This is a genomic window from Ruegeria sp. CDSA236 (assembly GCF_059611285.1).
The window spans coordinates 1-57,671 of the sequence record NZ_JBXWPG010000004.1 but is presented as its reverse complement, the minus strand read 5'-3'; the positions used below and the strand labels follow the sequence as shown (position 1 = coordinate 57,671).

45 protein-coding genes and 1 tRNA gene (1 of these 46 running past the window's edge) are annotated in these 57,671 nt (G+C 55.8%); 22 read left to right on the top strand and 24 right to left on the bottom strand.

Features of this window, described 5'->3' with window-relative positions; all coding sequences use genetic code 11:
- The 4 genes from AC2FLB_RS08210 to AC2FLB_RS08195 all read left to right on the top strand — a co-directional run.
- Window positions 1-504, top strand: the 3' end of a protein-coding gene (locus AC2FLB_RS08210; RefSeq protein WP_496705153.1) for an O-antigen ligase family protein. The gene continues 774 nt to the left of window position 1, outside the view; 504 of the gene's 1,278 nt are visible here — the last part of the coding sequence; its start codon lies beyond the left edge, outside the window; the stop codon is at window positions 502-504.
- Window positions 501-1,712 (top strand): polysaccharide biosynthesis/export family protein, encoded by a 1,212-nt coding sequence (locus AC2FLB_RS08205; RefSeq protein WP_496703153.1) that lies wholly within the window; start codon window positions 501-503, stop codon window positions 1,710-1,712. Before AC2FLB_RS08210 ends, AC2FLB_RS08205 begins: the two co-directional genes overlap by 4 nt.
- Window positions 1,713-1,787: 75 nt before the next feature.
- Window positions 1,788-2,951 carry a glycosyltransferase family 4 protein gene (locus AC2FLB_RS08200; protein WP_496709028.1) on the top strand — a complete coding sequence of 388 codons (1,164 nt, stop codon included), beginning with the start codon at window positions 1,788-1,790 and terminating at the stop codon, window positions 2,949-2,951.
- 33 nt (window positions 2,952-2,984) lie between these two features.
- Window positions 2,985-3,821 (top strand): sulfotransferase family protein, encoded by an 837-nt coding sequence (locus tag AC2FLB_RS08195; RefSeq protein WP_496705149.1) that lies wholly within the window; start codon window positions 2,985-2,987, stop codon window positions 3,819-3,821.
- Between the two features lie 24 nt (window positions 3,822-3,845).
- Here the strand turns inward: AC2FLB_RS08195 and AC2FLB_RS08190 are convergent, their stop codons facing one another.
- Window positions 3,846-5,078 carry a glycosyltransferase family 4 protein gene (locus tag AC2FLB_RS08190; protein ID WP_496691349.1) on the bottom strand — a complete coding sequence of 411 codons (1,233 nt, stop codon included), beginning with the start codon at window positions 5,076-5,078 and terminating at the stop codon, window positions 3,846-3,848.
- 424 nt (window positions 5,079-5,502) lie between these two features.
- Between AC2FLB_RS08190 and AC2FLB_RS08185 the strand changes: the two genes are divergently transcribed.
- The 3 genes from AC2FLB_RS08185 (at window position 5,503) to asnB (ending at window position 9,825) form a co-directional block, all read left to right on the top strand.
- Window positions 5,503-6,666 (top strand): DegT/DnrJ/EryC1/StrS family aminotransferase, encoded by a 1,164-nt coding sequence (locus AC2FLB_RS08185; RefSeq protein WP_496705147.1) that lies wholly within the window; start codon window positions 5,503-5,505, stop codon window positions 6,664-6,666.
- Between the two features lie 75 nt (window positions 6,667-6,741).
- Window positions 6,742-7,872, top strand: coding sequence for a glycosyltransferase (locus tag AC2FLB_RS08180; RefSeq protein WP_496709027.1), 1,131 nt, complete (start codon window positions 6,742-6,744; stop codon window positions 7,870-7,872).
- Between the two features lie 3 nt (window positions 7,873-7,875).
- Complete coding sequence (gene asnB / locus AC2FLB_RS08175) at window positions 7,876-9,825, top strand: asparagine synthase (glutamine-hydrolyzing) (RefSeq protein ID WP_496709026.1); 1,950 nt, start codon at window positions 7,876-7,878, stop codon at window positions 9,823-9,825.
- A 31-nt stretch (window positions 9,826-9,856) separates the two neighbouring features.
- Here asnB and AC2FLB_RS08170 read toward each other — a convergent pair whose 3' ends face one another.
- Genes AC2FLB_RS08170 through AC2FLB_RS08160 form a run of 3 tightly spaced genes read right to left on the bottom strand, consistent with a single transcriptional unit; the run spans window position 9,857 to window position 12,065 of the window.
- A complete protein-coding gene (locus AC2FLB_RS08170; RefSeq protein ID WP_496709025.1) occupies window positions 9,857-10,552 on the bottom strand; it encodes a PIG-L deacetylase family protein in 696 nt (231 codons plus the stop codon).
- Window positions 10,549-11,463 (bottom strand): methionyl-tRNA formyltransferase, encoded by a 915-nt coding sequence (locus tag AC2FLB_RS08165; protein WP_281995073.1) that lies wholly within the window; start codon window positions 11,461-11,463, stop codon window positions 10,549-10,551. The genes AC2FLB_RS08170 and AC2FLB_RS08165 overlap by 4 nt, the downstream gene beginning before the upstream one ends.
- Complete coding sequence (locus AC2FLB_RS08160; protein WP_496709024.1) at window positions 11,460-12,065, bottom strand: sugar transferase; 606 nt, start codon at window positions 12,063-12,065, stop codon at window positions 11,460-11,462. Before AC2FLB_RS08160 ends, AC2FLB_RS08165 begins: the two co-directional genes overlap by 4 nt.
- A 1,020-nt stretch (window positions 12,066-13,085) precedes the next feature.
- On the opposite strand from AC2FLB_RS08160, the gene AC2FLB_RS08155 reads away from it, so the two are divergent.
- The 10 genes from AC2FLB_RS08155 (at window position 13,086) to AC2FLB_RS08110 (ending at window position 24,742) form a co-directional block, all read left to right on the top strand.
- Window positions 13,086-15,020 (top strand): polysaccharide biosynthesis protein, encoded by a 1,935-nt coding sequence (locus AC2FLB_RS08155; protein WP_496709023.1) that lies wholly within the window; start codon window positions 13,086-13,088, stop codon window positions 15,018-15,020.
- A gap of 84 nt (window positions 15,021-15,104) precedes the next feature.
- Entirely contained in the window at window positions 15,105-15,527 is a 423-nt protein-coding gene (locus AC2FLB_RS08150; RefSeq protein ID WP_496691638.1) for a GtrA family protein, read from the top strand.
- Window position 15,528: 1 nt separating this feature from the next.
- Window positions 15,529-17,163, top strand: a complete 1,635-nt coding sequence (locus tag AC2FLB_RS08145) for a glycosyltransferase family protein (protein WP_496691637.1) — start codon at window positions 15,529-15,531, stop codon at window positions 17,161-17,163.
- Between the two features lie 96 nt (window positions 17,164-17,259).
- On the top strand, window positions 17,260-18,069 hold the full coding sequence (gene rfbF / locus AC2FLB_RS08140; RefSeq protein WP_142636222.1) for a glucose-1-phosphate cytidylyltransferase: 810 nt from the start codon (window positions 17,260-17,262) through the stop codon (window positions 18,067-18,069).
- Between the two features lie 8 nt (window positions 18,070-18,077).
- Entirely contained in the window at window positions 18,078-19,211 is a 1,134-nt protein-coding gene (rfbG, locus tag AC2FLB_RS08135; protein WP_496709022.1) for a CDP-glucose 4,6-dehydratase, read from the top strand.
- Between the two features lie 24 nt (window positions 19,212-19,235).
- The gene (locus AC2FLB_RS08130; protein ID WP_496709021.1) at window positions 19,236-20,438 is read left to right on the top strand and encodes a DegT/DnrJ/EryC1/StrS family aminotransferase; all 1,203 of its coding nucleotides are present in this window, start codon (window positions 19,236-19,238) and stop codon (window positions 20,436-20,438) included.
- Window positions 20,438-21,682 carry a class I SAM-dependent methyltransferase gene (locus AC2FLB_RS08125; protein ID WP_496709020.1) on the top strand — a complete coding sequence of 415 codons (1,245 nt, stop codon included), beginning with the start codon at window positions 20,438-20,440 and terminating at the stop codon, window positions 21,680-21,682. The genes AC2FLB_RS08130 and AC2FLB_RS08125 overlap by 1 nt, the downstream gene beginning before the upstream one ends.
- Window positions 21,683-21,692: 10 nt before the next feature.
- A complete protein-coding gene (locus AC2FLB_RS08120) occupies window positions 21,693-22,640 on the top strand; it encodes an NAD-dependent epimerase/dehydratase family protein (protein WP_496709019.1) in 948 nt (315 codons plus the stop codon).
- A complete protein-coding gene (locus tag AC2FLB_RS08115) occupies window positions 22,601-23,620 on the top strand; it encodes a glycosyltransferase family 2 protein (RefSeq protein ID WP_185956666.1) in 1,020 nt (339 codons plus the stop codon). Before AC2FLB_RS08120 ends, AC2FLB_RS08115 begins: the two co-directional genes overlap by 40 nt.
- A 3-nt stretch (window positions 23,621-23,623) precedes the next feature.
- Window positions 23,624-24,742: a glycosyltransferase family 4 protein gene (locus AC2FLB_RS08110; protein WP_496691626.1), complete on the top strand. Its 1,119-nt coding sequence runs from the start codon at window positions 23,624-23,626 to the stop codon at window positions 24,740-24,742.
- Here AC2FLB_RS08110 and AC2FLB_RS08105 read toward each other — a convergent pair.
- From AC2FLB_RS08105 to AC2FLB_RS08030, 16 genes are all read right to left on the bottom strand, one after another.
- Window positions 24,717-25,373: an HAD family hydrolase gene (locus AC2FLB_RS08105; RefSeq protein WP_496691625.1), complete on the bottom strand. Its 657-nt coding sequence runs from the start codon at window positions 25,371-25,373 to the stop codon at window positions 24,717-24,719. The genes AC2FLB_RS08110 and AC2FLB_RS08105 overlap by 26 nt on opposite strands.
- Window positions 25,373-26,344 (bottom strand): ATP-grasp domain-containing protein, encoded by a 972-nt coding sequence (locus AC2FLB_RS08100; RefSeq protein ID WP_496691624.1) that lies wholly within the window; start codon window positions 26,342-26,344, stop codon window positions 25,373-25,375. The genes AC2FLB_RS08105 and AC2FLB_RS08100 overlap by 1 nt, the downstream gene beginning before the upstream one ends.
- 155 nt (window positions 26,345-26,499) lie before the next feature.
- Entirely contained in the window at window positions 26,500-29,874 is a 3,375-nt protein-coding gene (locus tag AC2FLB_RS08095; RefSeq protein ID WP_496709018.1) for an error-prone DNA polymerase, read from the bottom strand.
- Window positions 29,871-31,349: a Y-family DNA polymerase gene (locus tag AC2FLB_RS08090; protein ID WP_496709017.1), complete on the bottom strand. Its 1,479-nt coding sequence runs from the start codon at window positions 31,347-31,349 to the stop codon at window positions 29,871-29,873. The genes AC2FLB_RS08095 and AC2FLB_RS08090 overlap by 4 nt, the downstream gene beginning before the upstream one ends.
- Before the next feature lie 258 nt (window positions 31,350-31,607).
- On the bottom strand, window positions 31,608-32,714 hold the full coding sequence (locus tag AC2FLB_RS08085; protein ID WP_142636241.1) for a transporter substrate-binding domain-containing protein: 1,107 nt from the start codon (window positions 32,712-32,714) through the stop codon (window positions 31,608-31,610).
- A gap of 44 nt (window positions 32,715-32,758) precedes the next feature.
- Window positions 32,759-34,000, bottom strand: coding sequence for a transporter substrate-binding domain-containing protein (locus AC2FLB_RS08080; protein WP_142636243.1), 1,242 nt, complete (start codon window positions 33,998-34,000; stop codon window positions 32,759-32,761).
- A 19-nt stretch (window positions 34,001-34,019) separates the two neighbouring features.
- Window positions 34,020-34,808 (bottom strand): PP2C family protein-serine/threonine phosphatase, encoded by a 789-nt coding sequence (locus tag AC2FLB_RS08075; RefSeq protein WP_281995081.1) that lies wholly within the window; start codon window positions 34,806-34,808, stop codon window positions 34,020-34,022.
- Window positions 34,809-34,811: 3 nt separating this feature from the next.
- Window positions 34,812-35,783: an FHA domain-containing protein gene (locus AC2FLB_RS08070; RefSeq protein ID WP_496709016.1), complete on the bottom strand. Its 972-nt coding sequence runs from the start codon at window positions 35,781-35,783 to the stop codon at window positions 34,812-34,814.
- A 202-nt stretch (window positions 35,784-35,985) separates the two neighbouring features.
- On the bottom strand, window positions 35,986-38,145 hold the full coding sequence (locus tag AC2FLB_RS08065; protein ID WP_496709015.1) for a serine/threonine protein kinase: 2,160 nt from the start codon (window positions 38,143-38,145) through the stop codon (window positions 35,986-35,988).
- A gap of 334 nt (window positions 38,146-38,479) precedes the next feature.
- On the bottom strand, window positions 38,480-39,766 hold the full coding sequence (locus AC2FLB_RS08060) for a dynamin family protein (RefSeq protein ID WP_496709014.1): 1,287 nt from the start codon (window positions 39,764-39,766) through the stop codon (window positions 38,480-38,482).
- Window positions 39,763-41,805, bottom strand: coding sequence for a dynamin family protein (locus tag AC2FLB_RS08055; RefSeq protein WP_496709013.1), 2,043 nt, complete (start codon window positions 41,803-41,805; stop codon window positions 39,763-39,765). Before AC2FLB_RS08055 ends, AC2FLB_RS08060 begins: the two co-directional genes overlap by 4 nt.
- A 67-nt stretch (window positions 41,806-41,872) precedes the next feature.
- Window positions 41,873-42,745 carry a hypothetical protein gene (locus AC2FLB_RS08050; protein ID WP_496709012.1) on the bottom strand — a complete coding sequence of 291 codons (873 nt, stop codon included), beginning with the start codon at window positions 42,743-42,745 and terminating at the stop codon, window positions 41,873-41,875.
- Window positions 42,746-42,767: 22 nt separating this feature from the next.
- Entirely contained in the window at window positions 42,768-43,169 is a 402-nt protein-coding gene (locus AC2FLB_RS08045) for a hypothetical protein (protein WP_496691615.1), read from the bottom strand.
- 30 nt (window positions 43,170-43,199) lie between these two features.
- Complete coding sequence (locus tag AC2FLB_RS08040; protein ID WP_496709011.1) at window positions 43,200-44,915, bottom strand: dynamin family protein; 1,716 nt, start codon at window positions 44,913-44,915, stop codon at window positions 43,200-43,202.
- Between the two features lie 8 nt (window positions 44,916-44,923).
- Window positions 44,924-46,936 (bottom strand): dynamin family protein, encoded by a 2,013-nt coding sequence (locus tag AC2FLB_RS08035; RefSeq protein WP_496709010.1) that lies wholly within the window; start codon window positions 46,934-46,936, stop codon window positions 44,924-44,926.
- A 2-nt stretch (window positions 46,937-46,938) separates the two neighbouring features.
- The gene (locus tag AC2FLB_RS08030; protein WP_142636441.1) at window positions 46,939-47,355 is read right to left on the bottom strand and encodes a hypothetical protein; all 417 of its coding nucleotides are present in this window, start codon (window positions 47,353-47,355) and stop codon (window positions 46,939-46,941) included.
- Between the two features lie 730 nt (window positions 47,356-48,085).
- Here AC2FLB_RS08030 and AC2FLB_RS08025 point away from each other — a divergent pair.
- From AC2FLB_RS08025 to AC2FLB_RS08005, 5 genes are all read left to right on the top strand, one after another.
- Window positions 48,086-48,170, top strand: a tRNA-Leu gene (locus tag AC2FLB_RS08025).
- Between the two features lie 404 nt (window positions 48,171-48,574).
- Window positions 48,575-49,780, top strand: a complete 1,206-nt coding sequence (locus tag AC2FLB_RS08020; protein ID WP_496709009.1) for a YcaO-like family protein — start codon at window positions 48,575-48,577, stop codon at window positions 49,778-49,780.
- Window positions 49,777-51,099 (top strand): TfuA-like protein, encoded by a 1,323-nt coding sequence (locus AC2FLB_RS08015; RefSeq protein WP_496709008.1) that lies wholly within the window; start codon window positions 49,777-49,779, stop codon window positions 51,097-51,099. Before AC2FLB_RS08020 ends, AC2FLB_RS08015 begins: the two co-directional genes overlap by 4 nt.
- A 43-nt stretch (window positions 51,100-51,142) precedes the next feature.
- Window positions 51,143-52,438, top strand: a complete 1,296-nt coding sequence (locus AC2FLB_RS08010; protein ID WP_496691610.1) for a gluzincin family metallopeptidase — start codon at window positions 51,143-51,145, stop codon at window positions 52,436-52,438.
- Window positions 52,439-52,551: 113 nt separating this feature from the next.
- Entirely contained in the window at window positions 52,552-53,157 is a 606-nt protein-coding gene (locus AC2FLB_RS08005) for a hypothetical protein (RefSeq protein ID WP_496691609.1), read from the top strand.
- Between the two features lie 52 nt (window positions 53,158-53,209).
- On the opposite strand, the gene AC2FLB_RS08000 is transcribed toward AC2FLB_RS08005, so the two are convergent.
- From AC2FLB_RS08000 to AC2FLB_RS07985, 4 genes are all read right to left on the bottom strand, one after another.
- Window positions 53,210-54,979 carry an adenylate/guanylate cyclase domain-containing protein gene (locus AC2FLB_RS08000; protein ID WP_281286267.1) on the bottom strand — a complete coding sequence of 590 codons (1,770 nt, stop codon included), beginning with the start codon at window positions 54,977-54,979 and terminating at the stop codon, window positions 53,210-53,212.
- Between the two features lie 85 nt (window positions 54,980-55,064).
- Window positions 55,065-55,712, bottom strand: coding sequence for a GNAT family N-acetyltransferase (locus AC2FLB_RS07995; RefSeq protein ID WP_246097210.1), 648 nt, complete (start codon window positions 55,710-55,712; stop codon window positions 55,065-55,067).
- Between the two features lie 153 nt (window positions 55,713-55,865).
- Complete coding sequence (locus tag AC2FLB_RS07990) at window positions 55,866-56,810, bottom strand: ABC transporter substrate-binding protein (RefSeq protein ID WP_271948847.1); 945 nt, start codon at window positions 56,808-56,810, stop codon at window positions 55,866-55,868.
- A gap of 48 nt (window positions 56,811-56,858) precedes the next feature.
- Window positions 56,859-57,671, bottom strand: an 813-nt coding sequence (locus tag AC2FLB_RS07985) for an ABC transporter permease (protein WP_496709007.1), incomplete at its 5' end; no start/stop codon positions are given.

Sequence of the window (57,671 nt, the reverse complement as noted above, 5' to 3'; positions counted from 1 at the left end):
TTGGTGGTCCTGAACTTTGGTGAGCTTTTCTTGCCCGAGGTCTTTCGCGAACGAGTTCTGAATGCCGTTCTTGCAGGTGACATTAGCCAGGCGGGCACGTTCTCTGACCGGTTATTCCTGCTGCAAGAGGCTTTCGAGGTATCCCGTGGCACTTTGTTGATCGGGCTGGGTGCAAACCAGTACAGCCTGGCCAGCGAACAGGGAATCGTGGTTCATTCGGCCTATTTGCTGACTCTGTCCGAAGGTGGCTTGATTTCTCTGCTCGGTATGGTCGGCTTTATTTTGGCCAGCATATACTTGGCCTGGATGGCCATTTCTGTCGGCCGCTCGCCATCGGTCGGGGCACTGACCATCGTTGCCATGCTGATGTATGTCGTGCTGCTTGCCGGAGCGACGACCTTTTATGCCCGGTTCTGGAACGTACCCTTTGTCCTTGCCATTGCGCTTAGCGTGTCGCGCCTGCCGGTGTTAGGACCAACGAATACACTTAGGAGAATGTCGTGAAATTATTGCAAAAACTGATGCTTTCTGTGATCGCGGCTTCGGCTTGTTTTATCGGTGCGCTTCAGGCCGAGGAATATGTTCTGGCACCGCAGGACAAGATAAATTTGCGTGCGATGCGTTGGGATCCGGTGGTTGCGTCTTTTGTGAACTGGCAAGGCGTTTCCGGTGAATATGCGCTTTCTTCGGGAGGGATGCTGATGGTGCCTCTGGCCGGCCAGGTTCATGCTGAAGGGCGAACGACCGAAGAACTGGTACTGCTGCTGGAAACTCAGATGCGCACTCGCGTGGGGATGGCAGAACCGCCTCATCTGGCGATCGAAGTCATCGGCCATCTGCCTGTATACATATTGGGGGATGTCCAGATTCCAGGCTCGTACCCCTATCGGCCACAACTGACCGCGCAGCAGGCGATGGCGCTTGCGGGCGGGGAATACCGGTTGCCGTTGCAAAATGACGTAGGAACGAACTTTACCGGATTGCGGGTTCAGGGTGAAGTTCAGTTGTACAATGAACAGATCGAAGCTCTGCAAGCCGAACAACGCCGACTGCTGGCTGATCTGTCAACACTAACCCCGGACGGTGGTGATGCCAAAATTGAACCCCCGCAAGGTCTGCAGGGGGAGATTCTGCAAGCGGATCAACAGGCCCGGGAAGGGCAGGGTGAACGCATCATCCAATTACAGGAAACCCTCAAAGATCAGATCGATAGCCTCGAACGGCAGCTGGAATTGCGCGCAAATCAGATCGGGATCACGCGCAAAGATCTGGATGATGCTCTGGCACTACAGAAAAAGGGTCTTACGGTCAGTTCGCGCGTGTCATCTCTGTCCAACTCGCTGAACGATCTGGAAAGCAAAAGTGTGGATATCGAGATCGCTTTGGGCTTGGCCCGGCAACAGCTGAACCGCGCGCAACGCGATGAGCTGGAGTTGCTTGATACCGCGCGCTCGAATGCGCTGGTGCGGCTGAATCTGGTGCAGATCGAACTCGAGGATTTGCAGACCCGGCTGGGCACCGCGAAAATCCTGCAGGCCGAGCTGGCAGCGCTTGGCGTTGTTGAAGAGGTTGATGCGGTCGAAGAGATCGTGATCGAATACTCGGTCACCCGCGCGGCCGGAGGAGCCGCAACGGCGATTTCGGGTGACACTGTCTTGTCCCCTGGGGATACGCTTTCGGTTTCTCGAACCTTCGTCACGCAAACACAATAGATTTCAGTTCAATGATTTATGGTTCAGCGCGCGGTTCTGATGTCCGGCGCTGAGCCAAAAAGGCGGCAGGCCAGAATGAAAAAGATACGCGTTTTATTTCCCTTTGCAGGTTGGGCAGATCTGGGCGGCAGTCATGTTTCCGCGCTCAAACTTGCGTCCTGTCTGGACCGGGATCAGTTTGAACCATTGGTCCTTTGCCACAACGAAGCTGGGTCGGTTGGGCAGTATGCTCAATCGCTGGGTCTGAATGTCGATGTTTTGCAGGGCCCCAGGCTTATGGGCCCTCCAAACAACAAAACGGATGCAGATGTTGGCTTTCCGGAATACTGGACCCGGACCTACGGCCAGCTCGTCCGGTTTTTGCGGGACAAAAAGCCAGATATCGTCCACACAAATGAGGGCCGATTGCATGTGAATTGGGTGTTTCCGGCCAGACGGTTGGGGATCAAGCATATCTGGCACCACAGGCAGGATCCGCGCGCGGTAGGCGTTAACTATGTCGCGCCGGTGTTTTCGAACCGCATCCTAAGCGTGTCGTATTTTTCGAAACCCTCGCGCCCGATACGCTCGGTTGACAAAAAGTTTCAGGTCATCCGCAGCCCCTTCGACCTGAGCATTCAGCGCCCGGATCCAGACGCGGCGCGTCGGATGATCCTGAACGAAATCGGTGCGCCGGAAAATGCAGTTCTTCTAGGATATTTTGGCCATCTGGAACCGCGAAAACGGCCGGTTCATTTTGTCCAAAGCCTTGTGGCCATTCAGAAACAGATTGGGGACAGGCCGGTACATGGCCTGCTATTTGGCAAAGTACTCAATCCCGATGACGGGTTGGACACAGGCTCCATGGACGTGGCCCGAGAACAGGGGATGGGCGCGCAGATTCATATGATGGGGTTTCGGCAGGATGTTGAAAAGTGCATGGTCGCCATGGATGCCACCCTTGTGCCGGCCTTGAACGAGCCATTTGGACGTACTTTGATCGAGGCAATGCACCTTGGACTGCCTGTTGTGGCCACACGGCACGGCGGCAATGTCGAGGCAATCGATCATGGCAAAACCGGTTTTCTGGTGGATCCAGAAGACCCCGAAGCCTTTGTTGAGCCAATCGTTTCTCTGATCGAGGACCAGGAGCTGAGGCAGCAGGTTACACAAGCGGCCTACCAATATGTGCAGGATAATTTTGGGTTGGATAAACACGTGGCCGAAGTGTCCGACGTGTACCGCGAATTGGTATCGTGATCCCGATGCGGATCGTAGGGATTAGAGGATAATATGGGCCTGGCGAACGAGCGAAAGATAGATTTCCTGATATTCGGTGCTGCGAAATGTGCGACCACCTGGTTGCAGAATTCTTTGACGGCGACGCCGCAGATTTTCATGCCGGATCCCGAGCTGCACTATTTCTCGGATCATTATGACCGGGGGGCGGTCTGGTATCGCGATCAATACGAGGGATATTCAGACCAGAGTATCGTAGGCGAAAAATGCAATACCTATCTGACACATCCAGAGGCGGCCAAAAGGATTGCCCGTGACTATCCCGATGTCAGGTTGATCCTGCAGATGCGCGATCCGGTTCGAAGGGCCTATTCCGACTACTGCATGTTGTATCGCCGGGGCACTGTCGGGGACGACATTCATCGGTATCTGGACCCTGACAAGGCCGGTGATGAAAGGTTCCTGCACAATGGTAGATATGCCTATCACCTGCGCCGTTTCTACGATCTGTTCCCGACAGATCAAATTCTGTTGCTGGCCTACGAAAACACGATCTCACAACCGGTAGAAACCTTACGCCGTGTCGCCGAACACATCGGTTTTTCCGGTGTCGTGGAGCCGCCACTAGAAGAGCGGGTCAAAAACAAAAATACGCCAATCGTGCCCTTGCCTCTGAGGCGGGTTCTGGCGCCGCTTCGACCGTTGCTTGACCCGATCCGGCATACGGGGCCGTTAAAGGCGATTCGCAAAGCGGTGGCGCGGCAGGTGGAGTATCCTGAATTGCCGGATGTATTGGCGCAGAAAATGGCCGATTTCTATAGGCCTGACGTCGCCGAGCTTGATGCTATTGATCCGGGTCTCAGCCGCGGGTGGCGCAGTTTCTCGGATTAGACGTGAGCTTAGAATGGGTGTGGATCAGTCGGTGGCGGTGGAGGGCAGCTTGGTATCGCTGTCGATTAGGCCCATCTTCCGCAGCAGGATCGTGTTGATCCGCGCGACGTCGAACTCTTGCTCGGCACGCGCCCGCGCGGCCTGACCCATGGATTCGATTAGGCTCCGGTCTTCAACGAATTTTCTCATCGCCTCCGCCAGCGCCTCTGGATTGCGTTTGGGGACGATAAACCCGTTTTCCCCGTCGCTGACCGCATCGGCGCATCCCGGGGCATCGGTCGTAATGACGGCGCGCCCTGTCGACATCGCCTCAAGAATGGCGCGGGGGATGCCCTCACGATAGACGGTGGGCAATACGAAGACCGAACATTCCTTGAGAAATGGCCGAACATCCTTGGTTTCGCCTAGATACTCGATATGCCCCTGCTGGCCCCATTCTTCGAGCTGCTGTGCGTTGACCGAGTCCGGGTTGTCATCCAGCGGACCCAAAAGCTGACAGCGCACATCAGGGAATTGTTCCCTAAGCTGCCGGGCGGCTTCGGCATATTCGAACACGCCCTTGTCACGCAGCAAACGTGCGATCATCAGAAACACGGGTGGATCCGTAGGCTGATGGGATTTTGCGTATCTGGCGAGATTGACACCGGAACCGGGCACAATCGACAGCGCGGCCTGAGGTGCCAGCAAACGTCTGCTGCGAAACTCCTCGGCGTCGACCGAGTTGTAAACCAGAACTTCGTCGGCACCTTTCAATCCGAACCGGTAAAGGCCTGTCGCCACCGCTCTCAGCACTTTTCGGCGCAGGGTCAGTTCGGCATCCGCAAATACATAACCTAACCCGGTACACATCGCGAACCGCCGCCGAACGCCGGTCAACCGCGCCGCAAGGCCGCTGAAGATGATCGGCTTCATCGTATAGGCAAAGACGATATCGGGCCGTATTTCCCGGCAGATCCCGATCAGTGTGAACAGGGTGGACAGATCCTGAAATGGATTTAACCCCGCGCGCGCCATAGGGATTTGCCGAAATGTCACGCCGATCTCGGCTAGGGCTGCTTCGGTGGCCGCATCGTTTTCCGGTGCGCAAGCAAGTACGTCTGCGCGTTCCGCAAGCTCTTTCAGCAGGTCATAACGAAAATTGGTCAAAGAGGTCGTAAGATTGCCGACAAACAGAACTTTTGGGCGTCCGCCAGTTGTCGAACCACGTTCGGCAGGTACGGCCTGGGCACCGGAAGCGGTGTTGGGAAAATCACTCATCAAAGAAACATTTCAAACTTTAAAAACCAAGGTTGAGACGATGCTGATCCATGTCGCCGAAGCTGTCAACGGGGCTGTCACCAAAGCCGATTGTTGCCTATTTTTCACCTCTGACTGTCTGCGGCCTGATTGTTGAAAAATCACGCTGTTAAGTGACCTGGAACCTTGCATAAGCAATCGATTCAGGTCAGGTTTCGCCTGCCGCGGCACAAAAAGATATTTCCGAAACTGCGGAGTTTGTTTCCAATTCAGGCGCTGGCCGCCAAAAATTTGTTAATTGTTGAGTTTGCCTGACCTCCTCGGATGGTTTGGCGTGAGGTAAAGAAATGATCCGGAAATCCTGCTGTCTAAATTTGAGCAATAATAGGCTTGGCCCATCTTCCCTCGGCTATCCTCTGGCCGCTTATCTGAAGGGAAACAGCTGATGCCCAAATGGCCATTCTTCGAAGAAGATGAAATTGATGCTGTCAGCGCAGTGCTAAGATCCGGTTGCGTGAATGCCTGGACCGGCCCCGATGTCAAAGAGTTCGAACGTGAATACAGCGCCTATACCGGCGCGCAGCATGCGATCGCCATGGCAAATGGCACGGTCACTCTGGACGCCGCGCTGCTGGCGTTGAACATCCGACCCGGAGACGAGGTTATCGTCACACCGCGTAGCTTTATCGCGTCTGCCAGTTCGATCCTTCTGGCCGGTGGCAAGCCGGTATTTGCAGATGTTGATCGCGAGAGCCAGAATATCACCGCAGAAACGATTGCACCGGTTCTGACCGACAGAACCGTGGGGATTATCGCAGTCCATCTGGCCGGGTGGCCATCGGATATGGCGGGTCTCATGGATCTGGCGCGCAGTCGGGACCTCTGGGTGATCGAGGACTGTGCGCAGGCGCATGGTGCCATGATCGGTGACCAGCACGTGGGAACCTTTGGCACCTGCGGCTCGTATTCTTTCTGTCAGGATAAAATCATCACAACCGGCGGTGAAGGCGGCATGCTGATCACCGATGATGATGAACTGTGGTCCAGGGTCTGGAGCTATAAGGATCACGGCAAAAGCTATGATCAGGTGTTCAACAAAAGCCACCCTCCGGGGTTTCGATGGCTGCATAGTGGTCAGCCGGGCACCAATCTGCGGATGACCGGGCTGTCCGCCGCCATCGGGCGCATTCAGCTGGCGAAACTGGACGGTTGGCGCGCCCATAGAGCCAAAAACGCCGAGATTCTGGCGCAGGCTCTTTCCGGTTGCGCTGCGTTTCGGGTTCCCGTGCCGCCTGCCGAACTGACACATGCCTATTACCGGTTCTATGCGTTTGTGAGGCCCGAGGCTCTGGCCTCGGATTGGAGCCGCGATCGCATCATCGCCGAGATTTCAGAGGCGGGTTTCCCTGCGTTCTCGGGCAGTTGTTCCGAGATATACAGAGAAGAGATGTTCGCCCGCCTTGGCATCGGCCCGGGTGATCCCTTGCCGGTGGCGAAAGAGCTTGGAGAAACCAGCCTGGCATTTCTGGTCGATCCGACCTGGTCGCATCAAGACGTCGCCGGCCTGGCCGAACTTGTGCGCGAAATCGGAGATCGGGCGCGTGCATAGGCAGTTCACACCGCCGCATCCAGGTCGTGTGTCTAAAGGTTCCGGCCCGGTTTGTCAGTTTCGGGTGTTGAACCGATGATCATGCATGTCATCACCGATTTTTCCGGTCAGGGCGGGGCCCAGGCGATGCTGGCGCGGCTGGTTGCCAAATCCGGGGATCGGGTATTGGTGGTGTCGCTGACGGAGGTTTCGGACAGGATCAAAAGCCAATGTGCAAATCCAAACGCCGTTCTGATCGGATTGAATGCCAGATCACTGTCGTCCATGCCCCGCGCGATATTGCAGATATCGCGTCTTATCCGTCAGTATAAACCGCAGGCAGTTCTGTGCTGGATGTACCATGCGATGGTCATCGGGCTGATTGCCAGCTGGATATCAGGTCGAAAGGTGCCAATTTACTGGACGGTGCGGCAGGCTTTGGACGATACCAGCTCATTCACGCGCAGCACGCGGATTGCCGTTGATCTGTGTCGGCGTTTGTCGGGCAGGTGTGCAGGGATCATTTATAACTCGCAACGCGCATTGGATCAGCACACGAAGAACGGGTTTGCTGCTGCGCGGTCTTGCGTCATTCCGAACGGTCTGATCATGCCTCAAGCCTCTGTGGTGCGGAGCGACCCGCCCAGGGTTTTTGGGATCGCGGCGCGGTTTCATCCACAGAAGGATCACGAAACCCTTTTCCAGGCTCTGTCCCTGGCGCTGCGGTCAGTCCCCGATCTGCGCATCATCGCGGCCGGAGAGAATATGTCGCCTGAAAACTCCGAAGTACAATCATTGCTGGCGCGCTATAACCTGACTGCGGACAATGTAGAGCTGTGCGGCGACCTGCATGATATGGCTGCATTCTACAAACGGATTGATGCGCTGGTGCTTTCATCCCGAACCGAAGGGTTTCCGAATGTCATTGTCGAAGCGATGAGCTATGGCCACCCCGTTGTGTCGACGGATGTGGGTGATGCGGCGGTGATCATTCGCGACTGCGGATTGATCGTACCGCCCCGCAACGCGGAATTGCTGGCAGACGCTTTGGTCCATGCCGCAAATTGGTCGGCCCCAGAGTATCTGGAAAAAAGAGAAAAAGCCCGGGCGATTGTGGCCAGCACTTACCAGCTTGACCGCGTTGCCGCACAGTATCGGGACATTTTGGAGAGCGGCAGTCTTGATCCCGATAAGATTGCCTCTCAGCCAGAACAGAAGGGGATCTGAGCGATGTGTGGCATCACCGGATTTATCAACTTTGGCACCGTTGATCGGTCTCAGGCCTCATCCGTCCTTGGCAAGATGTGTCAATCGATTGAACACCGTGGCCCGGATGGAACCGGGTTGTTTGTGGACCCAGATCAGGGCGTGGCCCTGGGGCATCTGCGTCTGGCCATTATTGATCTTTCGGAAACCGGGGTACAGCCGATGGATTCCGCCGATGGCCGGTTCACCATTGTGTTCAATGGTGAGATCTATGGCTATCTGGAATTGCGTCAGGAATTGCAGGATCTGGGCATAAGCTTCAGGGGCACGTCCGATACCGAAGTTTTGCTGGCGGCGATGCAGCTTTGGGGTATCCGCAAGACACTGGACCGCGTCCACGGGATGTTTGCCATTGCCGTGTTTGACCGGAAAACCCAAAGCGTGACACTGGCGCGCGACCGGATTGGCAAAAAACCTCTCTATCTGGGCCTGGCCGGGAAAACCGTTCTGTTTGGGTCTGAATTGAAGTCACTGCGCGCGCATCCGGAATTTGGACCGGCAGAGGTGGACCGCGCAGCCTTAGGATCGTTTCTTCGGTTGGGATATATTCCTGCCCCGCGCACGATTTACCCAAATGTCCTGAAACTACCTGCGGGCTCTATGGTCGAGATCAAACTTGATGCCGCACCGGCCTCGCTGGATGCGCTTCTGCAAGGGATCGAGCGGTTCTGGGATATCGAGGCCGTAGTCACGCAGGCGCGCGCAAACCCCTATCCTGACGATGAGACGGCCATAGCCGAGATCGAATCCGAACTGCTGCGCGCCGTGGGCGAGCGGATGGTTGCGGATGTGCCGGTTGGGACCTTCCTGTCGGGTGGTATCGACTCGTCGCTAATCACCGCGATGATGCAAGAGCAATCGAACAGGAAAGTGCCCAGCTTTACCGTGCGTTTCGATGATGAGGATACCAACGAAGCCGACCATGCAAAGGCCATCGCCGAGTATCTTGGGACGGATTATCACGAGGTGACGGCAACGCCGGAAATGGCGTTTCAGGCCATCGAAGGCTTGCCGCAAGTGTTTGACGAACCTTTCGCCGACCCGTCGCAACTACCGACCCTGCTGGTTTCGCAACTAGCGCGCCAGCAACTTAAGGTCGTCATGTCCGGCGACGGCGGTGACGAGTCGTTTGGCGGCTATGCCCGCTATGTTCGGATGCAGGCCTTTGAACGCCTGAAGGGCAAGATGCCGGACCTGGCGATTCAGGCCCTGTCGCAGACGCCGCAGTCGGTTCTTAACGCTCTGGTGCCTGTCCTCAGACCATTCGCCCCAAGCAGCATGCGCGACGATCTGAGCGCGGATCGTCTGGCCAAGCTTGCGCCGGTTCTGCAGGGGCGAGAGTTCCAGTGCCGCTATCAGGCCCAGTTTTCGATCTGGTCCTCCGGTATGCTTGGAAAGTCCGGCATCCCGCTGGGCAATGAGATCGGAACGCATGATTTGCCCGCAGGGTTGAGCCAGTTGGACAGCATGATGTTGTTGGATTCGCTCTTTTATTTGCCGGATGATATTCTGGTGAAGGCCGACCGCACTTCGATGTCGGTGGGCCTTGAGATGCGCGCGCCGTTGTTGGACTACCGCGTTGTCACCGCCGCCTGGCGCTCTTCGGCATCGCTTCGGTGCGACGGGAAGGTTGGCAAGGTGGCGTTGCGGGAGCTTTTGAATAAGCGGGTTCCGCAATCGCTGTACGACCGGCCAAAGCGCGGGTTCGGTATCCCACTCAACGCTTGGCTGCGCGGGCCCCTAAAGTTCCGTGTTTCCAGCATTCTTCTGGATGGGAACGGGCTTGAGGGTTTCGTGGACAAGGCAGCGCTGGAAAAATGCTGGGCCGAGCACCAATCAGGCAAACGCAACTGGGGTGCTCAGCTGTGGACGGTCTTTATGTTCCAACTATGGTCCGAAGCGTGGATGCGCTGATCGCAGCTTGGCGATTTTGCGATCAGGTCAGTCAGATAACCGACCTGACCAAGACAAAGCCCTCAGCCGCGGCCCGGTGAACCGTCGCGCCACGCAAAGTTGCCAACGCTTTCAAGCTCTGAACCGAACGCTCGTGCGGGGGCTGTTTGACCTGGCTTGCAAATAACTGGAAGGCTTCCAGTTTACGCTCCAATGTATCCGAAATGTCCACAAACATGTTCGGCACGAATGGCGGCGTCAGATATGGCGCGTTCCAATTTGTCTCGGACAGCGTCTCATAGGCCGCGATCGTCGTCGGGTATTTGTCCTGATAAGGTCGGCTTGCCACCAAAGTCGAAAGGAAACTCAACTGGTGGTCCAGATGGATGTCGCCGGGATGCGGCGCCAAGATGACACTTGGGTCGAGTTCGCGGATCAGTGTTCCCAGACCTGCGTTCAGGTCACCATGGGGGTGCTCAGCCAGTTCAGCGGCAGGGAAATCCAACCAATGCGTATGCGTCACACCAAGATGCTCATGTGCGGCCCTGGCTTCGGCCTGTACATTGGCGATCTGTTCCGTGCTGAACCGGGGCGACCGACCCGTTGTGACAATCGCGATATGGACTGCGCGACCTGCATCTGCCAGTCGTGCGATGGTGCCGCCAGCCCCAAGGACTTCATCATCCGGGTGCGGAGCAACCACAAGTACCGGTCCGTCCTGTCCGTCAAAAGGTGTCAGCGCTGTCATTCGGAATTCCTGAGCTTTGAGTGCAGTTCGGGCGGCGCATCGGCGCCGGTCCAGTTTATGATGTCCAGACATTTCCCATCCCCACAGGCGACCGTAAACCGGTTTCCTTCGATGGCCTGTATCTGACCAGGCAGGCCGATATAGTAGCCCTGCAGGGCGGTGTTCTGTACACCCAGCAGGACCAGCTTCTCACCGGAGGCAGTGTAGGTGAAAGCGCCGGGATAGGGCGGTCCGGCTGCGCGTATCAACCGGTTAATCTCTGCCGCGGGTCTGGTCCAGTCGATCAGCCCGTCCTCGGGCCGCCGCCGCGCGCAAAGGCTGATCCCGGTTTCTGGCTGCGGAGCCGCCGGGATATCGCCTTCAGAGATTTGCGTCAGAAGCTGAGGCAGCAGCTGCGTCAGGGCCTGAAGCGCCCGGTCATACAGTTCGCGCGCTGTTACCGTGTTGGGATCGACCGCATATCGAGCTTGCGCCGCAATCGGGCCGTCATCGGCCCCTTCACCCAGCCAGAACAATGACGCGCCTACATCGGTTTCGCCCAATATGACAGTCCAGGGGATCACACCGCGTCCGCGCAGACGGGGCAGGGCGGATGGGTGAAACCCGACGCATCCGATCTTTGCCTGGGCTCGAAATTCCGGCCCGCATATCTGAGACCACCCGATGACCAGTATCAGATCAGGTTTTACGGCTTGAATGGTTTTGATTGTTCCGGCCGAGTCACTTTTGGCCGTATAGTGGACAGGAATATCATACCGATCTGCAGTGGGTTTGAGATCTGCAAAATCAGAGTGCCGGTGGGACAAGTCCGGCGGTAGTGTCACCACCAAATCCGGTACAAACCCTCGGGCACATATGGCGGATAAGGCGACATGCGATCCTTCGACCGCCCCCACAAATACCGTCTTCATGCAGGTGTCTCCTTTCGGCTGTCCAGCCAGTTGTCTGCGGCCTGAATTCGGTCAGGGCGTCTATGCTCTCCGGCCAAGGCTACCATAATGGTTTCGAACAATATCTTCAGATCAAGCGACAGTGACCGGTGCGCGACATACCATAGATCCAGCTTTAGCTTCTCGTCATTTGAAAGCGCGGTATTGCCGCTGACCTGAGCCCACCCTGTCAGACCGGGCCGAACCGTGCAGCGCAACCGCCCATTGTCTCCAAACTCTTCGATGGTTTCGGGAAGCAGGGGACGGGGGCCAACAAGGGCCATATCTCCGCGCAAGATGATCACAAGCTGGGGCATCTCATCCAGCCTTACGCGGCGCAGAAGCTTGGTGGTTTTTGTCTGACGTTCCGAATCTGGCAGCAAAGCCCCGCTTTGATCGCGTGTGTCGGACATTGTTCTCAGCTTCCAGATGCGAAAGACGCGCCCGTTGCAGCCTGCCCGCCGTTGGCCAAAAAACAAAGGTCGCCCGACCGAAAACAGCACAATCACACAACCCGCCAGAAAAAAGGGCAGCGCGATCGTGCCCGCGATCAGGCAACACAGTATTTCGAGAAATCTGTTCATATTCAAACCCAAGAACTGTAGCTGAAAACTACGAATATCAAACCAAGAACCAACATCTCTCCGGATCATCCTGTTGGCCGGATCCAAGTTCCGGCGCACTGATACGAAGTCTGGGCTGAGTTGATCCCAAATCGATTCTCGATTCAAGCGGCAGAGCTGACCGGCACCCTGACTATGCGGAAATTTTTCCAAGCATGCGCCAAGTTCACAAAGCCTTTGTCAGGAAAACCGGCCTGCGACTCATTAGAGGATTGGCCGAAAGGAGTTGTCATCTTTGTTGCGTCTTGGTTCACAATGCCCCGATAGGGGCTTATTGTGGATCGATTGGCCAATATTGAGACCCGGACAGCGGCCCCCGAAGATTTCATCGGATTGAGAAAATGACTGTAATTTTCCCCGTGAGATTAGCATTTCTCTTGTTTACGCTAGGTCAATCGGCGCTCAAGTCAGCCGAAACAGGGAGGAAATTCGGCAACCCTCAGCAAAATATCAGTCAAAGAGTACTTCAGGAAACGCTGCAATTCGTTAATGAAGTGTGAAGAAATTACTTTTGAGGGCGCGGAAACGTATGTTAGCGTTGAAGGAGATTGAAGAAATTGCGCTAACCGGCGAACCAGAGGAACAATTTTGTTACTTGCGCGAATTATTATTATTAACGAGTGAAGTGAGTGTGTTCAACTTGGGCGATTGAGACAAGCTCAAGTGAAGGGGGCAAAACAAAGATACGGGTATAAGGCTTTCGGTTGATCATCTGATCGCGAGCCTTTGGTTTATATAGGACAGCTGCAAGCGGTCTGTGAGTGATCAGTTGGGAGCTGTGGCAATGTTTTGATGCTGCAGGACCCTGTTGGGTAACGATGTACGAGTAATTCTCGACCGGAATTGAGCCGGTGATGAGATAAAGGGGTGAGGTAAATGGTTTCGGGTTTTCATTGCTGGCAAACGCAGATTGTTAGTGAGTTGCGTGCCAATCATCGATTAGTCTTTGGAGACATTGTTGCTTCGTCTTTCTCAGCCGTAGTGGCAATCAATCTTGCGAATGGTGGAACGGTAGCGCAACAGATGGCGCCAGCCATGTTCCCGCTGATGCTCTTGTCCAGCCTGATTGGACTGGCGGTTTTCCCGCTTGCGGGCATGTACCGGCGCCACACACGCTCGACATCACTGCGAGACATTCGTCTGATCCTGCGGGGATCGACAATGTTGGTCCTGTGCCTCATGGCTGCCAGTGCAGTTTTCGAAGTGACCAAGGCTGTACCCTTCGCTGCCTTCATTATTCAGCTTGGCTTGATGATCCTTCTGCTCAGTGCCCTGCGTGTAGTTGCCCGTAGCCGTGAGCTGAATCGCCAGAATGCGCGGTTGATGGCCGAACATCAGGACAAGGTTCCGGTGCTTTTGGTTGGCACGGGTGCAAGTTGTGATCTGTTTGTCAGGTCTTTGCGGAATACGCATTCCAAGTATCAGCCGGTGGGCATTATTGACGATGCGCGCAATACCATGGGGCTGTATTTCCACGATGTTCAGATTATCGGATCTCTTCTGGATGCCGATCGCGTGGTCGAGCGGCTTAAAGCCTGGGATCATTTGCCCAGACGCTTGTTCCTGACCGAACCGATCACGCATTTTGAAAGTGACGGCATCCGCAAGCTGACCAGCTGGTGTGAATCCAACGGTATCGCTGTCTCACGCGTGCCGGGTCTTGGGGAAGAAGGCCAGGATGCGGCCAACGGTTGTATTATCAACCCGGAAGAAATTCTCGAGCGGCCACAAAAAGCTGTCGAACGCTCGATGTTGCGCGAGATGTTCCGTGGGCGCCGCGTATTGGTGACCGGTGCCGGTGGTTCGATCGGTAGCGAACTGGCACGTCAGATAGCCTCTTTCGATCCGGCGGAACTGGTGATGATCGACCATTGCGAGTTCAACGCCTATTCCATCGACATGGATTTGTCGCAGAACTTTCCAGATGTTCCCCGGCGGATGTATATCGCAAGCATTCGCAATGCGTCGCGTGTGAATGACATCTTTGAACGTCATCGCCCCGAGCTGGTGTTCAATGCCGCCGCCCTGAAGCATGTTCCGATGGTTGAGATGAACCCCTGCGAGGGCGTTTTGACCAATGTGATCGGAACCCGTAACGTCGCGGATGCGGCCCGGAACTATGGTGCCATCGCGATGGTACAGGTTTCCACGGACAAGGCTGTAAACACCACCAATGTGATGGGTGCAACCAAGCGCGTTGCTGAGTTCTACGTTCAGGCGCAGGACCGTGTAACCAACGGAACCGAGGAAGAAACCCGGTTCTTCTCGGTGCGGTTTGGCAATGTTCTGGGGTCGTCGGGCTCGCTGATCCCGCTGTTTCAACGTCAAATCTCGAACGGTGGTCCGCTGACCGTGACTGATCCCCGGATGGAACGGTACTTCATGACCATCCGTGAGGCCGTGCAACTGACTCTGGTTGCGGCCGCAAGCGGGTTGAAAATGGAAAGCAGCCACGGAGAGATTTTCGTTCTGGATATGGGTCGGCCGGTCAAGATCGTGGATTTGGCCGAACGGATGATCCGCCTTGCCGGGCTAAAGCCTAATGAGGATATCGACATCGAATTCATTGGAATTCGTCCAGGCGAAAAGCTGTTCGAGGAATTGTTTGATGCGTCTGAGAAGCGCCACGAATGTGGCATTCCGGGCGTCGGATCCGCGCGGCCCGAGGGCATTCCCGTCGCCCGCCTGCGCGCCATGATCCGGAAACTGGAACAGGCTGCGGCAGAAGGTGACGAACTGGCAGCCAAGCGCCTGCTGAAAGAGCTCGTGCCAGGGTATGGTGCAAATGGCCTGCGTCCGGTTCCGATTTCGGAATTCTCGTCTAAGCCCATTTTCAAAAGCGCTGGCACAAACGCAGCAAATGCGGTCAGTCAGTCTGAAGGAGAAAACCCGGAACTGCTGCCCGCTGGCAGCTGATTTAGCATTGTTTTTTCTGGTGTCGGTTATTTTGCCGAATTTGGTTTCTGTGTTTAATATTTCCGCCGAAAGGGCCAACATTTGATGGCGAGGCTTAATATACGCTCGGCTTTTGCGCCGTCAGAGGAACGTGCGCAGGTGGTACGGTTTATCTGGGCCGGCCTGATCAACACGGCGTTTGGCTATAGCGTGTTTGCCCTTTTGATTTTTGCGGGCATGCATCCACAGCTTGCGCTTCTGCTTCAATTTATTTTGGGTGTGATCTGGAATTTTTGTATCCACGCCCGGTTTGTCTTTGGCGTGCAGGGATACCGCCGTTTCCCGCTATATGCGATGTCTTATGTCGTGCTGTATTTTGTGAATGCGCTGCTTTTGCGCGGTTTGATGCAGGTTGGGCTTGATCCCTATCTGGCACAGGCGGTCGCATTGGGGCCGGTTGTCATATTGTCTTACCTCATGATTTCGCGTGCGCTTGGCCGGGGTCAGGCGTTGGATCGGAGGGGCTGAGATGAGCGATGCGAGAATATCAAGCTTTAAGGGCACCACCCCGTCAAGTACGCGCATGGGTGCTATGCTTGGGATCGTGACCGCTGGTCTGGGGCTTGTGTTGCTGATTGCCGGTTTGTTCGGCCGCCTGATGACCTATGATCTGCGCCGGGATGAGCTGATGTTCGTCCCTCCGGCGCGTTTACTCGGAGAGTGGGAGCTTTATTCGGACTTCTTCTACAATCACGTCCCTTATTCGGCGTGGTATTACCTTGGGTCCGGCATTCTGTTCGATGAGTTCGGCCTGTTGGGGTCCGCTCGGATCGGCCTGTTTCTGGCCTGGCTTGGATTGATCGCTGCAACTGGTTGGGTAACGCTGCGCTTGTCGGGATCGCCGGTTCTCGCCGTCTTTTCAGTTATCGGCATCGTGACATGCGAGCTGTTTCTGACCGGCGCCGGTATGGCCGCAACCAACAATCTGTTGCCACTGCCATTTGCGGTCATCGGGCTTGGCCTGTTTTTGATCGAGACGTCAAAGCCCGCGCCGCGATTTTTGACGCTGGTCCTATCGGGCGTCGCATTGTCTATTGCGGCGGGGATGAAGGTCAGTGCGGTACTGTTTATTCCGCCGATTGCTCTTGCCGCATTCTTGTTGCCAGCGGATGTTTCGATGGCACGACGACTGAAAGCCGTGGTTCTGCCGCTGCTGATCGGAGGGTTGATCGGGGCCTTGCCCCTGTTTGCCTTCCTGCTCGCTGATCCGGGCGTCTTTCTGGCGCATGTCTTGGGGTTTCACACCGGACCACATGTCGCCTATTGGGAGGCCAACGCCGCAACAGAACCGGGGCTGGCCCTGGGATTGTCGGGCAAGTTGATGCTGGCCCATTCGGCATGGGTGGCCGGAGTGGGCCTGGTGATGGTTATGGCCATTCTGTCCGTGCTTTGGATTATCCTGCGTGGTGGTGCGCGTGTCGACGAAATGCAGCCCTCGCAACTGCGGCATGGTGGTGTTGTTCTGGCGATCATTATCCTGACTGCCTCAATGGCTTTTGTTCCAACGCCCGGTTTTCCGCAATATTATATCCAGCCTCTGGTCTGTCTGCCTCTGCTGCTCGCGGTTCTGTTCCGTCGGCTTGACCCGCCACGGCGGCACGAGGCAGTGCCTGTGCTTGCGGCAGGTATTGTCTTGATGGTCATCCTGGGACTCCCGCGTATCGGGATGGGCCTGGTCTCGCTGACAGAGCCTTCGAAGTTCACCTCGGCCCGTTTTGCCGGTTCCGGCGCTGTCCTGCGGGATGCGGTGGCAGGCAGTGCACTGCCTGATGGTCCGGTCGCGACTTTGCTGCCGATCTATCCGCTTGAGGCGGGCCTGAGCGTTTATCCAGAATTTGCAACCGGGCCATTCGCTTACCGAATTGCACCCTTCACGGATCCGGAACTTGCCGGCAAATACGTGATGGCAGGCGCCGAAGACTTACCGGCTCTGTTTGCAGATAACCCGCCTTCGGCTTTCCTGCTTGGATACGATTCCGTTCTGGAAGCCCCATTGTTGAGCTATGCGCGGGCAAACAACTACCGCCCAGTCGAATTATCAGGTCTGAACAACCGCTACGGCCAAGGTGTGGTATACTTGAAAGCTGCAGGGGCTGAACAATGACCAGTGCCTGCGCGACTCAACCTGCCTATATTTTTCCTGGGCGGGCCCATTCACATGACCATCAATTCTATTGATCGAATAAAGGAAGGATAGACAATGAAAACGGTACTTCTGGCTGGTGGACTAGGCTCGCGTCTGGCCGAAGAAACGGTTTCCATTCCCAAGCCCATGGTTGAAGTGGGCGGGCGTCCGATCATCGCACGCGTGATGGATATCTACAGCCATTTCGGACATCGTGATTTTGTTGTGGCTGCCGGGTACAAAGCATTGCTGCTGAAGCAGTTCTTTGCCAATTATCACCTGATCGCCAACAATATATCGGTATCGTTGGACACTGGGGAATTGCAACTGGTCCCTTCTGCTCCGGGCGGGTGGAATGTGTCAGTGGTCGACACCGGTGCGCATACCATGACCAGTGGTCGTATCCGTCGGCTCAAGGATTGGCTGACTCCTGATGAGCCGTTCATGTGCACCTATTCGGACGGCGTGGGAAATATCGACATCAATGCACTGATTGATTTCCACAAATCACACGGCAAGCTGGCGACCGTAACTGCGGTTCAGCCCCCGGCGCGGTTTGGTAACATCGAGCTCAAGGGCGACAGGGTTGACGCCTTCACAGAAAAGGTCCGCAATCGCGAAACCTGGATCAATGGCGGCTTCTTCGTCTTCGAGCCGGGCGTCTTGGACTATATGGTTGATGACAATGAGCCGCTGGAGCAGACCCCGCTGACCCAGATGGCCCGCGACGGAGAGCTGATGGCCTATCGCCACGATGGGTTTTGGCATCCGATGGACACTCTGCGCGACAGGAATACGCTGGACGGTCTGTGCGAAGGTGAAACGCCGCCCTGGCTTAATTTCAACGAAGGTTCGGGCAAGAGCTACCCAGCTCTGGCGATATGAGGTGAACCGTGAGCGGGCAGGTCAATTCTCAGTTTGATGGCGTTTTTGCCGGCAGCCGTGTTCTTGTGACCGGGCATACCGGATTCAAGGGCGGGTGGATTTGTGCATGGCTGAGGCGTCTGGGGGCAGAGGTGACAGGCTTGTCATTGCCTCCCGAACAGGGGCATTCATTCTTTGATGCCTGTTCTGTTGACGGGCTGACCGACAGCCGGATTGCGGATATCCGCAATCGTCAGGCGGTGCTGGATACACTGTCAGGGGTGGACGCTGAAATCGTGTTCCACATGGCTGCACAGCCTTTGGTGCGCCGGTCCTATAGGGATCCTGCCGAAACCTTTGCGACCAATGTATCTGGAACCGCCCATGTTCTGGATGCCGCTTTGGGGATGCGCTCGTTGAAGGCGGTGGTCGTTGTCACCAGTGACAAATGTTACGACAACAAGGAATGGACCTGGGGTTATCGCGAAAACGATCCGATGGGCGGCAGGGACCCGTATAGCGCCTCGAAAGGCTGTACCGAGCTTGTGGCGCAATCTTATGGTCATTCCTTCTTTTCATCAGCGGATGGGCCGCAACTGGCAACAGTCCGGGCCGGGAATGTGTTCGGAGGGGGCGACTGGGGCGAAGATCGGCTTATCCCCGACGTGATCCGCGCATCCGAGGCGGGCGAACCGGTGGTTATCCGCAACCCGCTCAGCGTGCGCCCCTGGCAGCATGTTCTTGAACCGCTGTCGGGCTATCTGGCCTTGGCCGCGCGAATGTATCGGGATGGGCAAAGCTTTGCTGGCGCCTGGAATTTTGGCCCTGATGTGTCGGGGACGGTGGATGTCCGGCAGTTGGCAACCTTGATGCAGGATGCCTGGGGCGACGGAGCTCCACAGTTTTCGATGGCGTCTGCTGAACAGACATCTGCCGCGCCGCATGAGGCAGGTATTCTTCGACTGGACAGTACTAAGGCGCAAACGGGATTGGGTTGGCGTCCGCAACTGACATTGCCCGAAGCCGTTCGCCTGACAGTAGACTGGTACAAGGCCCATGCCGCCGGTTCGGAGATGGGTGGGATCACAAACAATCAGATCGGGTTCTACAGTGACCTGATGTCTTCACGGGATTTCGACCGGGCTCCGGTCGCCGCGCAATAGCGGGTTATTGAGGAGAAAAGAATAATGCGAGTGAATTACGGTCAAACCGTGCATGGCCAGGAAGAGATCGACGCGGTTGTCGAAGTTCTGAAAACGTCCACCCAGATGGGCCCCAAAGTGCGCGAGATGCAGGAAAAAGTGGCTGCTTTGTTTTCCAAACGCCACGGCATCATGGTGAACTCGGGGTCATCGGCGAACTATCTCGCGGTCGAGATTCTGGACTTGCCAAAGGGCAGCGAAGTTATCACTCCGGCCCTGACTTTTGCCACGACGGTTGCTCCGCTTGTCCGTCAGGGCCTGATCCCGACCTTTGTGGATGCCGCGGTCGGGACCTATAATATCGACGTAGACGCGATCGAACGCATGATTACGCCAAATACATCTGCCGTCATGATCCCGTCACTGATCGGAAACCTGCCAGATTGGCGCCGTATCCGCGAGCTGGCCGATGCGCATGGTCTGAAGGTAATTGAAGACAGCGCTGACACGCTGGGCGCAACCATCGACGGTACAAGCACGGGCGTCTATTCCGACGTCTCTACCACCAGCTTTTACGGCAGCCACGTCATCAATGGCGCCGGGAATGGCGGCATGTTGTGCGTGAATGACGAAGAGCTTGGCCGCAAGGCGCTTTTGCTGAGGTCCTGGGGGCGGTCGTCCTCGCTGTTTGTGGAATCCGAGGCCATCGAGAACCGGTTCAACGTCAAACTGGACGGGATCGAATATGATGCCAAATTTCTGTTCGAGGATCTTGGCTATAACGTTGAACCTTCGGAAATCAGCGCGGCATTCGGGTTGGTGCAGCTGAGCAAACTGGACAACAACATCCGCGTGCGCGAAGAGGCCTTCGCTGCTCATCGCGCCTTTTTTGCCCACTATGAAGACTGGTTCATCCTGCCTGAACAACTGCCGAACTCGCGCACCGGGTGGCTGGCCTTCCCGCTGACATTGCGCGAAGGCGCCCCATTCACGCGGCGCGAGATGCAGATATTCCTTGAGACTTCGGACATTCAAACTCGGCCTGTCTTTACCGGAAACATTCTGCGTCAGCCTGCCATGAAGCAAGTAGAATACCGAGCAGATCCCGCGGGCTATCCCAATTCCGATGCGGTTATGCGCGGGGGTATCCTGCTGGCTTGTCACCATGGTCTGATACAAGCGCAAATCGATTATATGCATGCAAAATTTGAAGAATTTGCATTGAAATTCCAAGGAGCACTGGTCTGATGAACGATCAAAGCATCAATACGTCTGTTCGCACGACCTGCCGTACCTGCCGGTCTACCAACCTTATGCTTGTGCTGCCGATGGGCGATCACCCGCCCGCCAATATGTTCGCACGGCCCGAGCAAAAGGATGTTCCGCAACCGGCTTTCCCGCTGAATACTCAGGCCTGTCTGGATTGTGGCTTGATCCAGGTTGCAGATCAGGTGCCTGCTGATTTCTTTACGGACTATCTTTATGTCCCGTCCGGTGCGGCAACAATGCATACACATTTCGCCGAACTCGCCTCGGTCGCGGTAGAGCGTGCGCAAGGTGGGCTGATCATTGATATCGGTTGTAATGACGGGCTGATGCTGTCCCATGCCAACGATCAGGGCGGGCGCACATTGGGCATCGACCCGGCGGCCAACCTTGCCAAGATTGCCGGCGAACGGGGCGTTCGGGTCCATGTGGACTTTTTCAACCGCGCCACCGCGCAGCAGATTCGTGAAACCGAAGGGCCGGCCAGCGTCATCACGACGACCAATACCTTCAACCATATAGACGATCTGCACGGCTTTACCGAAGGTGTTCTGGACCTGTTGACAGATGACGGCGTCTTCATCATCGAAGTGCCTTGGGGCAAGATGATCCTCGAGACCAACGAGTTCGACAATGTTTATCACGAACATGTCTCTGAACTGAGCCTTCTGTCCGTCGTCAAACTGGGCCAGTCCGTTGGGCTCGATGTAGTGGATGTCACAAAACTGCCGGTTCATGGCGGTTCGATGCGCGTGTTCATGCAACCCGCCGCGCTGAACAAAACCCCGGCGCCGATTGTTGCTGATATGCTTGCTGACGAAGATGCCGCGGGCATGACCAACAAAGAGGCATACGAAGCATTTGCCGAGCGTGTTCACGTGATGCAGGACAGCCTTGTTTCCATGCTGGCCGACCTCAAGGCATCGGGTAAAACGATCGCTGGCTACGGCGCGCCCGCTAAGGGTAACACGCTGTTGAACTACTTTGATATCGGCACGGAAACTCTGGATTTTCTGGTTGACCGGAACACGTTGAAACAGGGCCTGTATTCGCCGGGCAAGCTTATTCCTGTATTGGCCCCCGAAGCGGTCATGGAACGCAAACCTGATTACCTGTTGGTTTTGGCCTGGAACTTCTTTGACGAAATCCGCGAGCAGATGGCTGATTTCGAAGCCGCTGGCGGCAAGTTCATCGTGCCTTTGCCAATGCCAGTAGTTATTCCCTGAAGGGGAAACAATGACGCGCGTATTGATCACCGGAGCCAGCGGATTCATTGGCTCTCATCTGGTTCGGGCCTGCTTGGCCCGGGGCGATGAGGTCGCTGTGCTTACGCGGCCGGGTTCCTCTCGGGGCCGTTTGCAAGGTGCTTCGGGAATCCGCTTTTTCACCGATGGGTATTCGGATGTTGCCGCGATCAAACGCGTCGCGAATGCGTTCCGACCCCAGGTAGTTTTGCACACCGCCGCGCAGACAAAATTTGCCGAGACTGATGACCTGGCAGATCTGAATGCCAGTATTTTGCAAAATCTCTCGACGCTGGTTGCGATCCTGTCGGCTTTGGCCATCTGTGATCAGCCGCCCAATGCGTTTGTGCGCACCGGATCCATTGCGGAATATGGTGATATCGAGCTGCCCTATGTCGAAACTTCGCGAGAGAACCCGCGAAATTCCTATGGCGCGTCTCTGGTGGCCGGAACGCAATATATTGAAATGGCTCAGCCCCGGCTGCCGTTCAAGGCTGTTACGGCTCGGTTGGCGCTGACCTATGGTCCCGGACAGTCAGAAGATTTCTTCATACCCCATGCCATTGGCCGCCTGTTGCGGAAAGCCCCGGTTTTCCTTCATCGTCCACATGATCGGCGTGATCTGATACATATTGACGACATAGTCGAAGCGCTGCTTTTGATTGCTGACGCGCCGGACAAGGCGGGGTCGGTCATCAATGTTGTCACTGGCGATGCTCCGGATATGGCAGCAGTCGCAGGAGAGTTGCAGGTGTTGACCGGAGCAGCTCTGGATTTGGTTTACTCTGCGCCGCCGAAGGATGACCCGGTATTGTTGGTTTCGGATCCTTCACAGATGGCGGAACGTTATGGCTGGTCGGCAAAAATCGCTTTGCGTGAAGGCCTTGAAAGGACGGTTCAATGGACAAAACAGTCACAACAAGCGGAGATGAACGCGTGACTTTGGTTTCAATCCTGATCCCCGCTTTGAACGAAGAAGATAACGTTCGCACGGCCTATGAACGTGTGACCAAGGTGTTTGACGATCTGCCCTCTTATGAGCCCGAGATCATTTTCACTGACAACCATTCCACGGATCGTACATTTGAAATCCTGTCGGATATTGCTGCTGCTGATCCCCGTGTCCGGGTTATCCGATTTGCCCGCAATATGGGATATCAGTCATCAGTTCTGACGGCCTATCGATCCGCAAACGGGGCCTGTTCGATCCAACTGGATTGCGACATGCAGGACCCGCCCGAACTGATCCCGCAGATGCTGGATACCTGGCGGCAGGGATATCACGTGGTATACGGCATTCGCCGTAGCCTGCCGGACGGACCCATCGTCGCTGCCGCGCGGCGCGGCTTTTATGCGTTGATCGATATGATCAGCAATGATGATTTGCCGAGAAATGCGGGCGAGTTTCGGCTGACTGACCGGCGTATTCTGGACGAGCTGCGCCGGGTCGATGATCGCTCTCCTTATGTTCGCGGGTTAATCAGTGGGATGGGTTTCCGCCAGATCGGCTTTGAATATGATCGCAATGCGCGCACCGCTGGCGAGTCGAAATTTCCGTTTCGGGCCATGCTGTCGCTTGCTGTCGACGGGTTGATCAACCACTCGCTTCTGCCCTTGCGCCTTGCCTCGATGATCAGTCTGACGGTTGGCACAGGGACTTTTTTGCTGATGATCGGATATGTGATCGGCAAGCTGTTCTTTGGCCAGAACTGGCCGGGCGGTTTTGCCACGACCACCATCCTGTTGCTGCTGTCGATGACCTTGAATGCGATGTTCCTGGGAATAATGGGCGAATATATTGGGCGGATTTTCCTGCAGTCCAAAGACTTGAATCGACCCATTGTCGAACAAGAGTTGAACCGTCCGGAAACTCTGGATCTGGTACAGCAAGCTGATCGTGTAAAAAGCGCCGCTGAGTGAAAAATGAAACTGTTATTGGTGCAAGCTGGGTTCGGAGCGGGCGGTGCGGAAAAGATCGCCGCAATGATCGCCGCGCATCGAATCTCGGCCGGGGATGAGGTTCACGTTGCCGGGATGGCGACAGAGGATTCTGGTTCCTACTTCGCCTATCCTGAGTGCGCGCATTTACACATGATTCAGCCGCTAAAGATCTCGCGGCGACTGACGCAGGCACGGCGCTACTTGCATATTCGCAAGGTCATCCGGGCTGTGCGTCCCGATCTGATCATCTCGTTTCTAACCAAGGTGAATGTGCTGACCATGTTGGCCGCGCGTGGAACCGGGGTGCCTGTCGTGATCTCTGAGCGGAACAATCCGCTGGTTCAAAGCGGAAATCCCATGTGGCTGAAAGCGGTGAACAGGCTTGCGCGGGGGGCATCCGGAATTGTCATGCAGACCGAACGTGCGCGTTTGGATTTGCCTGCGGACCTGATCCCAAAGGCCAGTGTAATCCCCAATCCATGTGCTCCGCTGGGGGGGATCCACATCGGGTCCGGACAGACCCGGCTTGTGGCTGTCGGGCGTTTGGATCGTCAAAAGGGGTTCGATATGCTGCTGCGGGCAATGCCCGAAGTGCTGCGCGACAACCCAGACATCCGGTTGACGATCTTTGGCGAGGGCCCAGAGCGCGACGCGTTGGAACAGCAGATCTCTGCTGCGAATTTATCGGATGTCGTATCATTGCCCGGCGCCAGCCCAAAACCCGGAGACTGGATGCAAGACGCGGATATTCTTGTATTCCCGTCTCGCTTTGAAGGGTTCCCGAATGTAGTTGCCGAGGCCACGGTCACAGGTCTGCCGGTCATATCGTTCGATTGCGCCTATGGGCCACGGGAATTGATCCGCGACAGGGAAAACGGATTGCTTGTTCCGGCCGAGGATGTTGCCGGTCTGACCAAGGCGATTTTCAGCCTGTCAAAGGATGATGCCTTACTGAATAAAATGCGTCAGAATGCGCGCCATAACAGGGAATGGCTGGAACCGCAGCACGTCCTGTCGGACTGGGATTCTTTGATTGCCAATGTGCAAATCGGAGTTGCTGCCAAAGCCGGCACGGCTAAAGGTCTGACAGAACTTCTGTAAGCTGGCCTAAGCTGGTGACCGTGGCATATGCGGCATGCTTAGAACTGGGTGGAATCGGATCATGCACAGCCCCGGGTCGGAGGATTTGAACCGTCCGCCAGCCTCGGGCATTCGGGGTGATAAAGTCCTTGGCCGGATTGTCCGCTACATAGACCATTCTGCGCGGGTTTTGCGCGGCCAATTCCATCTCTTCATAGGCGCGGGGATGCGGTTTCCCGTAGCCATCCGGCCAGGCGCCGGTCGGGCGGATATGCGCAATAAAGCGGTCCAGATCCAGCGCGGCGATCTTGTTGCGCTGCATCTTTTCGGGCCCGTCGGTGATCAACCCCATAGGCTGATCTGCGTTTGTCAAAAACCGCTCGGCGTCTTCGCACAGCGAAATGAGGGGCGGGTGTGATCGGTATTTGGTGATCAGGTCCTGTATGAAAGAATCGGTCGCATCAAGGCCGGTCTGCGCGCAAGCCACATTGAATATGCGTCGTCTTTCCCCCGCATTGTACGCGGCCTGACACCGTTGTCCGAACCCTTCAGCGCCGGTTTTTTCGTGGACCCAACCGTTCAGCCAGTTATAGCCGCTAAAGGCAAAATCTCGCTCCAGATACAGGGTGTCGTCCAGATCAAATACCAGCATCAGCCCTGATACACCGCACTGTCATATCGTATCATTTTCACACCATCGCGCCAGTTGTTATGAGCGGTTGACGGTAATTCGGCGACCTCTTCCAAAAGCCACTGTGCGAACTGTGCGCCCGCATGATCGGCCAGAGGGTAGCCACCCCCGAAACGCGCATTGATCTCAAGCACTGCGGGGCCATGTTCTGGGTCATCGATGATCTGAAAACAGGCGACACCGCGCAGATCGGGCAGGGCCTGTGCAATGCCTTCGGCGATGGTTTGCAGATCATTGCGTCGCCTGGTTTCACCCTTTTCAACCTCACCGGCGCGAATTTGAATGCGCAGATGCGGGATCACCGTGCAGAGCTGACCCGAGGCATCTACAAACATGTTGATTGTGTATTCCGGTCCGTTCAGCTTGTCCTGAAAGATCATCGGTTCGGGGAATTCAGAGGGGACATCAGCGAGGGTTTCGAATACATCCAGCCCCCGGCTTGCACTGCCGCCACTTGGCTTTGCAAAGATGGGCCAACTGATGTCTTGTGGCCGCTCTAGCAATTCCTGATGATCCAATGTGCGCGGAACTGGAACCCCGGCTTCGGACAGTTTCTGGATTGTCAGGCGCTTGTCCCGGACAACCTCAATCACGTTCACTGGCGAGACATGGACTCGCGCGCCCAGATTGGCAAAGGCGGGCGCGGCCTGTGCCAGGGGCATCAGTTCCGGGTCGATTGTGGGGATCACCAGGCTGACCCTGTGTTGACGCACAATCTCGAGGATCGAGGTTGCATAGTCGGGGCTGTCACATCGCGGCACGGCGGCGGCGTGATCGGCAAGCGCGCAAGCCGCGCTTTCATCTGGGTTCAGGTCGCAGGCGATGATGGTCAGATCTATATCCAGACGGTCCGCAGCCGCCCTGAAGCATTGCAGTAGGCCAACACGGCGACCCGCCGACGTAATCAGGATTGTCAGACATTTTCGCGCCATCGGAAACTCACCAATTCATAAACAATTATACGTGCTTAACCTAGCACAGGGTGTCTTGCCCTGTGAACGGGGTAGGGGTGAGTTTGCCTCAATATTGTTTTGAGTTGCGGCAATCCGACAGTGCGGACCCTGCCAGAGATATGCAGCAGTGCGGTTCAATGAAAATCCCGGCTTGGAAACAGCCGCTTTGCCTGATCCCGTGGGTGCATTGCCCTGGCAGGATAGCGGGATTTCTTCGGTGTATCATCAGTGCGGGACCCTTCGGTGCTTAGGACCTCTGGTTGCGGGTGCCCCAATTCGGAAAGCTTATGTGACATGTCCTGAACGTCCTGGGCGATCAGGTGCACGATAATCCCTTCACGCTGCAGATACCCTGTGATCCGCAGCAGGCGCCCGCCCATCACGGCCCGGCGGAAACGCTCATAAACCTTGGGCCAGACCACCACATTGCTGACCCCGGTTTCATCCTCTAGCGTCAGGAAAATTATACCCGACGCCGTGCCCGGCCGCTGACGGGTGATAACCAGACCACAAACGCTGTGCCGCCCCAGGGGCACCTCTAGCAAGGCGACATGTGTGGTCAGCCCTGGCAGAGAGGGGCGCAGCAGTTCCATCGGGTGGGCCCGCAGGGTCAGGCGGGTGGCAACATAATCCTCGACCACCTCTTCGCCCAGCTGCATGGCGGGCAGGTTGACCGGGGGTTCGTGAACCGTTTCCCCGTCAATCGGATCATTGAACAAGGGCAGAGGTTTGGGGCTTTGAATGGCTTTGACCTGCCAGAGTGCATCGCGCCGGGTCAGCCCCATATCGGAAAAAGCGTCTGCCTCGGCCAAGCGCGTCAGTACATCAGGCCGCAGCCCCGCACGCAGCCACAGCGCCTCTGGATCCTGATAGCCATTGCCGCGGGCGGCCTCAATCCAGCCGGCGTCTTCTTCCCTGAACCCCTTGATCTGGCGGAATCCCAGCCGCAGCGCCAGCGCGCCATCGGGGCGGCGTTCCAGTATATTGTCCCACTCGGAATGATTGACGCAGATAGGGCGGATTTCGACCCCATGCTCGCGGGCGTCGCGCACGATCTGAGCGGGCGCGTAAAACCCCATGGGTTGAGAGTTCAAAAGCGCGCAGGCAAAGATCGCCGGGTGATGGCGTTTCAGCCAGGCCGAGACATAGGCAAGCATGGCAAAGGCCGCCGCATGGCTTTCCGGGAACCCGTAATCGGCAAAGCCTTCGATCTGGGAAAAACACTGCTCAGCTACTTTGATGTCATAGCCGTTACCCAGCATCCCATTGATGAATTTATCCCGGAATGTGCCGATTGTGCCCATTCGCCGGAACGTGGCCAATGAGCGGCGCAGATGGTCGGCCTCTTCCGCCGTGAATCCGGCCCCGACCACGGCAATCTGCATGGCCTGTTCCTGAAACAGGGGGACGCCCAATGTGCGCGCTGTCACCTGTTCCAGTTTCGGGCCAAAGGGTTCGGGGTTTTCCAGCCCATTGCGTCGCCGGATATAGGGCTTCACCATATCCCCTTGAATGGGGCCAGGGCGCACAATGGCAACTTCGATTATCAGGTCATAAAGCTCGCGGGGGCGCATCCGGGGCAGGAAATTCATCTGCGCCCGACTTTCGACCTGAAAGACGCCGATCGCATCCGCCCGGCAGAGCATGTCATATGTGGCGGTGTCGTCCTGAGGCACCTTGGCGATGCTCAGGGTCTGGCCTTCATGCTGTTGCAGCAGGCCAAAGGATTTGCGCAGACAACTGAGCATACCAAGCCCCAGCACATCGACTTTCAGGATGTTCAGAGCATCAATATCATCTTTGTCCCAGCAGATGACGGTGCGGTTTTCCATTGCGGCATTTTCAATCGGGCAAAGCTCGTCCAGGCGTCCTTTGGTGATCACAAAACCACCAACATGCTGGGACAGATGGCGGGGAAAGCCGATGATTTCGCCAATCAGATGAATGGTTTGCATGAGGCGCCGGTCGCTGAGGTCCAGCCCCAGCTCGCGAATACGGTCCAAATCAACGCCGCCATTGCTCATGCCCCAGATCTGGCTCGACAGCCCAGCGGTCACATCCTGCGACAGCCCCATGACCTTGCCCACCTCGCGAATGGCTGCACGGGTGCGGAAATGGATGACAGTTGCGCAAAGACCAGCACGTTCGCGGCCATATTTCTCGTAAATCCACTGGATCACCTCCTCACGCCGCTCATGCTCGAAATCGACATCAATATCCGGCGGCTCGCCCCGGTATCTGGACACGAATCGCTCAAAGACCATGGCGATCTGGTCGGGGCTGACATCCGTGATGCCCAAGAGGTAACAGAGCACCGAATTGGCCGCGGACCCGCGCCCCTGACACAGAATGCCCTGCGACCGGGCATATTGTACGATGTCATGTACAGTCAGGAAATAAGCGGGAAACTGCAGATCCGCGACCACCGCCAGTTCCTTGCGCATCAGCCCGACCACCGTGTCGGGCGGCCCTTCGGGGTACCGGCGCTGCAACCCTTCGTGTGCCAGACGTTCCAGACGCGTTTGCGGATGTTCCCCGCTTGCAATCTCATCGGGGTATTCATACGAAAGCTCCGCCAGATCAAAGCTGCACCTGTCGGCAATCTCCATCGTGCGCCGCAAGGCGCTGGGGTGATGGCGGAACAGCCGGACCAGATCATGGCCGGATTTGAGGCGGCGTTCGGCATTGGCCAATGCGCGTGTACCGATCTGATCAATCGTAATATTTTCGCGCATGCAGGTCAGGGTATCGGCCAGTTGCTTGCGGTGGGCGCGGTGCATCAGAACATCCCCGACCGCGACCATGGGGGCGCAGCTTTTCTGGGCCAGTTGGGCGCATTCGGCCAGATAGGCCTGATCGCTGCCGTCATAGCGCGGAACAGCGCCCAGAAAAACATGATTGGGAAAGCGCCGTCGCACGGACTGAATATCTGATGCGGCCTCTGACAGGGTGGTCTGGGGCAGGGCGATCAGGATCATGCCCTTGCAGGCCGTCAGCATGTCTTGCGTATAGAGCTCGCAATCGCCCTTATCTGCACGCCGTTTGCCCAGAGTCAGCAGGCGGGCCAAGCGTTTGTAGGCTGCCAGATCACAGGGCAACGCCACCCAATCTACCGCACTGTCGCGCAGCAGCAGCCGGCAGCCGGTAATCAGTTTAGGCAGAACAGTGCAGTCCGGTTTCGCAAGCGCCTGCCTGTGGCCAACCTCTTGCCGGGAGGAGGAATCAACCCGATATTCAGATCTGATTTGAAGGGGCTGTTTGGTCTGTCGTTTAAGCTCTCGCAGTGCCGACCATGCGCGCACAACCCCTGCCAACGAATTGTGATCCGTGATAGCTATTGCCGACAATCCCAGCTCGGCGGCGCGCAGGACAAGCTCTTCGGGGTGGGAGGCCCCGGTCAGAAAGGTGAAATTCGTGGTGACACAGAGTTCGGCATAACCCAGCCCCTGTGCATGGGGCTTTGGCATATGACGGTGCAGGGCGTCTGTCGGGCGGTTTGCTGTGATCATGCGAACTCTCCCTGTACAAACCAGCCCGGATTCTGAGGCGTGTAAAACAGCCAGAGCCTGCGCCCCTGCGTGGTTTCCACCCGCCAGTAATCCCGCAGACCGGACCGCCAGCTTTCATCCTGATGCCACCACTCGGGCGCGATGCGTTCGGGGCCCGTGGCATGGCCGGTTGTCAGGGGCATGCGTCTCCAGCGGAACCGCGCGGGCGGATGTGGGCCGGTTGCCGCAATCGGTTCGGGTGGAAACAGGTAGAGCGGGCGTGGGTTCAGGATGCTCCAGCCGCTGGAGGGGTTGGAATAGGCGGCGGCCGCGATGATGAAACTGTGTTCGGGAATATGGCTGTCCGCAGGTAGGAAACGCTGTATGTTTTCAAGCCCGACCCGGGTGCCCAGCCGGGTGATCAGGTCATCCAGCCGGCTCTTGCTGTGGTCCGACACATGGCTGATTTGTTGTACTGGCAGCGCTTCAACCCCGGTAGCCTCCAACCGCATTTGATCAATGCCAAAGCCAGCATCTATTTCCCCCAAACCGCGTTCGAACAAAGACAGGATACGCTGAGGATCGCGCAGAGGTCGGGCCAGACGCAGTTCAACCAGCTGGCAGTCCTGGTCCACCCGACGCAATGTCATGCAAAGTTTCCGGGCGCCCATCTCTTGCGCCTTCAGCTTGGCGCAGAGCTGGGCCAACAGCCGTTCGGTACCAGCCATCACGTCCGACAGTAATCCGATGGGGTCCGGCAGGGTCATGCGCACCGCGTAATGGGGGGGATCGGACAGCGGCGTGATTGCTTCGGGTTGCGCGCCCAGAGCCTGATCCAGCCTGAGCAGCAGACCGGGACCAAAACGCCGTGTCAGCGGTGCGCGCGGTGCTGCCGCCAATGTACCAATTTTGCGCAGGCCCATGCGCTGTAAGGCGACCGAGGTCTTCTCATCCAGACGCAAGGCCGCCACCGGCAGCAACTTTAGGGCCGTCAGCATATTGCCAGAGGCTGCGACCCCCTCGTTATAACGGGCAAGCGCCCAAGCCGCACCGCGCGTATCCCCCAACCCGATCTGCACCCAGAGCCCTGCGCGCGCAAACCGTCCGCGCATATCAGCCAACATCGCCTCTTCGCCGCCAAAGAGATGGGCTGACCCGGTGACGTCAAGCACCAGCCCATCCTCGCCTTCCATCCCCACCCAGGGGCAATAGCGCGTTGCCCAGCGACGCAGGATGTGCAGGAAACGCATATCGGCCTGAGGATCGGCTGTGCAGCTTTGCAAAGCGGGGCAAAAGGCGCGCGCATCCGCATAGGACATGCCCTGATGCAGCCCCTGTTCCGCAGCCTGAGCGTTCAGGCAATAAATACGATTGGCATTCTGTTGTTTGAGCGTCAGGACAAAGGGCCCATTCACCAGGCGTCGACGCAGAACCCGGTCGCTTGCCAACCGAGGAAACCACAATGAAACGACGCGACGCTGCATTCCATCGAACATGCCAGATACCAATATGTTCTTGATTTGTTCTTTTTATGCTTCCGCTTTTACAGAGTCGAGTCTTTTGGATCAAACGCCAGCAGATAGTGCCACCGGGACCAAGTTGTTTCGGCTTCGAAGGGAAGGTCGGCCCTTTTAGGCATCAAACCGCGGCAGCCATTATTCGGACTCTCATTCTTGTCGCAAAAATCTTTGGATCTTGAAAAAAGACAGGGCCGGTCCAAAGACCGGCCCTGCGACTGTTCATATGTATCGGTATTAGTTCGACGCGGCGTTCAGCTTTTCGTTCTGTTCACGCAGCGTGTCCGAGATGATCGCGTACCATTCGCCGGATTCACGCATTTCGTTCAGGCCCTTGTTGACCATAGCGATGTATTCACGTGCAAACGGGTTGGTGCGGTGAGCAAGGAAGCTCATCGAGGACAGCGTGGAAACATAGGGGTTTTCTACGATATCTTCCGAGGTCAGGCCCATGTCCTTCATGGTTGCGGCGAAAAGATCGACCTCGAACGCGGCCACATCGGCTGAGCCGGTCAAAACGGCATCCAGACACTCGCGGGCCGAGCTGGGGTGAACCAACGTCAGGTTATCGGAATTCAAGCCAACTTCTTCAAGTACAACCATGCTCCAGCCGTCCATACGACACAGGGTTGCACCTTTGAGGTCTTCGAAGGCCGTCGCTTGTGAGTATTCGCTTTCCGGCAGAGTGAAGAAACCGCCGACGATGTCATAGACCGGAACCGAAGCAACAAACTCGTTGCACCGGGATTCAGTCGCTGCAGACCACTCATAGGTGTGATTTGTACAATCTGGAACTGTCCAGGCGATCGAGATGTCGAATGCGCCGAGCGGCAAGAGAGTTTCCAAATGCGAAGTCCAGTCGTCGACAAAGCTGACCGAGAAATCACGGCTGTTGCCGGCACGCTGAAGACTTGTGGTCGCCAGGCGGGTCATGATCCCACCACCACTCAGACTTTCGGTCGTGAATGGCTCCCATCCGTTACCCGCTACCAGCTTGATTGGCGGGGCGTAGACGTTCGAACGTTTCACACTGGCCGCACGCTTTTCTTCTGCTGCGATCAGTTCCTGTGCTGACTGGCCATTCGGCAGACTGCCGTCTTCACAGGGCAAGGACAGAACCAATCCAGGCGCCAGCGCGTTTGGGTTGGTGATGATGTTGCGGTTGGCGTTGAAGATCGGCTGATAGTTCGAGGTGCCATAAGCCGCGATGGCGATGGTCGCCATCGTGTCACCATCCGCGACGGTATAGTTGCTACAGGCCTCCTGTGCTGCGGCAGCTCCGGCGCTCAGGGCGGTGACGGCGGTGGCCGAAATCACGACTTTCTTCAGGTTAAATTTATACATGTCCACTTCCTCCAGACTTTTTTGAGTTTAGGCCAATAAGGGCCTTAGCCATTTTCCATTTGATAACGCAGAGCGGTTGAGACGATGTCGCGCCACTCGCCTGATTGCTGCATGATCGCCAGACCCTGATTAAGCGTTTCAAGGATCGCTTCTCCATCAGGATTATCCTTATGAGTCATGATGTTAAGAGACTTGATCGCTGCCAGGTTGGGGTTTTCTACAATGCGATGCTCGTAACCCAGCCGACCGATTGCCTCGACGGCCAGATGGGCCTCAATTGCGGCAATGTCGGCGGTTCCATCCATCAATGCATGGAAACATTCATCCGGCGAAACCGGGCGCAGCATCGTGATCGCGGGCTCGTACAGCCCCACCGCGTCCATATGCGACAGGGACCAGCCCTCGGGTCGGCAGATGGTTGCACCGGCAAAGTCCGCATATGTCAGGGTCTCTTCATAGCCCGAACCTTCGCGAGCAAAGAACGTGTCCACAACTTCATAGAACGGGTTCGAGAAATTGTAGGTTTCACAACGTGAACGGTCATTTTCAGACAGTGCATCTGCGTCGTCACAATCTGGACGCGACCACGGGAAGGTCGCGTCAAATGCCAGCGTCGGCATCAACAGATCCAGATGTGAAGACCAGTCATTGACGAACTGAATCTTGTAGGACTGTTCCGGCGCTGCGCGCAACATCGCGGTTTCAACAAGATTTGTATATAGACCACGATGCGGCAGAGCTTCATCCGTGAACGGGGAATAGTTGCCGCCAGTGATCAAAATCAACTGACGGTCCCGGATTTCAGGACGTTCACCGGTACCTGCATTGCGGATTAGGGCAGCACCTTCAGCACGCGCGGCCTCGATCTCATCCTTGGCCGCAGCCTTGGCGGCGATGACCGCCTCTGCTTTGGCTTCGGCCACGCGGGACTCGGCTTCGGCGATAGCTTTGGCAGCGCGATCTTCCGCAGCCTTGACAAGTTCGGCGGCCATTTCGGCGGCCATTGCTTCGGCCTCTGTCTGCGGCACGGCAGCTGCGCGCCCGATATCTTCCAAACACGGAAGGGTCAAAACGTCGCCGACGCGGATGACATTGGGATTATTTCCGATTACATCGCGGTTTGCCTCGAAGATGATCCGAAAATCTTCGGTCGAATAGACTGCGATGGTCAGTTCCCGCAGGCTGTCGCCTCGCTGGATTTCATAGGTTGAGCATGCTTCTTGTGCCGAAGCAGCGCCCGTCGCGGCAGCTAGTGCCAGGCTGGATATGATCAGATGGAGTTTCATTGGTCCGGTTGCTTTGCCTCTAGTCGTTTCTTCTGAGTTTGATGACGCCAATCGACGTATTGTCTTGATCCGGGTCGTTCCTGGTTCTCAGTGCCCGCAACAGCGCATCCGCAATATCTTGAGCCAGCGCATCTTCGTTTTCCTCAAGAATTGCCTGAATTTCTGTGTTGCTCAGATATTGCAGCCCATCACTTCCCACGATCAGCACATCCGCGGTGCTAAGACCCAATGGTTCTTCCGGGCAATCGACCTTGGGAATTGCGGCGCCCATTATCACCGAAGTCAGTTGGTTTCGGTCGGGGTGAGACGACGCCTGGTCTGGCGTAAGGGTACCTGCAGCAACCTGAGCATCAATCATCGGAGCCATCGAATGGTCTTCGTTGATTTGGCTGAGGGTACGGTCGCGATAGAGATATAGGGGGCTGTCGCCAATCGAAATCCAGAAGACGCGCTTTTCCAGCAGCAAAACTCCCAACATGGTTGATCCCATGTTGAAATCTTCACCCTGCTCCTCGCAGTAAGTCGAAATCGCGGCATTTGCCTGCATGGCTGCCAAGGGTAAGGCGTCGATCAGCGCAGTCTCAGCCGGAGCGTCTGCTTCAAGTTCGGTATCCAGTGCATCACGCCAGGCTTTGACCACCAGCTCAGATGCCACTTCTCCTGCCGCATGCCCACCCATTCCGTCCGCGACGATGACATAGCCCGCATCTGCTGCGTCGAACATACGCGACGCGACCGCGTCTTCCTGCGTGTCGCGCTGACCCTGATCCAGGATCAGCGCAAGATCATATGCCGGGGTCGCCAGCATCAATTAAACATCCCGCCAATCAAAGCCGTCATCGCAGAAGGCTGCAAACCGGATTGAGGTTTCACTGATCCGGATAAGATCGCCTGTGGAGAGTGGAACCGTGCTGAGAACGGGTTTGCCGTTCAGGCGCACCAGATTGGCCTTGCCGCCATGGCCCAGATAGCATTTGCGGTCTTCCGGGTCATAGGCAATTACCGCATGGTTGCTGCGGGAAATCCCAGTGTCGCCAAAGTCCAGCTGGATCGCCTGGTCATCATTACGCCCAATCTGCATCAGGCCTTCTGTCAGCGTAACGCTGGAACCGCGGCCGGGGCCGGAAGTTACAACAAGCCATCCTACCGGGAATGTCGCCTGCACGGCCTCGGTCTTGGCCATAGCCACCGGCTCGGCTTTTTCCATCAGGTCCTGAACATGCGTATCCGCGCGCTCGAAGCCCAGGAAGGTGGTTTTCACACGGCTGCGTCTGTCTTCTTTTGCCGCAGGAGCAGACTGAGGTTGTGCCTCGACCTCTGGGGCAGAAGGCGCTTCTGGTTCCGGATCAACTGTCTCGACGACTACGTCTACGACCGGTTCTTCCATCGCCATTTCAGGCGCGGGATCTTCAATCGTGGCTGTCAGTTCTTCGGTTGACACATGCAGTGTCACAACCGGTTCGTCGTCCTTTGGGTCGGCATCAACTGTAACCTCGGTGGCGCTTTGCACTTCGGCGACCACTTCCTCGACGATAATCTCATCGGCAGTGGCTTGTTCAGCTTCGGAGAACACCGGCATCTTGCCTTCGGGTAATAGTTCTTCGCTTTCATCGTAGCTATCAGCAGCAATGTTGCCGCCTGCCAGTGCGTTACGAAGTGCGTTGAAATCCGCAATCGGTTCAGCGTTATCAGACTCAGGTGACGCGACCTCCTCGGTTTCGGTCTCTTGAGGTTTGCCGGCACCTTCGAGAAGCCGGCTAAGGGGGCTTTTATATTTAAACATGGTGTCGACACCTTTGTTTCTTGGCACAGGAACTACGTCCCATGGGGCTGCTACTCACCTCTGCACGTTCGGCACACAGGCACTGATGATTGGGAACAAAAAACTCATTTACCTTCTGCGACGGGCCGGTCCCCGTCAGAGTGATGGCTTTCGCTTCACTCTCAGCAAACACACACAGGCAGATCACAATCAGACCGGATCATTACTCCTGTACCAGGGGCATAACCGCACCCGTTTCAGTACCGTTGCGCAGAACTGTAAAGCGGGCTTCGGACTGGTTTTCAGAAACAAGGAGCTGCAAAAGCGCGTCCAGCCCTTCAGGGTTGGTAATGTTCTGACCGGTATGATTTTCCGAGATCAGTACATCGCCTTTGCGCAGGCTGCCTGCTGCGGGTGCGTCTGGTGCAGTGTCAACAACAGTTGCCCAGCCGTTTCCATTGCTGTTCCTGATAGTGAACACATAACCATTCTCGAGACCCAACATGCGAATGGCGGGCAGGGCCAGCAATCCGTTCTGCGCACGGGTTTTTCCGAGTTCCCGATAACGGGCAGTGATGCGGATATACCCATCCGGATCGACCTTCAGGTCATCCAAAATCTGGGCGGCAAAACTTGCATCAGCCTGGACCGGCACTCCATTCACAGTATAAATTGACGCCCCATGTTGCACCCATTCTCCGATCACGGAAGTATCCAGCGTGGGGTCAATGCCGGTCACGACAACGACGCTGCCAGTCGAGGCGCGGCGTTTCGAGGTCTGGAACGGTATTTCCACATCCCAATGAGAATACGCAATCTGCGTTTCTGCCGGCTGGCCAGCAGCAGCGCTGATTTCTACCGGGTCGGCAGCAACCGGGGCTGCCTCGACAGGTTGCGCTTCGGCGTTTTTCGCCGTGAGGGTATCCGTCTGCTCAACAGGTTCTGCGCTTGCGACTTCTTGTTCTGGTGCTTCAGCTTCCGCAGCGGCCGGTTCTGCCGTTTCCACGACCTCTTCCGCAGCGGCCGGTGCCGCCGTTTCCACGACTTCTTCCGGCTGTTCCGAGGCTGGTGCCTCTGTCTCGGTCACTTGGACCGGCGCTGCTGTCGGTTCGGGGGTTTCTTCGCTGCCACTGAACAAAACGAATCCGCCTGCAGCCAAGGCAACCACCACCGCAGCAGCGCCTGCGATGACTTTACCGCTGCCGCCTGATCCGTTCTTGACGATCGTATCGACCGCAACCGCGGCCTCTTCTTTTTGTGCAAACTTGGCCAGATCGCCCTCAGACTTATCCTCATTACCCAGGGCAATGTCAGGGTTCCCAGCCAACAAGGCAGTCACCACCGCCTCGGCATTTTCACTTTCGGCTTTGATCCGGGCTTGCTCTTCGACTTCGTCCTTACGGTCCATCGCCACGATGACCGAGACCGGACGATAGGCGAAGGAGTCAAACATGACGCCGGGACCACGGAACATCCGCAGCCAATCCAGGGCCGTTTGCAGACGATCTGTTGCGTGAACTTCCATCGCTTTGTCGACCGCTTCAAGGAACCCATCGGGATAGCCGCTGTACTGACCTGCGAGGGGCGTATAGGGATCATCCTGGCCATTGTTGAAGGCATTCAGTCGGGTTTGCCCGTCGATCGGACGTTCGCCACTGATGGCGTGATAAAGCGTCGCCGCGAGAACATAGAGGTCGCTGCTGGGTCCCTGATCTGCGCCGCGTACATAGAATTCGTGCGGGGAATAGCCGTCTTTGATAACGCGCAAAGTCAACAGGGCAGCAGATTGATTGGCTGCCTGTTCGCGCGCGGCACCAAAGTCGATGAGGACCGGGTCTCCGTTTTGGTCAATCAGAATATTGTCCGGTGAGATATCGCGATGCAGCATTCCGCTTTGGTGGATGAACGAAACGGCCGACAGCATTTTCTCGGTGACTTGGACAATGAAATCCGGGCCCGCGTCGTTTTCGGGGTTCTCGGAATAATCCAGAAGATCGCAACCCCGGATCAGGTCCATTGCGATATACGCCGTATCGTTGTCTTCAAAGACCTGATGTACGTCAACGATATTGGGATGAACCAGTCGGGCGTGATTGCGCGCTTCCTGAATGAACAGATCGATGATCGCGCGCAGATCTTCTTTGTGGTCGGGATTGATGGGTTCAACCGCGTCACCATTCCGACGGCACAGAGCGCCTGGATAGCACTCTTTGATCACGACATCGCGTTCTAGGCTGTCGCGGGCCAGGTAGGTAATCCCAAACCCGCCATTGCTGAGGAAACGAAGGATCTCATACTGCCCGCGCAACAGCTTTGCGCCAGGTTCAAGTCCCTCAATCTTAGGTTCGTCGTGCGTTGCACCGACAGCCTGGTTATGGCTCATTTCATTCCGCCCGTTCTAATCGTTTTGCGGCAAAAAACCTGGGCAAATAGCCCGCAAACACACAACCAAAAACAACCGCAGGACACTCAAGTCGGTTAGACGATTCAAATTTGACTTTATTGGGGCCGCCTGATGGCTTCACTAAGGATCGTTTTTGCGATTGATCTATATGTAGTGTTTATTTGACAGTTTATACTACATATAGAAATATATTGTGAAAAAATCGAAAGCTAAAAACAAATTCTTAAGGATTGGTCTACAAATTCGAAACAATAGATTCGTAGGAATCGCTTTCACGATTCGCGGAATTGCCGCTCAGCCTTGAGCGAAAATTTCAGGTTCCGGTCTTTGGTTGTGCCGATTCAACCCGGCTGCCGGCCCAAGCAAGGTTGTCACTCAGCTGTGCCAGAATGCTAATCGCATCCTTCAGTGGCGCAACGCCGCTTTCGAACTGAAGCAAAAGCAACAAGTCCGTGGCCTTTTCGAACTCACCCGGAATCCAATCCGCCGTCGGGTCAATCTCGCCATCGTTTTCCAGGCGCTCGGCAAAGTCCTCAACGATTTCCTGACAGCTTTGCAGGAAAGCCGCAGGCTCCATATTTGAGGTTTCCCGCAGGTCTTCATAGATACTGGCAATCGCGGCAAGCCAGTCTTCCAGGATCGGATTGTCGATAGGGGGTAGCACGTTTTCCAGCGTAGCCTGCATAGAGGGCGCGTCGAGGGCGGCTATGTCCGGCACCTGAACGTCAATCGATTTCAGATAGGGCAGAAAGTGCCGTTCCAGATCTTCGCGCGCCGAACTCAGGTCTGCCTGTCGCCGGTTCGAAGCAATATCAAGCACCTGTTCGGCCAGCCCCTGTCCACCGCAGGTTTCCCAAAGGGCGAAATCCGGTTCTGGCTCTTGCGCCATGGCACGGACAGCCACTGGGGTGCCGATCGGCACAACCGAGCGGAACATATTGCGCTTTTCTTTGTTCAAGCGAGCCAATACCCGGTCAAGCGCGTCGCGTACCGGAGGCAAATCTGTATGTGTCACAGCCAATATGCTGTTTGCTCGCAACTCTTCCGGAACCTTAGCCCAAAGATGGCGTTCCGTTTCCCGCCATGCATTTGTGCCGTTGGTGCACCAGATCGCGCAATCAACAAATTTAAGCAGATCGAGCGTCGGTTTATAGGTATCATCCAAAGCGCCTGACCCAGGCAGATCGTAGAGCGATATCTCTTGCAGGGCAGGGGTGTTCAATCCAACAGAGATAAAGTCGGGTTCGTCTTTGGCGGCTTTTTCAAGTGCAATTCCAGAATAGACCTTAGGTTCCCGGTCCCACCACCCGACAGTTGTTTCGGGGGTTTCGGAATATGCCACAATAACGAGCGGCAGTTTCAGATGCTGCGGCCCGGTAGGCAGAATATCTGCCCCGGCCAACATGTTGGCCAGGCTGGATTTTCCCGCCCCAAATTCTCCGGCGAATCCAATATTGACCGCGTTTGACAAGCGTTCGGCATGCGCCAAGGCGCGGGCGCGCATATCTTCGAGCGCCACGTCGCTCGGCAGGCTTTCGGTCGCGGTCAGAAAGCGCTCGAGCTGCCTCACTTCCTTGTCGGTTCCGGGAAATTCGATCATTCCGCTGCCTCTGCTAGTATTTCATCTGTTTGATGCTGGCTGAATAGGGTGCCCAGCTCGTCAGAAATATGTTGTGCGTGGTTGAAGGCGGCTTGCGCCTCGGCCCGGGCATTTGTTTCGCCGGTTCCGGCACGATGTTCAAGATGTGTGGCGAGCAGGGCCAGATAATGGTCCAGCACGGTATTAAGCCGCTCGGTCAAATCACCGCGGGCGGTATCCACCAGATCATCTCCGATCATCTCAAACTCCTGAACGATCATGCGTTCGGCACGGGACACGACACTTTTACGCGAAATCAGCCGGGACAACCAGTTTACCCGAAGTTCGACAGTGATGCCACGGGTCAAAGCGGACGTGTCCGGACGGAACCAGCGAACTGCGCTGGTGTTCATCCGGTTGTCGGTTGCGTCCTGCCAGCCGGGCAGAGCCCGCAGCGTGGCATTGCTTTGCATGTCGATTGCGTAGAGCTCGCTCAGCATTCTTTGGCGGACAACTTGGGTGGCCCCCTGAACAAGTTCGCGCATGCGGTCACGCAGCGGAGTGAAATTCAGCTCGGTTTCTCCGGTTTTCGACAACAGCGGAGAATCTCCGTTCGGGCCGCGAACAACGCCCGACACCGCCTCGGCCACGGTGTCATCCATTACGCCTCTCAGGTTGGCCAGGACGTCATCCATATCGTCAATGATCTTGGTGGTCTTGTCGCTGACCGAGTTCCGCAGATCGGCCAATATCCTGTTGTTTTCACCAGCGTCTTCTGCCGAGGTTGTGGTGTCGTTCTCGATCGCGCGCAGATGCGCTTTGGACCGGTCCAATTCACCTTGGGCAAAGCTGTTGAGATGCTGCCAGGCCATACGCAGTTGTTCATCGCGCGGGCCTTCTGTCAGCGCTCGGGTCACATGCCGGCGCAGATCGGGCAACCCGGAGGCGATCATAGCGGCAAAGCGCAAAACACCTTCGCGGCTGATCGGGCCGGGGCCTTGTTTGATCTCTTCGACACCGTCCAGATATTGCTTCATCTGATCGGGATGCGCGCGCAGCCAGGCCAGGACATCGTCGTGATTGATACCGGCTTCGTCACCGGTCAGGGCGTAATGCGCCCATTGGGCACTGCCGGTCAGCACGTCAATGTTCGAGTTTCCAAGCGCCTTCTCAAGCCCGTCCAGAACATCGGCCCGCACCTTGAAGGCATCTTCGGCACCATTTCCCAATTCGTCCACGCGGTTGATAAAAACCACGATCTGGCCCAACTCCAGCGCTTGCATTAGGCGGAACAGTTTCAAGTCCGCCCGAGAAAGCGCCTGATGCGCCGACAGGACAACCACAAAGAAGTCGGACTCTTTGAGGTATTGGCGAGAGATCTCTTCGCGGATCAACAGGGGGTCATTTACGCCGGGCGTATCGGTGACCGTAAGCGGAAATGGGAAATGTCCGATGTCAAAATAGACCTCGGCCTTTCGGGTGATGTCGCTGTAAAGGCCCCGGTCCGATGCCGGATCATGTGTCCCACCCTCGGTCGGGTCATCGCCTGCGCAAACATAACGTGCCAAATCATCCGAATTCAGGTCTTCCAGATCATGATGTTGGCCCAGCAGCTGTTCATAGCTATCGCCCAGCCGAAGCTTGGCGCGGGTCTTCATTGCGTCGACCTGTTCTTCGATCATCTCGCGCTTATAACTGTCCTCGTCATCGGGGAACATGTTGCGCAGCTCTTCGCCTTCGGCAATCAGGGACTGCCACTGACGGTTGTCGAAGAAATGGAACTCGGCACCTTGCGTCCGGCCCGACGGGTGGCCGAAATGCATATCAGTGATTACGGTTGTCCAAGGGTTCACATCCGACGGCAGATATTCGGCCTGTCCGGTAAAACCATTGATCAGTCGGGATTTGCCGGCCTTGATCTGACCAACAAAAGCAATCGAGGGCTTCAGGTTCGAAAGATCACCAATGATCCGAGAGATAAACTGCCCGGTTTCGTCATTGCTGACGCCTTTCATCTCGTTGGCTATTCGAAGTAACTCGCGACGATTATTCTCACTCATAACACATACCCTGACTACTTAATTTCACGGATCGAATTCGTTGAAAAATTGAACTGTTGGCACCGGATCATTTTTCCGATCCCGTAACTGATTTCCAAAGGTTTACGACGGCTCCCAGTTTGCGCGCTTCATGAATGGCCAGCGCAAAATGTGACCCGTCATGCAGAACGGCAAGCGCATCCCCTTTGCCCCCTGAAGGCCGCATTACAATCAGCTGAGGATGATACAGCGCGGTGGCGGCGTCACCGTCCCACCCAACAAGATCCTGTGTAAACTGACGAAGCAGATCCTGATCGGCGTGCATGGGTTGCCCGACGTCGCATACTCCTTCGAGCCGCAATATGGCTGCACCGTCTAAGGTGACTTCGGCGCGTCCCAATGCGAACCGTTCAGCGCCGTCAAAAAACGCGCTGGCAATGGTTCCGGCCGTCGCCCCGGCGGCGGGCGCTGGAATATCTGTTTCTTGCGGAGCAGGCGTGTCGGGAACCAAAGAAACGACCGTCTCGGGCGGCAGTTCGATAGTGCCGCAAGCCTTTGCAATCTCGCTGAAAGTCACACCGACATCATCGACCTCAAGCGCCGTGTCCGGTTGCAGAGAAAGCAGCTCCAACGGGGCAGGGGCTGCTGCAATATCGGACACCAATTCGGCTAAGCGGGTCGCAAGCTCTTCACGCGGAGTAGTTTCAAAATCCGGTATCATGCCCGAGCGGACCCGGAAAACATCAGTTACCCGCGAGCTGTTGACCTCCATTGCCAGACAATCACCATTGGCCGCGGTAAATTCCAGCCGACGCGGCAAAATGGTTCCGCGAATTGTACGCAGGATCTTTTCACGACGAATCTCAGTCGTCTCAGCAGCTAATGTAACCGTCGGATTCAAACGGGCGACCGACAACCGCCCGATGTCTTCGAGCATGTCCAGTATGTCAGTATCCATCATGCCGTGACCCCCTCTGGTCCCGTTATACAGCGGCCGTAACCGGCCCCAGGCTTATGTGCGATTTAGTAAGCGCCAGCCCCACATTGGCACTGTCGCGACAGATGTAGCAGACCACATGGTCCGGGTAGTCCGGGGTCCGCAGGAAAATATTCAGCCGATCCTTTGAAAACACTGCGATTTCGCCAAACCCAGGATTTTCCGTATCGTCGGCGTCGGTCGAACGCAGCAGATTCTCAAACGCGATCACACCGTGCCCCTGAAAAAGGTTGGCCACCGCAATGGCCAGAGTATCCAAGGCTTCGGCACTTTCCGAGTCTGTGACATGGGTGCCTAGCAACATACCTGTCTTCATGTCGACATACCCGGCTGCTATGCAGTCGGGTATGGTCGCCATCGCATCGTTTAATGCTGTTTCGATAGACATCAGTTGCCCTGTCTCCTAGGTTTCTCACCGCTAAAGTACATGTCGTTCAACACCCGTGTCTTCAGAGGTATTGGCCATGGGCCTTACCGCGTTATCTGATTTTCGCGCATTGTGTTCGGCCGTGATTTGGTCAAACTCCTCAAGAAATGCTTGAAATACCTTCTTCAACGCTTCTGGGTTGGTGGGCATGTCTTCGCCATCCGTGACCTCGCGCCACATCGCCGCCGCGCTAAGCGGGGTGTCGACGGACACGTTCACAATGTCTTCAAACGAGCCCGCGATTTCCGGTCTGCTCTCTGGCAGGGCGACAACCTGAGTGTTCACCAGGCCATTGGTTTCCGGCTCTGGTTCGAACTCATCCTCGGCATCATCCGATTGTTCAGCCATCAACGCTGTGATCGAGGACACGGAAAGTTCAACCGGGGTTTCTTCCGGCTCTGCCTGAGTGGTCTCTTCGGGCTCCGGAACATCTGTAAGCTGGTCCTCCAAAGAGGCCATGAATGTGTCAGCTTCGTCTTCGTCACTGAACAGGTTTTCTTCTTCAGCAACTTCGACTTCCGCAGAAAGTGACTGAACTTCAACAATATCAGTTTCATCAATGACGGATACGGCCTGTGGGTCTGTTTCATCATCCTCGGCAGGAGCAACGGACAGATCGGCAACGTCCGAGTCCTCGGGAGTGGTCTCCCGGAAGAACGCCCGCAATTCGTCTTCTTTTTCTTCTTTTACGATCTCGGCGCCCGAGGTCATGTCGGCGCGCAGACGTTCGGCCTCTTGTGGGTCAATGCGCGGGGCACGTTCAACCTCATCAGGGCGCAGTTCGACCCGGGCAGGGCGCACGGGGAATTGTGTCACCACCTCGGGCTCTGTTCCCTCATGCAGCGGATTTACTAGCTTCAGCGGAGCGGTTCCCTGTACATTCGAGAAATTGCGCCGCGGGCGCAGCGGGTGTACCTGAGGAGCATCGGACAAGCTGGTGTCAATTTGATAACGCGCCAGCTGATGAGCGCGGCTGTCCATGATCAGTTCTGTGATTTCAAGGAAGCTGTCGACCATCTTGCCACCGCCACTGCGGGTCCACAATTCGGCGTCCCCGCTTTTGTCGCGGGCCATGATGGCATCACGGGCTGAAAACAGGATCGAACGGTTGAACAGGTGACCTGCTTCGCGGTTCACACGACGAAGGACCTTTTGGCGATCCTTGACATCCAAAACGTCTGCACGTGTGACCAGCAGCAATGAATTATGTTGCAACCGTTCGGGCAGGGAAACCCAGGTTGCCCGTTCCGTTTCGCGCCATGCCTGCGTGGCGTGCGTACACCAAATAACGCCATTTGCCTGACCGACAGCCCGTCGCCAGACATCAGTAGAAATCTTGGGGTCGGAAATACCCGGAGTGTCAATCAGGTCGACGGCTTCAAGAATGTCGGATTCCAGAAATATGCGAATAAACTGGGCATCATTCACCCCGACTTGTTCCAGCTGGTCCAGGTCAATGTTTTCGCGAGTTCCGTCAGGGCGTTGTACATAGGCCGACCTTCTACCCCAACTGAACCAAACTGGTGGCAGCTGTGTGGCTGTAACCTGTGTAGGCAGTGCCTCCGAGCGCAGCAGAAAGTTCATCAAGGTTGATTTGCCGGCGCTGAATTCCCCCATAAGTGCAAAAACAGGTTTCCTGCGGGACCATTTCTCAATGCGGTCCCATGCTTTTGAAGAGACGAAGCGGGTTTGTGAATCTTTTGCCATATCGCTACTTATGCTGCCTCGTTACTAAGATCTTTCAGGATATCGCCGAGGATATCGTCGCGGGATTTCTGAGGGGCCAGCCCCTCCATCAGCGCTGCACTGCGACCGGGGTCCTTTTCGGCTGAGGCCGAAATGTTCAACAGAGTCTCCTTTTGCTCGCGCATAAAGTCGGAAAGGGCGGCGCGGACATTTTCAAGAACTGCTGCAATCTGGTTTTCTTCGATATCCTTGGTGATCGAATTCGCCTCTGATGTGATCAGGCGCGTATAATCCGCCGCATAGGCCTCGAAACCATTGCGGCGTTGCCACCAGCGGCGCCACCATGTGCTTTGCAAGTCCAGGGCAATCGTGCGTCCGATACCCAGTGGAGGTGGTACCCGCGGGACGATTGGTGCCTCGATGCTGAACTCTCCCAGATGGTTGCCCAGCAAGCTTTGATACAACGCTTCGATGTCAGCGGCTGCCGCTGAATACAACGCACCAACTTCTTTGCGCATCGACCGGGCAAAGCTAAAATAGGCCGCTTTTTGCAAGGTCCGCAGCCCGGCAGGATCGTACTGCCACGTTCCTTGCTCGCCATTTTGCTCAAGATGCGCGATCAGAGAATCGGTGGCACGTTTGACAAAGTTGGCTTCGGCCGAGCTCAGACGCTCAAGCACTTTCGCGCGCAAGGAAGCAGTAAGCTCAGCGGCCTTCTTTTCATATTCTGCGTTGACCTCGGCCACGGCGTCTTCGGGTGCTACCCCGTTCAGCTCTCGCACGATCCCTTCGCTGTCGGATAGTTTTTTGGCCACGGCGGTCGCCCGGATCTGACTGGCGATGTTGCGCGCCCGGTGGCGTACACGGTCCAGAAGTCGAGTTCCTGCGCCTTCGGCAATGCGTTCATTCATCGCCAGCAATAGGTCGGGCAAACCGGACAACGCCCAAATCTTGTCCAGTGACGGGGCCTGATCGCCAAACCCGGCCGCCAGATAGAACGTGTTCAGGGCTTTCCGGGATTCCTCAGACAGAATATCGGGATTGCCAGTTATCGCGGCCTCGGCCCACAGGGCGCTGCCGAACACGACACTTGCCTTGGTGTCGATATTGTTCTGTTTCAGCGTGTCCAGAATCCGATCCCGAATCTCAGGAACCTGGGTGACCGGATCTGCAAGTTCGTCAATTCGGTTAACGAACAGGATAATCTGACGATTTTCGAACTGAGCGATGATCCGCATCAGCGCCATGTCCATTGTGGTCAGAGCCTGACTGGCTGCCAGAACCACAATGCAGACTTCGGACCCGCGCAGGCTGCGCAGGGTGATCTGTTCACGCACCATAAACGTATCGTTTACACCCGGTGTGTCGCACAGCTTGAGGGAAATCGGGTACTGGGGGATGTCCATGTACAGCTCAGCCGACTTTGTCACATCCGCAAAACGACCGGTCTTGGGGTTGATGTCCGGGTCGTCTTCATCACCCAGGCACACATACCTTTGGATCAGTTCCTCATCGAAATAGTCGTATTGATGGCTTTGCCCCAGAATCAGGTCGAAATGCTTACCTAGTCGTTCCTCGGACTTAGCTTTCATTTCGCCGATCTGACGGCGGATATCGTCCATTTCATCGTCGGCGCCGGCCCGATTGGCCAGCTCTCCCAGCCGGCCGCCTCCAACCATCAGATTGTCCCATTCCTCTTGTTCGAAGAAAGTGAACCGGGATTTTGTATCACCCTGGGTTCTGGTGTTGATGTTCAGCGTGGTAACCACAGAGGTCCAGGGGTTCACATCCGAAGGCAGCAAGGCAGGGCGTGCGGACAGAATGTTCACAAGCGAAGATTTTCCCGCCTTGACCTGACCGACCAGCGTGACGCTGGCAGTGAAATTCTCCATGCGTGTCTTGAGCGTCGCAAGACGTGCCGAAGAGCGCGCGTCCGCCACCTCTGTCAGTTGGTCAATCTGTGTCGTCAATGCCGACATGGCCGAAGTCATTGGGGTCAGCGCTTCGTTTCCAACAGACAAAAGATGATCGTTACGCGCCATGGTTAGCCTCCGGTTCCTGTAGCGGCGATATGAGGTTCGATCTGCCCGTGAGGTGCGCTAGTCAGCGTATCAATCCGGGCGATCAGGTTCAGGGCGTTGCCCAAAATTGCGGCTTCGGCGCTTGGTGTGATCGATTCATATGCGCGGGCATCGGCCAGCACTTCGATCGAGCTGAAGCAGTCGCTATTTTCCAGGCACGCAACACTGCGCCCTGTTGGGAAACCCTGGGATTTGACCTCGGGCAGGGGCATTCGGGAATTGGCAAGCAAATAATGCCCGCCAGAATGCGTACGCAGCGAGATGCCAAACCCGGTATTCGGGTGTTCGCGATTCAGGGTTTTGAGTTCACCAAGAAAACTTTCGCGTGCAAGACCAATCGCGTCTTGCTCGGCAGATGCAGAGTTCATCATGTTGGTCATGGTAAAGACCCTTGTACTGGAGTTGAGCGAACGAACTGGTAAGACGCCCGAAGGCAAAAGACTCATTAACTCCTTTCCACCCATCAACTACTGGCAAGGCGGTCTTATTTTGACGCGAATAAGATTTTTTGGCGTTTGAATTGTGGCGCAAGTATGGCTGCGGAGTTGCCCGGGCCCACTACTAAACTAAAAAGCGTATAAAAATATGAGCATATCGGCTGAAGTTCACAGCCTGCCAAATTTGATAGCTGGTCTCCAAATGGGGTGTAACTATTTATTAAATTATAGTTTTACATACATGTGGTCAGCTCCATATTTGGCAAAATCTTGTCATGAGACAGAATCCATCGCCCAAACAAAGTGCGCTTTCGGGAAAGGCAACAACAACACGGCACAACGTGAGGGTGTTTAAATTTGGCAGGTTCATCAATGGTGAATTTTAACAGGACGCTATGTTTCACATAGTCTTTTTTGGGGGCTACCTGGTCTGCGAGATTTCTGTTTTGGGCGGCGTCAGGCAAAGCTTGGTCAGCTGAAAGTCCATTGGCCTTTCCGGTCGGTGTGGTCGTGCGGTCTTTCATATGTTTTCGGGGCGTGTGGTGCCTCTAAGCAGAGGTTGGGTTTGTTCTGAAACGGGCATCAATATTCTTCGTGTAAACTACAATTTCCCTCTCGCACTCGTTCAAAAGCTTTGCTATTGAGCGGCATTCCGGCAGCTGCTGCTGGTCGTGCGGGTGTGGCGAAATTGGTAGACGCACCAGATTTAGGTTCTGGCGCCGCAAGGCGTGGGGGTTCAAGTCCCTCCACCCGCACCATAGTTCAGTGTATTGCATTGATTATATTTTATAAATTAGACCCAATAGAGCAACTTTCCCGATTGCCCTGGGACCTTCGCACGAAAGAAGGCGCGCTTCTGACAGCTTTTCGAAACATTTTGGGTTTCCGGTCTCGCTATAAATGACGCAGAATGAAGATTATGTTAAAATAATGCGACATCCTTTGAATATCGTTGCTGCAATTCGATTCTAGGTGCTGGCTGCTGGACACAGTTGGTTCAGCCCGCGCTTATCATTGTCCAGCAAGTAGATTGTCGTGTTGAGACAATTATGGGCGGCAGAGTTGACCCATATGAAATCATCCCCCATCCTGAGCTGATCCGGTCACCGGCATGTATTTTCGCCTGGTGGCCAATTTCTTTTGTTTTTGGCAAGGTTGCATCATGTCTGACGTATCGGAAAAGCAATATGTGCTTGATACTCATCGCCTGCGAAGCCCCAGCCAAACATTGGAAATCGTAACGCCCTATTTGCGTGAAATGGGAATTACTCGAATAGCGAACTTAACCGGCCTGGATCGTATCGGATTGCCCACGGTCATGGTTGCGCGCCCGAATTCACGATCGGTTTCGGTGTCGCTCGGCAAAGGATTGTCAGTCCCGGCCGCGCAAGCGTCGGGGGTTATGGAAGCGATCGAAAGCTGGCACGCGGAACGGGTAACGGCGCCTCAACGTCTGGCACGATTTACCGATATAGCGCGCGATGCGCCGGTGGTGGATGTTGATAAGCTACCTCGGGTGACTGGTGGCCGATTTGATCCTGATGCGAACAGATTGTGGGTAGAGGGTCGGGATTTGAATTCCGCTTGCGCCCGTTGGGTTCCAATGGAGATGGTCGATACCGATTATACGTCTTTGCCGATGGGTGGGCAGGTTGCTTTTCCTAGAACGACAAACGGTTTGGCATCCGGCAACAACCTGTTTGAAGCCAGTTGCCATGCGATCTTTGAACTCATCGAACGCGATGCCACCACACTGTGGCAATTTCAGTCCGCGCCAGCACGGATCCACCCAGACACTATAGATGATGACAGGTGCAAGGACGCAATAAGCATGATTGAAGCGGCGGGCCTGACCCTGGGCATCTGGGACACCACCTCGGACATCGGAATCGCCTGTTTCCGCTGTACGATCTGCGAGCCGGACGGGCAGAACGGCCACATCGGTATCGGTGATGGCTGCCATCCAGATCGCGCCATTGCTTTGTTGCGGGCCCTGACCGAAGCGGCACAAACCCGCCTCACCTATATCTCTGGCGCGCGTGATGATCTGGACCCAGAAGAGTTTACTGACCAGGCGCAGACCGAAAGATGTGCCTATATTCGCAATCAGATTGATAGCTCGGACGCGACGCAGGATTTTTCGAATGCTCCGACATATGCCACCGGATCATTCCAAGAGGATTTGAACTTGCTGACTACCCGCCTCGAAACTGTAGGTATTTCGCAGGTGATCACGGTCGATCTATCGCGCCCGGAATATGAGATCGCCGTTGTCCGAGCTGTCATACCGGGGCTTGAAGCGCCTCATGACGACCCCGATTACATCGCCGGGGAACGCGCGCAGCGTGTAATGGAAACATACGGATGAGTGTCGTTATTTTTGTGGGCCCGACGTTGACAGCCGATGCTGTGGCCCAATGCTTGGACCCTGTGATCTTGCCCCCGGTCCGGCAGGGGGACGTATATCGCGTGGCACGTGATCGTCCGCGTGCGATCGGGATAATAGACGGCTTTTTTGAGGGCGTCCCGGCGGTCTGGCATAAAGAGATTCTTTGGGCGATGGATCAGGGAATCCCCGTTTATGGCAGTGCCAGCATGGGTGCTTTGCGCGCGGCAGAGTTGGCTGATTTCGGTATGATCGGCGTGGGTCGAATCTTTGAGGATTTCTACAGCCGAACCCTGCAGGATGACGACGAAGTTGCGGTCCTGCACAGCCCGGCAGAATTGGGCTATTTGCCATTGAGCGAACCCATGGTCTCGGTTCGAGCAACGGTTGAGGAGGCGCAAAATCTAGGCATGTTGGTCGCTGAACGTGCCGCTGAAGTTCTGCAGATTGCCAAGGGTATGAACTATCGTCAGCGCAGTTGGCCCAACATAATTGACGCGTTGAACGGGCTTTCTGATATCCAGGGCTTTGTGGACTGGCTGCCAAACGGCAAGGTTGATGCAAAAGCACGTGATGCCATTGAGATGCTTGGGCGTATGGCCGAAGATCTGGCAAACGAACTTCCCTTCCCGGCGACGCAGCAACCGACCGAAGAAACGCTGATGTGGAAAGGGCTGCGTGCCCGAGTGGATGCCGATCAGAAGGCCGATCAGGCGGTTATCGACGAAGTCAGGCTGAACCCGGACATGTATACGCGGCTGCGTGAACGGGCCGCGCTGACTCTGCTGGCGCGGGAAGAGGCTGATCGGCGGGATGAAGAGCCCGACCGCCCTGCCCTGATGGCACAAATGGATGCGCACCGGCAAAAAGCCGGCCTGTCGCGCCGCGCCGCTTTGATGGCATGGCTGGACGAGAATGATCTGAGTGTCGAGGAATACGAGGCGATTCTGGCCGATGCTGCTCGGGTGCACGGCCACATTACCTCTCGGGCTTCGGTCCTTGAGTCATCGCTTTTGCGCGAGTTGCGCCGTGACGGGAGCTATGCCGAATTGCGGGATCGTGCCCATCGCAAGGCACAAAGGGGAGCTGAATCATTGACTGCCCGAGGCGGTCCCGCAAGCGGGCGCCTACCTATGGTTATGTGGTATTTTGAAACACAGCTTGACCAACCAGTGCCGGATGATCTTGAATCATATGCAGTTTCACTTGGATTGGCCGGGCGGGAAGCATTTTTTGATTTGATAGAAGCAGAGTATTTGTTTTGTCACGCGGATGCCGGATTAAATAGTACCGTTGACTAGCCGCCCAAGGCGGATCCGAGGCGTGGCCTGAAAGGGGGGTATTGTGAACTTACCAGATCACCTTGATGAAGAAGAGCCTGGAACGCGATTTCTGCTGTATCCGCAATCCCCTTTTCTGGAAGAGGACCCCCAGCTTGAGCTAGTCGAAATATCGGCCCCGCAGGGCAGTATCGGCCCTGGTCCATCGGGTCCGCGCATGTACACGGTTAACCCTGTCGGAAAGACTACACCCTATGGGGCCATCGTGCCCGGACCGGATGGTCCGGGAATGTATCTGCCGCCCTGGAACGGATATATCCATCCCCCGGCAATGCCTGATGAGTTCGGTAACTTTATCCATATTGGCCCGTCGGACCCGGCTTTTGAGGCAGCGCATCTGTTTGGCTCGGCGCATTTCACGATGGATGTCTGGCAGGGCTATTTTGACCGACCAATCCCATGGCATTTCTCCCGCGATTTTGACCGACTGGAACTGTCGCTGCTGCCAAGCCTGGACAATGCGCATATCGGTTGGGGTTTCCTTGAAACCGGGGGCACCCACGAACACGGGGACGAATATCGCCCCTACAGCCTGAATTTCGACGTGGTCGCACATGAAATCGGCCACTCAATCATTTACAGCGTCGTGGGCATGCCCACCGACGGAGATGTCTCGGGTGAATATTACGGGTTCCATGAATCAGCCGCCGATATGGTGGCGCTTCTGGCCTCTTTGCATTTTGGCTCGGTGGTAGAGGCGCTGTTGGAAAACACCAAAGGCAATCTCTACAGCTTCAACCGGCTGAATCGCTTTGCCGAGCTTTCGGAAAATGCACAGATTAGAACGGCCGCAAACAACCGGTCACTATCGGAATTCGCTGCCGGATGGTCCAGTGAACATGCACTTTCCGAGCCACTGACAGGTGCAATGTTCGACATTTTGGTGGACATCTATCATGAGCGCCTGTTGGTTCATGACCTTATCACACAGGCCGAGGAAGATCTGTCCGATCAGCTAGAGGATTCACCCGATTACAGCGCGGTCATGCAGGGTATTTTTGACAAGCGATATGCCGAAAACCCTGATGGATTCCGCGTAGCACTTCTGGAGGCGCGCGATTTCCTGGGCACCTATCTGGCCGACGCCTGGAGCATGTTGGACGCCGATATGCTCAGCTATTTCGGTGTCGAAAAGGCCATGCTGGCGGTGGATCAGGAAATTACCGGGGGTGCCTTCCGTCGGATCATCGAAGGTAACTTTCGGATGCGTGATATCGGGGTGGCAACTGCCGGTCCGCGGCTGCCGGACCCCGATGAAGACAGTCACGCACACTCCGTCCGCACGCAGGTTCCAGACTGATGACAGCAAAATTCTTTTTTTTTCGGCAGATTTATGGCATTTAGAGGCGGGGTGATTTTTGAGGAGACACCGATGCGGTCATCCTCGGGATTTAATCGAAGGGGGTTCGGGTGATGAACCCATATTTGGGAGATGAGTTTATGGCGGAATCCTTGCTCAGTTTTTCGGAAGTGTTGATTTACGGCAGAGTTATCGACGATTTGGATTACGACCCTGCGAAAAAGAAAAGCAGAGGCAAAGGCAACAACAAACATCTTGATGAGCAACTCGCGAGTTCAGGAAATGACGAAGCAAAATTTGCCAAGATTTACGGGTTTGCCTATGAAGGCACCTACTACGACCTGCCCGAGCCGGTGATTTTCCTGGTTCACGGCAATGGTCAAGACGTCGCCAAGAAGGGCGAGCCACCAAACCAGGCCTCGCGCGCGCCCACGGATCCTTCGATCGGCGGTGTTGCGGCGGCGGACTATCAGGTCGCTGACGGTATCAAGTTCTGGAGTTATGATAAGTCCGATCAGACCATGCGAATGGATGTCACGACAGGCCAGTTCGAACAGGTTCTTCTAGACCTCTATTTTGGCTTTGACAGCCCTGCTATCAGCGGTGCAAAGGTCAGCGGTGCCAAGGTAAGTGGCGCCAAGGTCAGTGGCGCGAAAGTCAGCGGAGCCAAGGTCAGTGGCGCCAAGGTTAGCGGAGCCAAAGTACGCGGCGGCGACTGATCTTCGGACAAAGTCAGCAAAGAAGGCGCGGGTTCTCGCGCCTTTTTCCGTTCTAAAATCCCGCTTTTTTCAGCCCTTCGACAAAGTGCTGCGTGTCGTCTTCCAGACGGTCGGGCAGCACCTTGGCCCAGCGTGACAAAGAAAAGTTCGGGTGTGCGGCGCGGTGCTTTTCAGCAATCATACGTGCCATATCCATGTTGCCCAGCTGCGCATGGCTGGCGGCCAGCATCCGTTGACCCTCGGTCGGATTGTTCATCTTGTTGACGGTTTCGATAACATCTTCATAGCGCCTGAGATTGTAATAGGCGCCGCCGAGGTGCCAGAGATACTGATCCGGAAAGTACGGGTTCAGACGCATGGCCTGTTGCAGATGCGTGATGGCAGTCTCATTTTCCCCTGAATGTGCAAGCGCATCGGCGAAATCCGAATGCATATCCGCATCATTGGGGTTGAGAGCCAAAGCACGTTGGTAAGACTGTAGCGCCGCACTATGTTCCTTGCGATACAGATGGACAAATCCCAGCTCGCCAAATCCCCGTGCGTCTGTTGGGTCCAATTCGATCGACCGCTGTGCCAAAGACAGCGCCTGCTCGAAAGCACTGCCTGGATCTTCGGTCCACGAGTATCGCCAATCCAGATTCAACGTTCGGGACAAGGCGGCGGCGGCACGGGCATAGTTGCCGTCCCGTTCCAGCGCAGATTGATAGAAATTCTGTGCTTTGCGGTTGTCGTTGCGCGTGTATTTGAAGATGTGCTGCTGCCCCTGCAGGACAGAGCCATATGCCTCCAGATCTGAAGGAACGGCCTGAACCATAACTTGGCGCTCATGGGATTCGATCATTACGGCCGTGGCCGCGACGATACATTCAGTCACCTCGTCCAGAATATCAAATATATCGTCAATGTTTCGATCAAATCGCTCACCCCAAATCGTGCGTTCAGTGTTTGCATCGACCAGTTCCGCAGTAATGCGGATTCGACTGGAAGAGCGACGCACACTGCCACGGGCGATATACCGGACATTCAGCTTTCTTGCGGCTTCCTTCGGTGGCATGGACTGCGCCCTGAAGAAGAATGATGAGTTTCGGGCGATGACGAAAAGGTTTCTGAATTTGGAAAGGTTCAGAATGATGTCGTCGGTCAGACCATCGGCAATCCAGCCGTCAGACTCATCCCCGCCGCTGATGCTGAACGGTAGCACAGCGACCGACGGAGTGTCCGGGCGTTCCAACAGATCGACAATAGCGTCGGGACGCATGGTGCCCGCCAAAGTAGCACCGGCAACTTCGCTGCGGACACAGTAGGTAGAAACCGGCGAAAGAATGTTCTTCAGATGCTGCGGACCGAGAAATTCGTACCCATACCGCAACCGGTTACAAACCTGATCATACACCGCAGAGCTGACATAGACCCTCTCGGGTTCCGCAATTTCTTGCAATCGCGCTGCAATGTTGACGTTGTCGCCATGAATTCCACGCTCATCTATCAGGATCTCTCCAAGATGGATGCCAACGCGAAACTTGATTTGCTGTTGATCTGATCCTGAATCGTTGTGCTGGGCAGAAATTTGGTGCAGCTCAACACCAAATTCGACCGCGCTGGTCGCTGTTTCAAACAGGGCCAGGATGCCGTCACCGCGCACTTCGACAACACGCCCCTGATAACGGGCACATGCGGCTTCGATCTGCGATAGAAGTGTCTTCAAAGCGTTGTAGGTGTCGAGTTCGTTCTCACTCATCAGGCGAGAATAGCCGACGACATCTGCAAATAAGACTGCACCCAGCTTCTGAGTGATTGATGAATTCGGGTTAACTGTATTCACTGGCGGTACTCGATTCCTGAGTTCTGAACGAACCCTAACTTTTGTATAACAAAAAAAGATTTGAAATGATTGGTAATAACGTCTCTTAGTCCGACCCAGTCTCTTGCGGGGGCCAACACCAGCAATCCGAGGCATTATTGCCAAGCTTAACGATGGTTTCACCGCCCAATTCTTTCGCCAGTGAATTTCGGTTTTCGAACCAATCGCTGCTCAGCAACCCGACCACAACCATATCGTGAAATTGACCATCTGCAAACCAGGCCTGACGCATCGACCCCTCGATCTGGCACCCCAGTCTGGCAACCAAGTCTCTGCTGCTGACATTATCCGCCCTATAATACGACGTCAGCCGGTTCAGCCCCAGTTGTCGAAAGGCGAAATCGGCGACCAAAGCCGTCGCTCTGATACCAACCCCATGGCGGCGCACCGAATGATCGACGAACATCGCAACGACAGCATCGCGATTGATCGGCGATATCCCCTCGAGGCCGCTCATGCCGACCAGTTTTCCCGCCGAATTCTCAACAACGAACCAACACCTGCGGCCGATGGCTGAGCCGGTGAACATGTCGCTCCAGCTTTCCTCTGTCTGTGCAAGATTAAGAGGGATGCGGGACACGCGTTCGAATTTGGCTAAATCCTCTACATTTTGAAACCAGGGCAGAATTGTCTCAAGATCGGATTTTTCCAGAGGACGCAGGACATAGGTCTTGTTGCTGGGCTTTTTTTTCACCGGAATTTCAACCTTCAATAAACATCAAAAAAATAACCCGTAGAGGATAGCATGAAAACGCCACAAACAGAAAAGATGATTGTTGCAACCCAGTAAAACAAAAATACCGGCCCGCCGATCGGGCGAACCGGTCCGTATTAAGCTGTCAGGCTCTTAGTCGTAAAGAACTGCCGCGATCTTCGGATCGTCAATATTGGAAGCATCGTAATAGTAAAAGCCTGTGTCGATTAAGGCCGGGACTTCTTCGCCTTTCATCGCCGCGACGGCCGCCTTGACCGTTTCATAGCCGATACCAACCGGGTTCTGGGTGATTGCCCCGGTCATCAGACCACTTTTGATCGCGTCTTTTTGGGCTTTGCCGCTGTCATAGCCAATGATGACAAGGCCCTCGGTGCCCAATTCCTGAACCCCGTTCACGACACCAATGGCAGAGCCTTCATTGGTGCCGAAAATACCATCCAGATCGGGGTTTGCAGTGAGGATCGCTTTTGTCACCTCGGTTGATTTCAGATGGTCTCCCTGCCCGTACTGAACGGTGACCACCTCGATATCAGGGTATTTTTCCGCAATGCGGTTCACAAATCCATCGCGGCGGTCAATGCCAGTGCGGCTGGTCTGGTCGTGGGCTACCACTGCAACTTTGCCTTTTCCACCAATCTTTTCGGCCATTTTGTCAGCGGCAAGCCCCGCTGCAGCTAGGTTGTCGGTTGTGGCAGTAGAAACAGGAATATCACTGTCGACACCGCTGTCAAAAGCGATGATCGGGATACCCTTGTCATTTGCCTGCTTCAGCAACGGAATGGCGGCCTGACTGTCGAGTGCGGCAAAGCCGATGGCTTTTGGATTGTTTGCCAGTGCTGCGGCCAGCATGTCGATCTGACGGTCGACCATCGTTTCGTTGTCCGGTCCTTCGAATGTGATTGTGACGTCAAACTCTTCGGCTGCCTGTTCGGCGCCCTGCTTTACCGCCTGCCAGAATTGGTGCTGGAACCCTTTGGATACCAGCGGAATATAGATTTCTTCCGCCATGGCCATCGAGGCCGGAGCTGCGAGGGTGGCTGCGCTGAGCACCCCCAGAACGAAACGACGTGTTAACATGATATTCTCCTCCAGTTGGTCGTTATCTTCTTTGGTCCTAAAAATTGTTCACCCGGTCTTTTTGCGCCGCGCCATGTCGGCATAGACGGCCAGAATGATGATCGCGCCGGTGACAACGGTCTGCCATTCCTGCGCGACAGACAGAACGCGCAGCCCATTGGTCAGGACAGCCATGATAAGCGCGCCGATGAGCGTTCCCAGGATCGTGCCGCGCCCGCCGGACAGAGAGGTTCCGCCAATGACCACAGCCGCGATGGCCTCAAGTTCGTATCCCAGCCCCAAAGCGGGTTGTGCCGAGTTCAGGCGCGAGGCGATCAGGATGCCGCCGATGCCGCAAATTCCCCCGGCCAGCGCGTAGATTCGCATCTTCCAGGCGTCGGTGTTGACACCCGACAAGCGGACCGCCTCTTCGTTTGATCCCAAAGCGAACGTATAGCGGCCCAAAACAGTGCGGCTGAGGATATAGGATGCTGCAATCGCGACCAAAAACAAGATCAGCACGCCGTTCGGGATAGGTACCGAGGGGACGATTTCTCCAATCAGAGACCCGCGCGAGATCTGATCGAAACCAGGCGTGTCATTGAAATAGATCGGTCGTGTGCCCGAGATAACCAGCGATAGACCCTTGAGGATCAGCATCATGCCCAGCGTCGCGATGAAGGGCGGGATTTTCATTTTGGCCACAAATGTGCCCGAACACAGACCACAAAACGCACCCGCTGCAATGGCTGCAGCAACACCCAAAAGAAGGGGCATGCCGAGATAAGTCAGGGCTACGCCCGCAATCACGGCGCAGAAGGTCATCAAAGTGCCAACCGACAGGTCGATTCCGCCCGTGATGATCACCAGAGTTGCGGCAAC

Coding starts and splice junctions, on each gene's coding strand:
- AC2FLB_RS08200 (WP_496709028.1), top strand. CDS start 1,788: ATGAAAAAGATACGCGTTTTATTTCCCTTTGCAGGTTGGGCAGATCTG.
- AC2FLB_RS08195 (WP_496705149.1), top strand. CDS start 2,985: ATGGGCCTGGCGAACGAGCGAAAGATAGATTTCCTGATATTCGGTGCT.
- AC2FLB_RS08190 (WP_496691349.1), bottom strand. CDS start 5,078: ATGAGTGATTTTCCCAACACCGCTTCCGGTGCCCAGGCCGTACCTGCC.
- AC2FLB_RS08185 (WP_496705147.1), top strand. CDS start 5,503: ATGCCCAAATGGCCATTCTTCGAAGAAGATGAAATTGATGCTGTCAGC.
- AC2FLB_RS08180 (WP_496709027.1), top strand. CDS start 6,742: ATGATCATGCATGTCATCACCGATTTTTCCGGTCAGGGCGGGGCCCAG.
- asnB (WP_496709026.1), top strand. CDS start 7,876: ATGTGTGGCATCACCGGATTTATCAACTTTGGCACCGTTGATCGGTCT.
- AC2FLB_RS08170 (WP_496709025.1), bottom strand. CDS start 10,552: ATGACAGCGCTGACACCTTTTGACGGACAGGACGGACCGGTACTTGTG.
- AC2FLB_RS08165 (WP_281995073.1), bottom strand. CDS start 11,463: ATGAAGACGGTATTTGTGGGGGCGGTCGAAGGATCGCATGTCGCCTTA.
- AC2FLB_RS08160 (WP_496709024.1), bottom strand. CDS start 12,065: ATGAACAGATTTCTCGAAATACTGTGTTGCCTGATCGCGGGCACGATC.
- AC2FLB_RS08150 (WP_496691638.1), top strand. CDS start 15,105: ATGGCGAGGCTTAATATACGCTCGGCTTTTGCGCCGTCAGAGGAACGT.
- AC2FLB_RS08145 (WP_496691637.1), top strand. CDS start 15,529: ATGAGCGATGCGAGAATATCAAGCTTTAAGGGCACCACCCCGTCAAGT.
- rfbF (WP_142636222.1), top strand. CDS start 17,260: ATGAAAACGGTACTTCTGGCTGGTGGACTAGGCTCGCGTCTGGCCGAA.
- AC2FLB_RS08130 (WP_496709021.1), top strand. CDS start 19,236: ATGCGAGTGAATTACGGTCAAACCGTGCATGGCCAGGAAGAGATCGAC.
- AC2FLB_RS08125 (WP_496709020.1), top strand. CDS start 20,438: ATGAACGATCAAAGCATCAATACGTCTGTTCGCACGACCTGCCGTACC.
- AC2FLB_RS08120 (WP_496709019.1), top strand. CDS start 21,693: ATGACGCGCGTATTGATCACCGGAGCCAGCGGATTCATTGGCTCTCAT.
- AC2FLB_RS08115 (WP_185956666.1), top strand. CDS start 22,601: ATGGACAAAACAGTCACAACAAGCGGAGATGAACGCGTGACTTTGGTT.
- AC2FLB_RS08110 (WP_496691626.1), top strand. CDS start 23,624: ATGAAACTGTTATTGGTGCAAGCTGGGTTCGGAGCGGGCGGTGCGGAA.
- AC2FLB_RS08105 (WP_496691625.1), bottom strand. CDS start 25,373: ATGCTGGTATTTGATCTGGACGACACCCTGTATCTGGAGCGAGATTTT.
- AC2FLB_RS08100 (WP_496691624.1), bottom strand. CDS start 26,344: ATGGCGCGAAAATGTCTGACAATCCTGATTACGTCGGCGGGTCGCCGT.
- AC2FLB_RS08095 (WP_496709018.1), bottom strand. CDS start 29,874: ATGATCACAGCAAACCGCCCGACAGACGCCCTGCACCGTCATATGCCA.
- AC2FLB_RS08090 (WP_496709017.1), bottom strand. CDS start 31,349: ATGTTCGATGGAATGCAGCGTCGCGTCGTTTCATTGTGGTTTCCTCGG.
- AC2FLB_RS08085 (WP_142636241.1), bottom strand. CDS start 32,714: ATGTATAAATTTAACCTGAAGAAAGTCGTGATTTCGGCCACCGCCGTC.
- AC2FLB_RS08080 (WP_142636243.1), bottom strand. CDS start 34,000: ATGAAACTCCATCTGATCATATCCAGCCTGGCACTAGCTGCCGCGACG.
- AC2FLB_RS08075 (WP_281995081.1), bottom strand. CDS start 34,808: ATGCTGGCGACCCCGGCATATGATCTTGCGCTGATCCTGGATCAGGGT.
- AC2FLB_RS08070 (WP_496709016.1), bottom strand. CDS start 35,783: ATGTTTAAATATAAAAGCCCCCTTAGCCGGCTTCTCGAAGGTGCCGGC.
- AC2FLB_RS08065 (WP_496709015.1), bottom strand. CDS start 38,145: ATGAGCCATAACCAGGCTGTCGGTGCAACGCACGACGAACCTAAGATT.
- AC2FLB_RS08060 (WP_496709014.1), bottom strand. CDS start 39,766: ATGATCGAATTTCCCGGAACCGACAAGGAAGTGAGGCAGCTCGAGCGC.
- AC2FLB_RS08055 (WP_496709013.1), bottom strand. CDS start 41,805: ATGAGTGAGAATAATCGTCGCGAGTTACTTCGAATAGCCAACGAGATG.
- AC2FLB_RS08050 (WP_496709012.1), bottom strand. CDS start 42,745: ATGATGGATACTGACATACTGGACATGCTCGAAGACATCGGGCGGTTG.
- AC2FLB_RS08045 (WP_496691615.1), bottom strand. CDS start 43,169: ATGTCTATCGAAACAGCATTAAACGATGCGATGGCGACCATACCCGAC.
- AC2FLB_RS08040 (WP_496709011.1), bottom strand. CDS start 44,915: ATGGCAAAAGATTCACAAACCCGCTTCGTCTCTTCAAAAGCATGGGAC.
- AC2FLB_RS08035 (WP_496709010.1), bottom strand. CDS start 46,936: ATGGCGCGTAACGATCATCTTTTGTCTGTTGGAAACGAAGCGCTGACC.
- AC2FLB_RS08030 (WP_142636441.1), bottom strand. CDS start 47,355: ATGACCAACATGATGAACTCTGCATCTGCCGAGCAAGACGCGATTGGT.
- AC2FLB_RS08020 (WP_496709009.1), top strand. CDS start 48,575: ATGTCTGACGTATCGGAAAAGCAATATGTGCTTGATACTCATCGCCTG.
- AC2FLB_RS08015 (WP_496709008.1), top strand. CDS start 49,777: ATGAGTGTCGTTATTTTTGTGGGCCCGACGTTGACAGCCGATGCTGTG.
- AC2FLB_RS08005 (WP_496691609.1), top strand. CDS start 52,552: ATGAACCCATATTTGGGAGATGAGTTTATGGCGGAATCCTTGCTCAGT.
- AC2FLB_RS07990 (WP_271948847.1), bottom strand. CDS start 56,810: ATGTTAACACGTCGTTTCGTTCTGGGGGTGCTCAGCGCAGCCACCCTC.